At 63.2% G+C, this 51,326-nt stretch carries 53 protein-coding genes, 1 tRNA gene and 1 pseudogene; 31 read left to right on the forward strand and 24 right to left on the reverse strand.

The features are described from left to right. Nucleotides 1–39: 39 nt before the first annotated feature. Entirely contained in the window at nucleotides 40–417 is a 378-nt protein-coding gene (locus RT131_RS04865; protein ID WP_313170785.1) for a hypothetical protein, read from the reverse strand. A 159-nt stretch (nucleotides 418–576) separates the two neighbouring features. Here RT131_RS04865 and RT131_RS04870 point away from each other — a divergent pair, with 159 nt between their 5' ends. The 3 genes from RT131_RS04870 to drt3b are packed head-to-tail and all read left to right on the forward strand — an operon-like array spanning nucleotide 577 to nucleotide 4,307. Further along, a complete protein-coding gene (locus RT131_RS04870; RefSeq protein ID WP_313170787.1) occupies nucleotides 577–1,017 on the forward strand; it encodes a DUF2834 domain-containing protein in 441 nt (146 codons plus the stop codon). Nucleotides 1,018–1,066: 49 nt separating this feature from the next. Continuing rightward, nucleotides 1,067–2,326, forward strand: a complete 1,260-nt coding sequence (gene drt3a, locus RT131_RS04875) for an antiviral reverse transcriptase Drt3a (RefSeq protein ID WP_313170788.1) — start codon at nucleotides 1,067–1,069, stop codon at nucleotides 2,324–2,326. Further along, on the forward strand, nucleotides 2,319–4,307 hold the full coding sequence (drt3b, locus tag RT131_RS04880; protein ID WP_313170790.1) for an antiviral reverse transcriptase Drt3b: 1,989 nt from the start codon (nucleotides 2,319–2,321) through the stop codon (nucleotides 4,305–4,307). The genes drt3a and drt3b overlap by 8 nt, the downstream gene beginning before the upstream one ends. 341 nt (nucleotides 4,308–4,648) lie before the next feature. Here the strand turns inward: drt3b and RT131_RS04885 are convergent, their stop codons facing one another. After that, nucleotides 4,649–5,623, reverse strand: coding sequence for a helix-turn-helix domain-containing protein (locus tag RT131_RS04885; RefSeq protein WP_313170792.1), 975 nt, complete (start codon nucleotides 5,621–5,623; stop codon nucleotides 4,649–4,651). Nucleotides 5,624–5,725: 102 nt separating this feature from the next. On the opposite strand from RT131_RS04885, the gene RT131_RS04890 reads away from it, so the two are divergent. Beyond that, on the forward strand, nucleotides 5,726–6,274 hold the full coding sequence (locus tag RT131_RS04890; RefSeq protein WP_313170793.1) for a cysteine hydrolase family protein: 549 nt from the start codon (nucleotides 5,726–5,728) through the stop codon (nucleotides 6,272–6,274). A gap of 92 nt (nucleotides 6,275–6,366) precedes the next feature. On the opposite strand, the gene RT131_RS04895 is transcribed toward RT131_RS04890, so the two are convergent. The 6 genes and pseudogenes from RT131_RS04895 to RT131_RS04920 all read right to left on the reverse strand — a co-directional run. Continuing rightward, a complete protein-coding gene (locus RT131_RS04895; RefSeq protein ID WP_313170795.1) occupies nucleotides 6,367–7,068 on the reverse strand; it encodes an Imm52 family immunity protein in 702 nt (233 codons plus the stop codon). Then, on the reverse strand, nucleotides 7,065–7,784 hold the full coding sequence (locus RT131_RS04900) for a Tox-REase-5 domain-containing protein (protein WP_313170797.1): 720 nt from the start codon (nucleotides 7,782–7,784) through the stop codon (nucleotides 7,065–7,067). Before RT131_RS04900 ends, RT131_RS04895 begins: the two co-directional genes overlap by 4 nt. Before the next feature lie 3 nt (nucleotides 7,785–7,787). Further along, complete coding sequence (locus RT131_RS04905) at nucleotides 7,788–8,141, reverse strand: hypothetical protein (protein ID WP_313170799.1); 354 nt, start codon at nucleotides 8,139–8,141, stop codon at nucleotides 7,788–7,790. Nucleotides 8,142–8,145: 4 nt separating this feature from the next. Next, nucleotides 8,146–8,574: a DUF4123 domain-containing protein gene (locus RT131_RS04910; protein ID WP_313170801.1), complete on the reverse strand. Its 429-nt coding sequence runs from the start codon at nucleotides 8,572–8,574 to the stop codon at nucleotides 8,146–8,148. Next, nucleotides 8,574–8,702 carry a hypothetical protein gene (locus tag RT131_RS04915; RefSeq protein ID WP_313171366.1) on the reverse strand — a complete coding sequence of 43 codons (129 nt, stop codon included), beginning with the start codon at nucleotides 8,700–8,702 and terminating at the stop codon, nucleotides 8,574–8,576. Before RT131_RS04915 ends, RT131_RS04910 begins: the two co-directional genes overlap by 1 nt. Before the next feature lie 87 nt (nucleotides 8,703–8,789). Beyond that, nucleotides 8,790–9,011: pseudogene (locus RT131_RS04920) on the reverse strand (PAAR domain-containing protein); the annotation flags it as partial. Nucleotides 9,012–9,575: 564 nt separating this feature from the next. Here RT131_RS04920 and RT131_RS04925 point away from each other — a divergent pair. From RT131_RS04925 to RT131_RS04950, 6 genes are all read left to right on the forward strand, one after another. Continuing rightward, entirely contained in the window at nucleotides 9,576–9,968 is a 393-nt protein-coding gene (locus tag RT131_RS04925; protein WP_313170802.1) for a hypothetical protein, read from the forward strand. A 459-nt stretch (nucleotides 9,969–10,427) separates the two neighbouring features. After that, nucleotides 10,428–11,339: an STM4015 family protein gene (locus tag RT131_RS04930; RefSeq protein ID WP_313170804.1), complete on the forward strand. Its 912-nt coding sequence runs from the start codon at nucleotides 10,428–10,430 to the stop codon at nucleotides 11,337–11,339. 22 nt (nucleotides 11,340–11,361) lie between these two features. Next, nucleotides 11,362–12,471, forward strand: a complete 1,110-nt coding sequence (locus tag RT131_RS04935; protein ID WP_313171331.1) for an STM4014 family protein — start codon at nucleotides 11,362–11,364, stop codon at nucleotides 12,469–12,471. Beyond that, a complete protein-coding gene (locus tag RT131_RS04940) occupies nucleotides 12,464–13,279 on the forward strand; it encodes an STM4013/SEN3800 family hydrolase (RefSeq protein WP_313170806.1) in 816 nt (271 codons plus the stop codon). Before RT131_RS04935 ends, RT131_RS04940 begins: the two co-directional genes overlap by 8 nt. Then, on the forward strand, nucleotides 13,276–14,637 hold the full coding sequence (locus RT131_RS04945) for an STM4012 family radical SAM protein (RefSeq protein WP_313170808.1): 1,362 nt from the start codon (nucleotides 13,276–13,278) through the stop codon (nucleotides 14,635–14,637). Before RT131_RS04940 ends, RT131_RS04945 begins: the two co-directional genes overlap by 4 nt. A gap of 7 nt (nucleotides 14,638–14,644) precedes the next feature. Continuing rightward, nucleotides 14,645–15,526: an STM4011 family radical SAM protein gene (locus RT131_RS04950; RefSeq protein WP_313170810.1), complete on the forward strand. Its 882-nt coding sequence runs from the start codon at nucleotides 14,645–14,647 to the stop codon at nucleotides 15,524–15,526. Nucleotides 15,527–16,244: 718 nt separating this feature from the next. Here the strand turns inward: RT131_RS04950 and RT131_RS04955 are convergent. The 4 genes from RT131_RS04955 to RT131_RS04970 form a co-directional block, all read right to left on the reverse strand. Beyond that, the gene (locus RT131_RS04955; RefSeq protein ID WP_313170812.1) at nucleotides 16,245–17,222 is read right to left on the reverse strand and encodes a zinc-binding dehydrogenase; all 978 of its coding nucleotides are present in this window, start codon (nucleotides 17,220–17,222) and stop codon (nucleotides 16,245–16,247) included. Nucleotides 17,223–17,319: 97 nt separating this feature from the next. Then, nucleotides 17,320–17,730 (reverse strand): organic hydroperoxide resistance protein, encoded by a 411-nt coding sequence (locus tag RT131_RS04960; RefSeq protein ID WP_313170814.1) that lies wholly within the window; start codon nucleotides 17,728–17,730, stop codon nucleotides 17,320–17,322. A 162-nt stretch (nucleotides 17,731–17,892) separates the two neighbouring features. Next, nucleotides 17,893–18,516 carry a type 1 glutamine amidotransferase domain-containing protein gene (locus tag RT131_RS04965; RefSeq protein ID WP_313170816.1) on the reverse strand — a complete coding sequence of 208 codons (624 nt, stop codon included), beginning with the start codon at nucleotides 18,514–18,516 and terminating at the stop codon, nucleotides 17,893–17,895. Between the two features lie 10 nt (nucleotides 18,517–18,526). After that, the gene (locus RT131_RS04970) at nucleotides 18,527–19,156 is read right to left on the reverse strand and encodes a TetR/AcrR family transcriptional regulator (RefSeq protein WP_313170817.1); all 630 of its coding nucleotides are present in this window, start codon (nucleotides 19,154–19,156) and stop codon (nucleotides 18,527–18,529) included. Between the two features lie 611 nt (nucleotides 19,157–19,767). Between RT131_RS04970 and aroQ the strand changes: the two genes are divergently transcribed. The 4 genes from aroQ to accC are packed head-to-tail and all read left to right on the forward strand — an operon-like array spanning nucleotide 19,768 to nucleotide 22,548. Continuing rightward, a complete protein-coding gene (aroQ, locus tag RT131_RS04975; protein WP_293707546.1) occupies nucleotides 19,768–20,214 on the forward strand; it encodes a type II 3-dehydroquinate dehydratase in 447 nt (148 codons plus the stop codon). A gap of 26 nt (nucleotides 20,215–20,240) precedes the next feature. Next, nucleotides 20,241–20,639, forward strand: a complete 399-nt coding sequence (locus RT131_RS04980) for a lysozyme inhibitor LprI family protein (protein WP_313171333.1) — start codon at nucleotides 20,241–20,243, stop codon at nucleotides 20,637–20,639. A gap of 54 nt (nucleotides 20,640–20,693) precedes the next feature. Next, nucleotides 20,694–21,170, forward strand: coding sequence for an acetyl-CoA carboxylase biotin carboxyl carrier protein (accB, locus tag RT131_RS04985; RefSeq protein WP_313170818.1), 477 nt, complete (start codon nucleotides 20,694–20,696; stop codon nucleotides 21,168–21,170). Nucleotides 21,171–21,180: 10 nt separating this feature from the next. Then, nucleotides 21,181–22,548: an acetyl-CoA carboxylase biotin carboxylase subunit gene (accC, locus tag RT131_RS04990; RefSeq protein WP_282272814.1), complete on the forward strand. Its 1,368-nt coding sequence runs from the start codon at nucleotides 21,181–21,183 to the stop codon at nucleotides 22,546–22,548. A 240-nt stretch (nucleotides 22,549–22,788) separates the two neighbouring features. On the opposite strand, the gene RT131_RS04995 is transcribed toward accC, so the two are convergent. Further along, the gene (locus tag RT131_RS04995; protein ID WP_313170820.1) at nucleotides 22,789–23,148 is read right to left on the reverse strand and encodes a hypothetical protein; all 360 of its coding nucleotides are present in this window, start codon (nucleotides 23,146–23,148) and stop codon (nucleotides 22,789–22,791) included. After that, on the reverse strand, nucleotides 23,145–24,095 hold the full coding sequence (locus RT131_RS05000; protein ID WP_313170821.1) for a hypothetical protein: 951 nt from the start codon (nucleotides 24,093–24,095) through the stop codon (nucleotides 23,145–23,147). The genes RT131_RS04995 and RT131_RS05000 overlap by 4 nt, the downstream gene beginning before the upstream one ends. A 146-nt stretch (nucleotides 24,096–24,241) precedes the next feature. On the opposite strand from RT131_RS05000, the gene prmA reads away from it, so the two are divergent. The 6 genes from prmA to purD all read left to right on the forward strand — a co-directional run bounded on the left by prmA (nucleotide 24,242) and on the right by purD (nucleotide 30,497). Further along, nucleotides 24,242–25,156 (forward strand): 50S ribosomal protein L11 methyltransferase, encoded by a 915-nt coding sequence (prmA, locus tag RT131_RS05005; protein ID WP_313170823.1) that lies wholly within the window; start codon nucleotides 24,242–24,244, stop codon nucleotides 25,154–25,156. A 29-nt stretch (nucleotides 25,157–25,185) separates the two neighbouring features. Beyond that, nucleotides 25,186–26,058 (forward strand): DUF3426 domain-containing protein, encoded by an 873-nt coding sequence (locus tag RT131_RS05010; protein ID WP_313170825.1) that lies wholly within the window; start codon nucleotides 25,186–25,188, stop codon nucleotides 26,056–26,058. Between the two features lie 99 nt (nucleotides 26,059–26,157). Further along, nucleotides 26,158–26,430, forward strand: a complete 273-nt coding sequence (fis, locus tag RT131_RS05015; protein ID WP_057626401.1) for a DNA-binding transcriptional regulator Fis — start codon at nucleotides 26,158–26,160, stop codon at nucleotides 26,428–26,430. 265 nt (nucleotides 26,431–26,695) lie between these two features. Further along, nucleotides 26,696–28,279, forward strand: coding sequence for a bifunctional phosphoribosylaminoimidazolecarboxamide formyltransferase/IMP cyclohydrolase (purH, locus tag RT131_RS05020; protein WP_313170828.1), 1,584 nt, complete (start codon nucleotides 26,696–26,698; stop codon nucleotides 28,277–28,279). Between the two features lie 22 nt (nucleotides 28,280–28,301). Next, nucleotides 28,302–29,129 carry a hypothetical protein gene (locus RT131_RS05025; RefSeq protein WP_313170830.1) on the forward strand — a complete coding sequence of 276 codons (828 nt, stop codon included), beginning with the start codon at nucleotides 28,302–28,304 and terminating at the stop codon, nucleotides 29,127–29,129. A gap of 81 nt (nucleotides 29,130–29,210) precedes the next feature. Then, complete coding sequence (gene purD, locus RT131_RS05030) at nucleotides 29,211–30,497, forward strand: phosphoribosylamine--glycine ligase (protein ID WP_313170832.1); 1,287 nt, start codon at nucleotides 29,211–29,213, stop codon at nucleotides 30,495–30,497. Nucleotides 30,498–30,749: 252 nt separating this feature from the next. Here purD and RT131_RS05035 read toward each other — a convergent pair whose 3' ends face one another. Further along, entirely contained in the window at nucleotides 30,750–31,745 is a 996-nt protein-coding gene (locus RT131_RS05035; protein ID WP_313170834.1) for an aldo/keto reductase, read from the reverse strand. Between the two features lie 83 nt (nucleotides 31,746–31,828). Between RT131_RS05035 and RT131_RS05040 the strand changes: the two genes are divergently transcribed. Next, nucleotides 31,829–32,746 carry a LysR family transcriptional regulator gene (locus RT131_RS05040; RefSeq protein ID WP_313170835.1) on the forward strand — a complete coding sequence of 306 codons (918 nt, stop codon included), beginning with the start codon at nucleotides 31,829–31,831 and terminating at the stop codon, nucleotides 32,744–32,746. Between the two features lie 91 nt (nucleotides 32,747–32,837). Beyond that, nucleotides 32,838–35,006, forward strand: a complete 2,169-nt coding sequence (gene yccS / locus RT131_RS05045) for a YccS family putative transporter (protein ID WP_313170837.1) — start codon at nucleotides 32,838–32,840, stop codon at nucleotides 35,004–35,006. Nucleotides 35,007–35,473: 467 nt separating this feature from the next. Here yccS and RT131_RS05050 read toward each other — a convergent pair whose 3' ends face one another. Further along, nucleotides 35,474–36,685 carry an MFS transporter gene (locus tag RT131_RS05050; protein ID WP_313170839.1) on the reverse strand — a complete coding sequence of 404 codons (1,212 nt, stop codon included), beginning with the start codon at nucleotides 36,683–36,685 and terminating at the stop codon, nucleotides 35,474–35,476. A gap of 96 nt (nucleotides 36,686–36,781) precedes the next feature. Here RT131_RS05050 and RT131_RS05055 point away from each other — a divergent pair, with 96 nt between their 5' ends. The 5 genes from RT131_RS05055 to RT131_RS05075 all read left to right on the forward strand — a co-directional run bounded on the left by RT131_RS05055 (nucleotide 36,782) and on the right by RT131_RS05075 (nucleotide 40,820). After that, the gene (locus RT131_RS05055) at nucleotides 36,782–37,654 is read left to right on the forward strand and encodes a LysR family transcriptional regulator (protein ID WP_313170841.1); all 873 of its coding nucleotides are present in this window, start codon (nucleotides 36,782–36,784) and stop codon (nucleotides 37,652–37,654) included. An 82-nt stretch (nucleotides 37,655–37,736) separates the two neighbouring features. After that, nucleotides 37,737–39,626: an MFS transporter gene (locus tag RT131_RS05060; protein ID WP_313170843.1), complete on the forward strand. Its 1,890-nt coding sequence runs from the start codon at nucleotides 37,737–37,739 to the stop codon at nucleotides 39,624–39,626. Nucleotides 39,627–39,723: 97 nt separating this feature from the next. After that, the gene (locus RT131_RS05065) at nucleotides 39,724–40,056 is read left to right on the forward strand and encodes a hypothetical protein (protein ID WP_313170844.1); all 333 of its coding nucleotides are present in this window, start codon (nucleotides 39,724–39,726) and stop codon (nucleotides 40,054–40,056) included. Nucleotides 40,057–40,077: 21 nt separating this feature from the next. Next, nucleotides 40,078–40,359: a CD225/dispanin family protein gene (locus tag RT131_RS05070; RefSeq protein ID WP_313170846.1), complete on the forward strand. Its 282-nt coding sequence runs from the start codon at nucleotides 40,078–40,080 to the stop codon at nucleotides 40,357–40,359. Between the two features lie 44 nt (nucleotides 40,360–40,403). Next, nucleotides 40,404–40,820 carry a DUF2752 domain-containing protein gene (locus RT131_RS05075; RefSeq protein ID WP_313171335.1) on the forward strand — a complete coding sequence of 139 codons (417 nt, stop codon included), beginning with the start codon at nucleotides 40,404–40,406 and terminating at the stop codon, nucleotides 40,818–40,820. A gap of 140 nt (nucleotides 40,821–40,960) precedes the next feature. On the opposite strand, the gene ampE is transcribed toward RT131_RS05075, so the two are convergent. The 5 genes from ampE to RT131_RS05100 all read right to left on the reverse strand — a co-directional run bounded on the left by ampE (nucleotide 40,961) and on the right by RT131_RS05100 (nucleotide 44,483). Further along, nucleotides 40,961–41,845: a regulatory signaling modulator protein AmpE gene (ampE, locus tag RT131_RS05080; RefSeq protein ID WP_313170848.1), complete on the reverse strand. Its 885-nt coding sequence runs from the start codon at nucleotides 41,843–41,845 to the stop codon at nucleotides 40,961–40,963. A 73-nt stretch (nucleotides 41,846–41,918) separates the two neighbouring features. Continuing rightward, nucleotides 41,919–42,824, reverse strand: a complete 906-nt coding sequence (nudC, locus tag RT131_RS05085; RefSeq protein ID WP_313170850.1) for an NAD(+) diphosphatase — start codon at nucleotides 42,822–42,824, stop codon at nucleotides 41,919–41,921. 62 nt (nucleotides 42,825–42,886) lie between these two features. Then, nucleotides 42,887–43,273, reverse strand: a complete 387-nt coding sequence (gene erpA / locus RT131_RS05090) for an iron-sulfur cluster insertion protein ErpA (protein WP_313170852.1) — start codon at nucleotides 43,271–43,273, stop codon at nucleotides 42,887–42,889. 32 nt (nucleotides 43,274–43,305) lie between these two features. After that, nucleotides 43,306–43,740 (reverse strand): polymer-forming cytoskeletal protein, encoded by a 435-nt coding sequence (locus RT131_RS05095; protein ID WP_313170854.1) that lies wholly within the window; start codon nucleotides 43,738–43,740, stop codon nucleotides 43,306–43,308. 2 nt (nucleotides 43,741–43,742) lie between these two features. Beyond that, the gene (locus RT131_RS05100; RefSeq protein ID WP_313170856.1) at nucleotides 43,743–44,483 is read right to left on the reverse strand and encodes a DUF6776 family protein; all 741 of its coding nucleotides are present in this window, start codon (nucleotides 44,481–44,483) and stop codon (nucleotides 43,743–43,745) included. Between the two features lie 166 nt (nucleotides 44,484–44,649). On the opposite strand from RT131_RS05100, the gene RT131_RS05105 reads away from it, so the two are divergent. The 3 genes from RT131_RS05105 to RT131_RS05115 all read left to right on the forward strand — a co-directional run bounded on the left by RT131_RS05105 (nucleotide 44,650) and on the right by RT131_RS05115 (nucleotide 49,585). After that, nucleotides 44,650–45,303: a DUF4126 domain-containing protein gene (locus RT131_RS05105; protein WP_313170858.1), complete on the forward strand. Its 654-nt coding sequence runs from the start codon at nucleotides 44,650–44,652 to the stop codon at nucleotides 45,301–45,303. 14 nt (nucleotides 45,304–45,317) lie between these two features. Then, the gene (locus RT131_RS05110) at nucleotides 45,318–47,138 is read left to right on the forward strand and encodes an EAL domain-containing protein (RefSeq protein ID WP_313170859.1); all 1,821 of its coding nucleotides are present in this window, start codon (nucleotides 45,318–45,320) and stop codon (nucleotides 47,136–47,138) included. A gap of 80 nt (nucleotides 47,139–47,218) precedes the next feature. Continuing rightward, nucleotides 47,219–49,585, forward strand: coding sequence for an ATP-binding protein (locus RT131_RS05115; RefSeq protein WP_313171337.1), 2,367 nt, complete (start codon nucleotides 47,219–47,221; stop codon nucleotides 49,583–49,585). 16 nt (nucleotides 49,586–49,601) lie between these two features. Here the strand turns inward: RT131_RS05115 and bfr are convergent, their stop codons facing one another. The 3 genes from bfr to RT131_RS05130 all read right to left on the reverse strand — a co-directional run bounded on the left by bfr (nucleotide 49,602) and on the right by RT131_RS05130 (nucleotide 51,080). Then, nucleotides 49,602–50,072: a bacterioferritin gene (bfr, locus tag RT131_RS05120; RefSeq protein ID WP_313170861.1), complete on the reverse strand. Its 471-nt coding sequence runs from the start codon at nucleotides 50,070–50,072 to the stop codon at nucleotides 49,602–49,604. Nucleotides 50,073–50,187: 115 nt separating this feature from the next. Beyond that, a complete protein-coding gene (locus RT131_RS05125; RefSeq protein ID WP_313170863.1) occupies nucleotides 50,188–50,388 on the reverse strand; it encodes a (2Fe-2S)-binding protein in 201 nt (66 codons plus the stop codon). An 80-nt stretch (nucleotides 50,389–50,468) separates the two neighbouring features. Continuing rightward, on the reverse strand, nucleotides 50,469–51,080 hold the full coding sequence (locus RT131_RS05130; RefSeq protein WP_313170865.1) for an RNA pyrophosphohydrolase: 612 nt from the start codon (nucleotides 51,078–51,080) through the stop codon (nucleotides 50,469–50,471). A gap of 118 nt (nucleotides 51,081–51,198) precedes the next feature. On the opposite strand from RT131_RS05130, the gene RT131_RS05135 reads away from it, so the two are divergent. Continuing rightward, nucleotides 51,199–51,275, forward strand: a tRNA-Met gene (locus RT131_RS05135). Nucleotides 51,276–51,326 lie beyond the last annotated feature (51 nt).

Below are 51,326 nucleotides of genomic sequence, written 5' to 3' on the forward strand. Positions count from 1 at the left end.
TAGTTTGCCCGGAGACCTCTAAGAATGCCTGGATCAAGTTTACGGGCAGGCGACACGCTCCGACCGGCCCACGCCACGGTGATCCGGAATCACCAGGTCATAACCGGGAAACGCACGCCGGAAGGTCGCAACCACCGGATACAAGGACGCCCCGGACTCACCAGGCCCACCAGCCAACAACCAAACCTCCCCACGCCGCTCCACCGTCTCGGCAGGAAACCAGCGCACGAACAGCTTCAGCGAACCATCGGCCGGCGATTCATGCCGCAGCGGAACATGGGTGGTGACACAAAGGCTACCTTTCAGCGCAGGAGCCGAATCCGCATCGGCGCACGCCACCGGCGCCTCGAAAGCCAGCTCCGCACGCGCGGGAAGGGCTGCAAATAGTGCAGCCGCAAGAACAACACATCGAAACATCGACTTTCATCCCCTGATGAGCAGGCGACAGGATGCCAGTGTGTTGGTGATGGGGGAATGTCCATCGGTAATGGGTGATTGCGGGCTGAGTACGCCTAAGAGCTACCTGGTGCCGCAGAGCTCTTACGGGCTCTGGGAATAATTGCGGATCTGCCTTCCTTGATCGCGCTGGAACTCCCGAGTTTCCGGCTCAACAAGGCCCAGAATTCCTTGGTTCAAGCGATAATCCACGCCAGAGATAACCAATCGAATCAGCCGGAGAGCAACATGCGGTTTGTTTACCTACTTCTCTGCATCGCAGGCACAGCCCTGCCCCTCGCCCAGTTTGTGCCATGGCTGTCTGCCAACGGCCTCAATGTGCCGCTGCTGTTGCAGCAGGCGACGTCCAGCAAAATCGCTGCATTCGCTTGGGCTGATGTACTCATCTCCGGGCTTGCGACTATCGCGCTGATCTTTTCTGAAGGACGCAGACTGAAGATGCGCCGTCTGTGGATCCCTTTATCTAGTCTTATAGTTGGCCCCTCACTGGCATTGCCTCTTTTCCTAATGCTCAGACACCAACACATGCGAAGAAGCCACCGCCCAGAGACCAGGGGATGATTCCGCTTCAACCGCAAATAAGATCTAAATTATTCAAAAGGGAGAGCAAATGCACCGCGGCGGCCTAATTTCACACAATATCGCAAAAGAAGTTAGAAAGGTCGATTTCTTTCTAGAACCAAGCCTGCGAGATGCCCCAACCCTCAAAGCATCCATTGAGCAAGCGACTAAATACCTCGCGCTCCCAACCACCCTCGTAGCTGCGATCTCGTATGGAGAAATGGGCGCAAAGCCAATAGCCCGTGCAAAAGAGCACTCCGCAACGATCGCCTTACGAATGCTAAATCGCATACTAAAGGCAGCGTCCACCTCCCACTATGAAAGCCGCGACGACATCGTCGATGCACTAAAAACCATCCTCACCGAGCAGGTCGCCTTCACAGTAATCAAGGTCGATGTAAAAAGCTTCTACGAGTCATTCAGCAAAGAAACAATATACAACCACATCGCATCCACCAAGCGAATTCACCCTTCCGCAAAAAGAGCACTAAAAACATTGGTGGATCATCATTCTTCCCAAGGCCATTCGGGATTACCCCGGGGCCTAGTAGTTAGCCCAACACTTGCAAATGCAATGATGGATTGCTTTGACAGCTCGGTAAAGAAAGAAGAGCAGGTTTTTTTCTACAAGAGATTCGTAGACGACATAGTCCTAGTTATGCAACCTGGCGACAGTCCATCCCAGAAAATCGCTGAGATCGAGAAACTACTCCCGACAGGCATGACATTCAAGAAATCAAAAAACCTCTTTCTACTTCTCGATAAATGCACACCAAAAGAGAACGCAACAACCAAAAAAACGCTATTTCTGAAGTTCGACTATCTTGGTTACTCTTTTCACATAGCGAAATCAGAGCACAACTTTCGCACAGATCACACCCGCGACGTGTGGCTCGACATCGCGAGAAATAAAATAGCGCGCACAAAAACGAGAATCATGAAATCGTATTTGGATTATTTAAAAACCAAAGATTTCAGTCTACTCGAAAAACGGATTCGCCACTTGACGAGCAACATCAGCATCCGAGACAGAAGTAAAGGCATTACCAGACTTTCCGGAATTCACTTCAATTACCCCCTGGTGGATCTGGACCGCTCGGAAAACATAATAGAGCTTGACAAGTTCCTAAGATCAACACTGCGCTCAACAAAGGGCAGGATCTTTAAGAAACTATCCGCCGCCCTTACCCAATCCCAACTAGCCCAACTTCTTCGGCATAGCTTCTATTCCGGAGCAAGAAACAAGCGATTCTATCAATTTAGCCCTAAGGAGCTAAGCCGCATTCAGAGGTGTTGGAAATATGAATGAGAAAAGAAAGGTAAAAGTTAGGAAAAGCGACAGACTCCGCGCCCTCGTAACTGAAACATCCCCAGCGGAGACACCCATAATATTCTCGAACGACGGACTATATATCCGCGCGATAAAGAACCAATCCACATCATCAGGACTTGCCGAGCAGGTATTTGACAAAGTAATTCGGCAGGAGGGCCAAGACCTATGGCACGTTCCGTACTCTTACAAGATTAAGAAAAGCTCATTATCTCACCGCCAATTGTCCATCCCCCACCCAGGATCACAGTGGCGAATGATGGAATTTTATGAAAAGTACTCAGCACTAATTACCACCTACACAAGCAAAAGCAGCTCAACGCTTAGAGCACCAAAGGGCGTTGCAGCCTCCTACTTCACAAGGGGGCAAGAAAGCGAAATTTCGCGCTACAAACGATCACAAGTATCACTGAACGAGCTGGATAAGTATCTATCGCACAGCCCATCATTCTTCTCTTACCGCGGCCACGGCAGACTTTACAAGTTTTTTGATTCTAATGAATTCATAGACCTAGAGCAGAAGTTCAAGAATTTGTTGATGCTCGATGTCGCAAAGTGCTTCGACAGCATTTATACCCACACAATACTATGGGCAGTTAAAAGCAAATCGTTTGCCAAAGACAACTTCAAACCGCAGTCCTTTGGCAGCAAGTTCGACAAACTCATGCAATGCGCAAATCACGGCGAGACAAGTGGAATCGTTATTGGGCCTGAGATAAGTCGGATATTTGCTGAAATTGTCCTACAAGAAGTTGACGAAAAAGTAAAAGAAAATCTATTGAATCAAGGCTACAAGAACGGAGAGGACTATGAGCTACGTCGATACGTCGATGATTTTTTTGTTTTTACAAACGATACAAAAACATCCTCAATCGTATTCGCCGAGATTGAATCCGAGCTCTCAAAGCTAAAGCTTAACGTAAACGATTCAAAGATAAGGCGCCATGAGCGCCCATTCCTTACCGAGAAGTCGAAATCCATCCTAGACGCAAAGGCTCTTCTTTCAAAGTTTGTTCGGAAATTCACAAAACAAAGTCGCGGCGAGAACAGAAATCTGATCGCCACGCCAATTTTCAAACATGACAGACTTTTTCTTAGCTTTTGCAATGACGTAAAGACGTGCTGTTCCGCCAATAAATGCGGATACGACGAAATATCTGCATATCTAATCTCAGCGATAAAGAACAGAGCCGTCTCCTTGATGGACTCATACCATCAATCACCACAGCATCCACTAGGCTCTCCCGAGGCCGCCGATCACGAAAAAAACACCTATGAAGCCCTTGCCGTTATAATAAAGTGCATCTTTTTCCTATATAGCGTTGCCCCTTCGGTAAATGCTTCATATAAACTTTCGATGCTAATAATTATAATCTCTAGGTTCTCTAAATCCAGCCTAAAGGACTACTCCCCTGCACTGACCGCGGCACTCATAACTGAGGCCACAAGAACTATCGAGCTATCCAGTAGCGAATCCAGAACTGATGGGTTTGTGGACCTGGAGACCCAAAATATCCTTCTTGCTGTCAGCGAATTCGATGCAGAGCTAAGCATCCCCTCTAAAATCTTGGAAACTGCATTCATTTCAGAAAACAGACCCGCCTCTTACTTTAATCTCGTTTCGGCCATGTACTACATTAAGTCCGGACCTGATTACGCAGTAATCCGAAAGTGGGTTTGTGAAAGCGTGGACTCACTACTTGCAGAATCCGGCGATCACACAAAGCACACCGAAAAACTGCTAACAGCGCTGGACTTCATTGGCTGCCCTCATATTGAAATCCAAAGACGCATCGCTTGGGCCACAATGCTCCTCGACAACTTGGGCTTGCCCACCTCTGGTGCTTCGGCTATCGATGAACTAGTCAAGGATTTTGAGACCATACCTTGGTTTATCGATTGGAAAGAAATCGATCTACTGAATTTGCTCGAGCGCAAAGAGTTGCGTGCGGTCTACTAGTCGTGGAATCATGTGCGCTCGTTGGGGTGGCCGATAGGCTCTGAAATTTGCAATCTACTGGGATGCGTAGATGCACGCGTAGCTCAGGGCGGCTTCGGCCGCACACACTATTGAGATGAGGCCACCCCTTCGTTTCATCCTTAGTGATAGAACTAGACTGGGTTAAATTCCGGCCAGCTTCTGATTATTCCGCAGATCTGGCATAGGACGCTGATTGATGCTTTGGTCCCGCGTTATCTCAACATGAAAAAGCATCGAGAAGTTGCGTAGTTCAGCTGAGCCAAAGCTTGAAGAGTTTTACGCTTTATTCGCGCCCGCTTCGCAATCAAGCGATCTGCAACTCACCCACCACCAAACCGCCTCCGATACTCCCCCGGCGACAACCCCACAACTCTGCTAAACACCTTCCGGAACGAACCCGGGTCGCTGTAACCCACGTCCCAGGCGATCCGCTCCAGCGGCACGTTACTGGTCTGCAGCATCTCCCGGGCGCGGGCCACGCGTACGCGCTGGCAGTATTCGGTGGCGGTCATGCCGGTGGCTTTCTGGAAGCGGCGCAGGAAGGTGCGCTCTTCCAGCCCTGCGCGTTGTGCAAGTTCGGCGGATACAACCTGTTTGGCGTGGGTGTCGTGCAGCCATTGCTGCACGGCCAGCACAGCGGCGTCGCCGTGCGTCATGCGTGGCGAGAAACTGCTGTAGTAGCGCTGTTGGCGGCCGGGTGGGTCGATCAATAGCGTGCGTGCTACATCCAGCATCACCGCGGCGCCGAGGTAGCGGTCCACCAGCCGCAGGCCGAGGTCGGTCCAGGCCATGGCACCGCCTGCGCTGAAGATGTCGCCGCCGTCGATGAGCATCTGGTCCACGTCCAGCGTCACGTCCGGAAAGCGTGCGGCCAGCAATTCGGCGTATTGCCAGTTGGTGGTGATGGTGCGGCCGGCCAGGCGCCCGGTTTCGGCCAGCAGGAATGCGCCGGCGCAGACCGATGCGAGGGTAGTGCCGTCGTCATGCAATGCGCGCAGCCAGCCCAGGTAGGGCGCGGCGGCTTCGGTGGAAATCGGTGGTTGCATGCTGGGCGGCAGGATCATTACCCGCGGCGTACCGCTTGGCGGCTGGCTTGAGCTGTAGACGGCTTGCGGCGCTTGGCCGGGCGCTTCGATGCGCCAATGCGTGACCTGCAGTCCGGGCGCGGCGGCTGCTGCGCGTTCGCTGGCGAGCCGGCCGGCCAGGGCGAACAGGTCGGTGAGGCCGAGCACCGCCGCCAGCTGGGCGCCGGGATACAGCAGGATTCCCACTTGGATGTGACCGTCGGTGCGCATCTGTCGGTACCGCCCTCAAGAATGTCGGTAGCGCCTCTTCGTGGTGGCAGGCCGGTCGCGGAGACTTCTCCCACCATTCAACCACCCATAAGGGAGCCGTACATGAGCAAGCGCGCCATTATCGTCGTCGATCTCCAGAATGAATACCTTGCCACCGGCAAGCTGCCGCTGGTGGGCATTGATGCCGCCACCGCAAACGCAGTGCGCGTGATTGCCGATGCGCGGTCCAAGGGCGTGCCGGTGCTGCATGTCCGCCATGAATCCGCCAGCAGTGATGCGCCGATCTTCGTGCCGGGCTCGGACGGGGTGCGGATCATGGCCGCTGTCGCACCCATCGGCGACGAGCCGGTGATCGTCAAGAACCACGTCAATTCGTTCCGCGATACCGATCTGCAGCAGCAGCTTGAGGCGCGCGGTATCGAGGACGTGGTGGTGGTTGGTGCGATGAGCCATATGTGCGTGGATGCGGTGGTGCGTGCGTCCGCCGACATGGGCTATGCGGTAACCGTGCTGCACGACGCCTGCGCTACCCGTGACCTGGAATTCAACGGCGTTGTGGCGCCGGCTGCGCAGGTGCATGCGGCGATGATGGCGTCGTTTGAGTTCGGGTATGGGCGGGCTGTTGCTACGGATAGCTATCTGCAGGGCTGATAGCCAGCGACGAGGGTAGATGGAAAAGGGGCAGCCCAGCCCTGCCAAGCCCATGCATGGCGGGGAGGCTCCCAATTTGGGAGCCTCCTCCTCTAGAACGTCGGGTCAATGACGGGAAGCAAGCCAAGATCGTTCATATCCATCTCCACTTCGTTGGCCCGTTGAATGTGATCCTTGTTTGCCAGATCAAATGCCTGATCAACGGTTACCACGATGGAGCCGCCGGGCGCGGGAAGAATGGTGGCCGCCAGAGGTAGCTGCTGTTGGGTCACTGTCTTTGGTACGTACGCCATCCAGCCCACGCATTTGCGATGCGGGAACGTCGCATACTTGCTTTTGTAGTACTGGAACTCCCCGTCCACTTTGTCGTACACGTCGGCAAACGCAAACGTGGTTCCCCGCTCACCTTCCAACACCGCAAGCATGATGTCAGCAACCAACTGCGTGGGGTTGGCTTGAACTTGGTCCGGGCGGTACAGCGAAACCGTCATGTACCCCATTCCAGGGATGTAATCGATCTCGATCAAGCCAGGTCGCCGCTTCGTCCCGTTGTCGTTGACCAGCGCCGCACTAAGTGATTCTGACCCCATCAATTTGGTGCGCTCCTGCAGTCTAAGCAGGACAGCGTCCTCATCCTCAAACGGAATTAGGCTTTGCTTGGGTGTATTTTCCCCGCAGAACCATTCATGGTTTCCGGGAATGCGCCGCAGCGTTTCTAACAGATGGCGGTATGTACTACGAACGTCGGTCTCTATTCGCTTTCCGATATCGAGGCGGAGGATTGTAAATATCATGCTTGGACAACCTGCAGGATGTATGGAGTGTGGATGCAAGCAACGGGCGGCGGAATGCTGGAAGCTGCCCATTTATAGACCTCAATCTGCATGAAATGCCACTGCAGTTTTGCTTGCGGCATCGCGGTGTTTATGACTGCAATCTGCCGACCAGCCTCTTCAATCATGCCTGGGAAGACGAATCGCTGGGGGAACCCTAGCTTGGGCGCTCCATCATCCGGGGACAGAAATTGTGCGTAACGACCCTTCGCGTCCACCACAGTGCATTGGGACCTCCAGAAGCCATCGAAGTACACGCCACCGTATAGCCACTCGGTTAAGTTCAGTTGCTCGGCATTGGGCTGCGGCTCGCCCTTGATGGCCGACCATGCGCGCCCAGCAAGCGATGTGTCGAAAGCGGTTACCGGCAAGCCTGTATTCTTGTCGCAGTAGCTGAATCGCTCGGGCCCTGCGTTCATGTTGGCGATCTGCAACTGGTAATCCCAGTTGACCTTGTTCTCGCGGCGTACTGCTCGACGCGGGACCGCCGGCACCAACGCGCCCTGGTCCAATTTGCACTGGTTGCATTCAGTCGAGCTGCTTTGGTTGGTGCAGTCGCCTTCCTTTACCTGCTCCATTGGAATGACGCCGATCGCGCGCCGCAACCGCTCCAACGATGCCGAGCGCCGGAGAACCTCGCCGATGGCGCGCCCGCCTACTGGAATTGCACTGGCCATCTCTCAATTCCTCCAATTGGTCTGTGCACGGAAGATCGACAACAGATCCTCTGCTGTCAGGTTGGGGTTGATGGAGGCCCTCACCTTCAAGACCACGGCTGGTTCCCGCCGAAGCTGTCCGTTGGTGACCGTGTCTGCTCGCACCCAGCGCACCAGCGTCGGTACGCGAGTGATGTGCAGCTCGTAGGTGGCGAAGTCATAGGACTCACGTACCGCAGTCAACAACTGCTGGTCGGACATATGCTGCGTTTCGTCCGGCATGTCGCGCCGGATCTCTGCCGCAATACGCTCGGTGAAAGACTCCGGCTCTGGCAAGCGCAAGAGGGCTTCCTGCTCTGCGTTCAACTCTAAGGGCATTGTTCTACCGTCCGTTGGTGGTGCGCCAGTCGGAAAATGGCGCCATGAGGCTCTGGCTTTGCTCGGGGGTCAGGACCCGCTGCAATCGTTTGAATACGCGAGGGTCCCAGAAACGGAATAGCGCGCTGGCCCCATTGGATAACCGTAGATCCAAGAACGACTGAAGGTGCGCGAAAATCGCTTCAAAGTCCTGAGTGCTACTCAGATAGCTGACACACGGCACACAATCCCCAGTCCCCTCCAGCGCATTCAGCCATCCATGCAAACCTGTGCTCCCGTCCACTTGGACCAGCCAAGGACCTGCATCCGCATGTTTGGCCTCAGGCTGGCCAAGGAACAAGGAGCGATGGGGAAGGTCTTGGGCATAGAAGCGCAGGGTACGGGCAGCGTCGGCCCTGACCGCACAGTCAACGATGAGGTAGGTATGCATCATCAGCGCCCCAGAAATACCGTCGCGGTCTTGGCGGCTGCGAGCAGGCACTCTTCACACACCTCGGACTTCTCCGAAGAAGCGGGATTCTGCTTCTGCACCAGGGACTGCAGTACCGGCGCTGCGTCCATGACTGTTGAGGGAACTGTCCCTCCAGGCGAGCTCCCGCTGCCCCCAGCGTCAACCCAAGCATGGTTCTGCTGCCCTGATATGAGGCTGCAGCCACATGCCAACTTGTCGCCATGACGTGCCACCGCCTGACCGTCGATGATCAGCGTGCTATCCCCTGTGATGATCGGGAAGACACCTTTGTGCAGGGGGCAAACGGCTTTGTCATCTACTCGGGCAATCGGCTTTCCGTCTATGTCCGTATGGGGTGACCCATTGATGACCGATCCGCCACCGCTGTGTCTGTCACCCAGAACTATGAGCATTCTCATCAGCCAACTCCGTTTGACTTGCCCTGATTGTAGCTTCGTGTTTGCGGCGACGACAATGCGATGGCTGGCTGATGCGGAGAATGCCAGTTTTCAAAGCTATCCAATCTCACGGCGCCGGCCAGTTTGCCGCCCCCCCCACCTCAAGATAACTAGTGCTGGCATCTTTACCAGACGGGAATCATCTGGAAAGAAGTTATCCAGCGACGGGACCAAATGGGCTTGATGGGAAGCAAGGAAAGCCTACTCCAGTGAGCTCCATGCGAGGCCCGCTGAGCATTAGCGTTTGCAAGCGGTCAAACCAAGGGAAGATGGATGAACTGTTACTGGAACAGCTAGACGAGGCGCTACTGAAGCCATTCACTCAGTATCGGGAAGATGGGGAGCCATCGGTTCGATTGTTTCCACAATCAAGCGGAGTTTGAGGCCGCATAGGCCTGACCAAAAGCCCTGAGCGACTTGGTTGAGTGAGCGATATCGAACGACGCTGGCTCCTATTCGCCCCCTCTGGTAAAACCCGCCACGGAATATTCGATCAACGCTGGCCCGAACTACTGGACTTACTCAATGCGATTCAAACCATCTCACGTGGCCACCCTTCTTCTGCTGGGCGTTGCTGCGCCTGCTTTTGCCCAGACAACCATCTGCAAGGTCGAGGGTGATTCGATTGGCCCGGAGGTGATCTCTTGGGACACCAAGACGCAGCGGGCGCAAGTGAAGCTGCTGGGCGAGGACTTGCAGGGGAAGATGACCTGGAAGCGGAAGCATGATGATCTTGGTGACAAGGTCAATCTGAGCTTTACGCCTGCTGATCCGCTGTTTGGGGATGAGTATGAGTTTGTGGTGTTCCCTACCGAGAGTGGGCATCGGGTGATGGGGGTTGGCTATAAGTACTACAACGGGGTCAAGTATTTGAATATCAGCCAGGGGAACTATGTGGCTGTTTGTAGTTCGTTGTAGTTCTGAAGCTGGTTGCTTGGTTTTGTGGGAGGTGGGTTGGCTGCGAAGCTGGGGATGTTTGAGGTGTTGGTTCGTTGCGAAGAGCACCCCTCCCCGGCCCTCCCCTGCGCGGTGCGCAAGGGAGGGGGTTGGAGCTGGCTTCGCTTTTTGCTGCTGGCTTGCTGGTGGGCTCCTTTTTTTGTGGGAGCTGCGTTAGCTGCGAAGCTGGGGATGCTTGGGTTGTTGGTTTGCTGCGAAGTGCACCCCTCCCCAACCCTCCCCTGCGCTGCGCGCAAGGGAGGGGGCTGAGTTGGCTTCGCTTTTTTCTTCTGCTTGCTTGTTTGCGCTTGATTGCTGCATTAGCACAGCATGATTACGGAACGGCGAAGGTTCTACGCCTTCCATCGAACGTCACGCATTGCTGCCAGCATCACCATCCTCTCGGTTATGCTACGGCACCATTTCCGGCAAGGACGTACCGTGACCATTGGCGAATACACGCAGGTTTATCGTGGCAAGAAAGTCGTTGACTTCCAGATGGGGGGCTCGGCCGTAGCCGGCGATGTCGCTTACCGCTTGATGCAGGAATACGACAGCGCCGAGAGCCAGGAAGAACTGCTGGCCAATTTCTTCGAGCAGGTTGATCCGAAGTCGATTGAAGTGCTGATCATCGGTGCATGGGATGAAGCCTCCGGCGAGGGCCCGCAGGGCCTGATCGATGGGCTGATTGCGCGCCGTGCCGAGCTGGGCAACCTGAAGGCGCTGTTCGTGGGCGACATGACCTACGAAGACTGCGAGATGTCGTGGATCAACCAGATCTCCTACAACCCGCTGCTGGAGGCCTTCCCGGGCCTGGAGTCGCTGCGTATCCGTGGCACCTCCGAACTTGAACTGCAGCCCTTCACGCATGCGTCGCTGCAGGAGCTGGCGATCGAGAGCGGTGGCCTGCCGAACGAGATCGTCATTGCCATCGCCAACTCCACGCTGCCGGCCCTGCGCCATCTTGAGCTGTGGCTTGGCGACGATGGTTATGGCTTCGATGGCGATGTGGCGGTCTACCAGCGCCTGTTGTTGGCGATCGGGCCGGAGCGCCTGCAGTACCTGGGCCTGCGCAACGCCATGATCAGCGACGAGCTGGCGGTGTGGCTGGCCGGTGAGCCGTGGCTGGGCACGCTGCAGACACTGGACCTGTCGCTGGGCACCATCGGCGACGTCGGCGCGCAGGCGCTGTGCGAGAGCCCGAACCTGGGCAGCCTGCAGCGCATCGACCTGAGCCACCACTACATTTCCGCAGCGTGGCAGCAGAAGCTGCAGGCGCTGCCGTGCACGGTGGTGCTGGACGATCCGGAAGAAGAAGACGACGGCGACCGCTACGTGGCGGTGTCCGAGTAAGGCGAAGATGGCCAATTGGCTGTTGATCGGCCCGCGCGGCAGCCGCCGTATCGGGTGGCTGCAGCGTGCCCTGCACGATCAGGGCGCGCCTGCCGCGCATGTGTTCGACTACGAAACCCTGCTCACCGAACCTGCGCGACTGTTTGAGGCACTCGCGCAGGCGCCCGGCGCCATCGTCAAGCTGGAATCACCCGGCGAAGCGCCTGCGCTGCACCAGGCCTTGGTGCTGCGCGGCTGGGAGTTGTCCGGCGCTGCCGGCGATGCGCCCTTGCCTGCCGCGCATGGCGAGCTGGTGCATCAGCAGTTCTGGTACGCCGGCTTTGCCGATGTGCTGGCGTCGCTTCCGGCGGAGCCGCGCTACCTCAATGCACCGGCCGATCTGGCCTGCATGTCGGACAAGCTCCGCTGCCAGCATGTGCTGGCGGATGCAGGCGTGGCGGTGCCGCCCTTGTTCGGTGCGATCAGCGGCTACGAGGATCTATGCGCACGCCTGCGCGATGCCGCCTGCGAGCGCGTCTTCATCAAAGCCCGCTACGGCTCGTCCGGCGCGGGCGTGCTGGCTTATGCGCGCAACCGCGATGGCCGCGAGGTGGCCTATGGTTCGGCGGAGCTGGTCGAACAGGACGGCCGCTGGCGGGTGTTCAACTCGCTGCGGCAGCGTCGCTACGACCGGCATCGCGATATCGCACGGCTGGTGGACTTGCTGGCCGGGCAAGGCGCCTACATCGAACGCTGGATTCCGAAGTCCACCGTGCCGGGTAGCGATGGCCGCCGCTATGACGTGCGCGTGGTCGCACTCGATGGCCAGCCACGGCAGCGGGTGGCGCGGATGAGCGCGGGCGCGCTGACCAACCTGCACCTGGGCAATGCGCGCACGCAACTGGAAGCACTGCTGGATGCCGACGCCATCCGCCATCTGCAAGCTGCCACGGTGAACGCCGCGGCTGCATTCCCCGCCAGCCGCATGATCGGCTTCGACCTGATCGTGCGCGGCACGCGCAGCTGGGTGCTGGAAGCCAATGGCTTCGGCGACTTGCTGCTGGACCTGCGCCATGACGGGCGCACCACCTACGAAGACCAGGCGCTGTTGGCGCCTGCGCGTTCTGCCATCAACGAGTACGCCCATGCTTGAGACCCGCTTGCCCGACATGCACCGCATCGTCGGCAGCCATGACGTGGTGATGATCACCCTGGACGCGCTGCGCTTCGATGCGGCCCAACGCTGCTTCGAGCGCGGCGAGCTGCCGGTGCTTGCGCCGCACCTGCCGGCCGATGGCTGGGAGCTGCGGCATACGCCAGGCAGCTTCACCTATGCGGCGCACTCGGCGTTCTTTGCCGGCTTCCTGCCGACGCCTGCACGGCCGGGGCCGCATCCGCGCCTGTTCGCGCTGGAATTTGAAGGCAGCGAGACCATCGTACCGGAGACCTTCGTATTCTCCGGCCGTGCCGACATCGTCGGCGGCTTCCGCGACCAGGGCTATCGCAGCATCTGCATTGGCGGCGTTGGCTTCTTCAACCGTCGCAATGCGCTGGGCTCGCAACTGCCCAGCCTGTTCGAGGAAAGCCACTGGCAGCCCGAGCTCGGCGTGACGGCGATCGACTCCACCGAGCGCCAGGTGGCACTGGCCTGCGAGCGTCTGCAGGCCGCGGGCGAGCAGCGCTGCTTCCTCTTCATCAATGTCTCGGCCATCCACCAGCCCAACCGGCATTACCTGCCCGATTGCGACGCGGATGGACTGGACAGCCACTGCGCCGCGTTGCGCTACGTTGATGGCGAGTTGGCGGCATTGTTCGCGGCCTTGCGTGCGCGTGGGCCAGCCTTCGTGATCCTCTGTTCCGACCATGGCACCGCTTACGGCGAGGATGGCTTCCACGGCCACCGCCTCGCCCACGAGACGGTGATGAACGTCCCCTATGCGCATTTTGTGTTGAGCCCATGACCGCCCATCGTTTGCCAGAGCTGCTGCGGCTCGAGCCCTACCAGGCCTATTCCTACTCCTACCCGCACAAGTCCGCGTACCGGCCGATCACCCAACCGCCGCTGCTTGCCGATGCCTGGGCGAGTGAGCCGCGTGATGCGCTGTTCCTGTACCTGCACGTGCCGTTCTGCAGCTACCGTTGCGGCTTCTGCAATCTGTTCGCAATGGCGCGGCCGGCACCGGCGCAAGTGGAAGCCTATCTGGCGCAGATGGAGAAGCAGTTGCGGGTGACTGCCGATGCCTTGGGCGAACACCGCTTCGTGCGCTTCGCGCTGGGCGGCGGTACGCCTACCTATCTGGATGCGCCGCAACTGCAGCGGCTGTTCGATTTCGTGCAGCGCCACGCCAACATCGACCTGCATTCGATTCCTGCTGGCATCGAGGTGTCGCCGGAAACCGTGGACGCGGCGAAGATGAAGATCTGCCGCGACGCCGGCATCGACCGCGTCAGCATGGGCATCCAGAGCTTCAGCGATGCGGAAGTGCGCTCGCTGGTGCGGCCACAGCAACGCGCGGTGGTCGAGGAAGCCATCGCGCAGATTCGTGCCGCTGGCATTCCAACGCTCAACCTGGACCTGATCTACGGCATCGCCGGGCAGACTGTGGCCAGCTTCCTGACCTCGATCGACAGCGCCCTCGCCTTCCAGCCGGAAGAGCTTTACCTCTACCCGCTGTACGTGCGTCCGCACACCGGGCTGGACCGCATCGGCGCGAAGGAAGGCGGCAAACGCTCCTTCGTCATTCATCCCGAGTCGGTGGACAACCGCCTGGCCCTGTATGAAGCCGGCCGCGAGCGTCTGCTTGCCGCAGGCTATGAGCAGGTATCGATGCGCATGTTCCGAGCGGCGAACGCACCGGATTCCGGCGGGCCGGCGTACTGCTGCCAGAGCGACGGCATGGTCGGCATCGGCTGCGGCGCCCGCTCGTATACCAGCGGCCTGCACTACTCCAGCGAGTACGGCGTCAGCCGGCGCTCGGTGGCGGACATTCTTGCGCATTACCTGGAACGCGATGAGGCCTCTTTCGCCCGCATCGACTACGGCGTGCGGTTGGATGAGGACGAGCGCCGTCGCCGCTTCGTCATCCAGTCACTGCTGGCGCAGCCGGGGTTGGATCTTGCGCAATACCGCGAGCGCTTCGGCACGGAGTGCTTCGACGATCTGCCGCAGCTGGATGAGTTGTTCGAACAGGGCTTGGCGACGCGCGAGGATGCACTGGTCGCCTTGAACGACACGGGTCTCGCCCGCGCCGACACCATCGGCCCGTGGCTGATCTCCGCTGGCGTGGCCGAGCGCATGCGCGACTACCAGTTGGATTGAGCCGCGCATGCATCTTTCCATCCTCTATCGCGGCCGGCTGAGCAGTTGCAATTACGACTGCCCGTACTGCCCCTTCGCCAAGACCTACGACACCCGCGCCGCCCTACGCCGCGACGCCGAGGACCTTGCACGCTTCGTCGACTGGGCGGAGCGGCAGACGATGGAGTTGTCGGTGCTGTTCACGCCGTGGGGCGAGGGATTGGTGCGCCGCCACTACCGCGACGCGATGGTGCAGCTAAGCCATATGCCGCATGTCCGCCGCGTGGTGATACAGACCAACCTGTGCATCGGCACTCGTTGGTTGGATGCGGTCAACATCGACAGCTTCGCGCTGTGGTGCACCTATCACCCCGGGCAGGTGACCCGCGCCGCCTTCCTGGCACGCTGCCGCGAGCTGGACCGGCGCGGTGTGCGCTACACGGTTGGCATGGTGGCGATGCGTGAGCATCTGGAAGAGATCCAACTGCTGCGCGGCGAACTGCCGGACGAGGTGCCGATGTGGATCAACGCCTACGACGAGCGCCCCGCCGGTTACTACAGCGATGCCGAGATCCAGCAGCTGCAGCGCGTGGACCCGCACTTCCTGTTCAACCTCGAACCCACGGCAAGCCTGGGCGCACCCTGCTTCACCGGCGAGAACGTGGTGTCGGTGGATGGCGATGGCAACGTCAAGCGCTGCCACTTCGTCGCCGAGCCGCTGGGGAATCTGTACGACGGCAGCTTTGAGGCACAGTTGCGTCCACGCGGTTGCCCTAACCAGCGTTGTGATTGCTATATCGGCTATGCGCACCGCAAGGATCTGCCGTTCCAGCGGGATTATCCGGCGGGTGTGCTGGAGCGGTTTCGAGGGCAAGGCCCGTATTCCCCGGCCATCGCTACAACACCGTAGCTGTGAACGTAGCCCGGGTAAGCGCAGCGCACCCGGGGCTGTTGGCAGATGGGCTGAAGCATCTCCAGATCACCGATACCCGGGTGCGCTGCGCTTACCCGGGCTACGTTGCTGGTGATGCAGGTTTGTGGGAGAGCGTCAGCCGCGAGGCTGGCATGACATGAGCTGATGGTTTGCTGCCAGGAGCCCCCCCTCCCCAACCCTCCCCTGCGCTGCGCACAAGGGAGGGGGCTTGGAGTTTGCTTCGCTTTGGCTGGTCGAAACCTGCTGCCACGCTTGCCGCTATCAGGATTCCGGTAGCCGTAGCCCGGGTAAGCGCAGCGCACCCGGCGCTGTTGGCAGATGGGCTGAAGCATCTCCAGATCACCGATACCCGGGTGCGCTGCGCTTACCCGGGCTACGTTGCTGGTGATGCAGTTTTGTGGGAGAGCGTCAGCCGCAAGGCTGGCATGACATGAGCTGATGGTTTGCTGCCAGGAGCACCCCTCCCCAACCCCCCCTGCGCTGCGCGCAAGGGAGGGGGCTTGGAGCTTGCTTCGCTTTGGCTGGTCGAAACCTGCTGCCGCGCTTGCCGCTATCAGTATTTCGGTAGCCGTAGCCCGGGTAAGCGCAGCGCGCCCGGGGCTGTTCGCCGATGGACTGAAGTATCTCCAGATCACCGATACCCGGGTGCGCTGCGCTTACCCGGGCTACGTTGCTGCGGTCGCTTTCGCAGCAATCAGGGTTTCAGAAGCACCTTGCCCTTGCGCCCAGGCAACAAGCTCGCCGTCACCGCTTCTGCAACATCATCCAGCCCGTAGATCGCCTGCACCGGCAGTTCCAGCTCACCACTCAGCACACGCTGCAGCAGTTCGCCTACCAGTCGACGCTTGTTCTCAACCGACATCTGCTGGCTGACCTTGCTGCCCCAGAAGCCCTTCACCGTGGCCTGTTTGAAGATCAGGTCGCCGGAGGGAATCTGCATGGCTTCGCCGGCCATGGTGCCGAACGAAACCAACGTACCGTTGTCGCCGAGCAGTGACACCAGATCCGCGCTGGCCTTGCCGCCGATGGAATCGACTGCGGCGTGTGCGAGCGTGTCGCCAAGCAACGCCTGTGCGCGCGTCTTCCAATCCGGCTGGGTAGTAGACAGCACATTGTTGATGCCCAGTGCCTTCAATTCGTCGACACCTGCATCACGACGCACGAGCCCGAGCACCTGTACGCCGCGTGCGGCGGCGAGCATGGCCAGGGTCTTGCCGACCGCACCGTTGGCGGTGTTCTGCACGATCCATTGGCCGGGTTCGGCCCGCAGGAATTCCAGCAGCATCAGCGCGCTCAGCGGCATGGCGATCAGCTGTGCTGCGGCTTCATCGGCGATACCGTCGGGTACCGGGATGACCATACGCGCGGGGGCGATGAAGTATTCGGCCCAGGTGCCGTGCACCGAGGCGGCCATTACTCGCTGGCCGATGGTGATGCCTTCGACGCCTTCGCCCAGTGCTTCGATGATGCCTACTGCTTCACTGCCACCAATCGCTGGCAGGGTTGGCTTGTAGCCGTACTTGCCGCGTACGGTCCACAGGTCGTGGTTGTGGATGGGCGCGAGCAGGGTCTTGATCCGTACTTCGCCGGGGCCGGGCTGCGGGATGGGGCTGTCGCCCAAGGCCAGTACGTCGGCCGGTTCACCGAAGGTGGTGTGGATGGCGCTACGCATGTTTGTCTCCTCTTGCGGGTCAAAACCGGGGTCAGAGTGGGGTTTCGGAACGAAACCCCACTCTGACCCCGGTTTTGACCCGGCTTTTGATCTCGAATCAGGCGGCGGTTACGTGCAGGCGAACATCCACATTGCCGCGCGTAGCGTTGGAGTACGGGCAGATCTTGTGCGCGGCTTCGACCAGGCACTGGGCATCTGCCTGCTCCAGGCCCTTCACTTCGACGTGCAGGTCGATATCCAGTGCGTAGCCGCCTTCGACGGTCTGGCCGATGCCGACTTCCACCGAAGTGGCGGTGCCCGCCGGCTGCAACTGCAGCTGCTTGGCCGCGACCGGTAGGGCGTTGTCGAAGCAGGCGGCGTAGCCCAGCGCGAACAGCTGCTCGGGGTTGGTGCCGGCCTTGTTGGAGCCTGGCAGTGCCAGATCAAAGCCGAGGCTGCCGTCGTCCAATGCGGTGTGGCCGGCGCGACCACCGGTGGCGGTGGCGCGGGTTTTGTAGAAGATCTTCATCGGCGATTCCTAGGTAGAGGTGCGTCTGTCGGATGCAAATGCGGGAGCGTTGTTGATCGCTTGTTTCCCGGGTGCGCTTCGCTTACCCGGGCTACGGGGTTATGGCGCTCGGGCCAGTTGTGCGAGCAGGGCTTTGGCCACGGCTTCGGAGCTGGCCGGGTTCTAGCCGGTGACGAGGTGGCCGTCGCTGAGTACGTAAGGCGCCCAATCCGGCCCCTTGCTGTAGTCGCCGCCGAGGCGGGTGAACTCGTCTTCGATCAGGAACGGCACCACGGCGCTCAGACCGATGGCGTCTTCTTCGCTGTTGGAGAAACCGGTGACCTTGCGGCCGGCAACCAACGGCTTGCCGTCGGCGGCGCGCGCGGCGATCAGCGCACCGGGGGCATGGCAGACCAGACCCAGCGGCTTGTTGGCGCGGTCGAAGGTTTCGATCAGGGCAATGGAGTCGGCATCGCGGGCCAGATCCCACAGCGGGCCGTGGCCGCCGGGGTAGAACACCGCGTCGAACGTGCTGGCGTCGATCTGCTTCAGCGGCAGTGTTGTGGCCAGCTGCTGCTGGGCATCGCGGTCACTGCGGAAACGGTCGGTGGCGGGAGTCTGTGCATCGGGCTCATCGCTGCGCGGGTCCAGCGGCGGTTGCCCGCCAGCCGGCGATGCGAGGGTAATGGTGGCGCCGGCATCCTTGAACACGTAGTACGGGGCGGCGAACTCCTCCAGCCAGAAGCCGGTCTTGTGCCCGGTGTCGCCGAGCTGGTCGTGCGAGGTCAGTACGAACAGAACATTCATGGCAGTGCCTTCAATGAGTGGAGGTGGAACGTGCGACGGCGTTGCCGCACAACAGCAGGTGCTCGGTGGCTTCGCGTGCCTGTTGCAGTGGCAGGCGGTCCTGGCTGAGCTTGGACAGCAGGGCCGCGCCCAACCACATCTGGTACAGCACGCGGGCGACATCCAGTGCGGGCTTGCCGTTCGGCAGCGAGCCGTCGGCGCGGCCTTCTTCGACCAGCGCGGCAATGCGCTGCAGCAGACGCTGCACGCCCTGGTCGAGCACGCGGCGCATGTCCTCGGAAAGGTCGGACACCTCCGCGGCCAGCTTCACCACCAGGCATTCCTCGGCCCAACCCTGCGCCGGATCGGCCGGGTCACGCGCCCAGGCGTCCCAGTAGCGCATCAGCCGTTCGCGACCGTTGCCGGGCTCGGCCAGCAGCTGCTCGAGCTTGCACCCGTAGCCGTCTACGTACTGTTGCAACAGCTCGCAGCCGAACACTTCCTTTGACGCGAAGTAGTGATAGAACGAGCCCTTGGGCACGGCGCAGGCCTTGAGGATTTCCTGCAGGCCGAGGGCGGCAAAGCCCTTCTGCAGGACCAGCCGGTAGCCGGTGTCCAGGATGTGCTGGCGGGTGGCTTGGGCTTTGGGGGAGAGGTTCATGGGGATGGAGCTTACTTCGAATAGACCGGTCGTCTATTAACGGATAATTACTAGGGAGAAGCAGGCAGATGCAGCCATCCCTTCTCCCGCATACGGGGTTAAGAACAGGCGTTTACGGGCCGTAGGCACGTGACTGTTCGTACGCTCCGCGTGCTACGCGAGGCCGGGGCGCGGAGCGAGGTGCCCCGAAGGGGCGGATGAGGGGAGCTTTGGCTTTGGCTTTGGCTTTGGCTTTGGCTTTGGCTTCATCACCTAAAGCCAGGTGCGGCTGGTTTATCCGCAGATCAACGATTGCTGCTTCGCTCCGCCCTCACCCCAACCCCTCTCCCGCGGGCGGGAGAGGGGCTCTTGTCGTCGCGGGTCTCGGGGAAAGCCCAACTTCGCTCATTTCCTCGCAAGTTCCGCGCATCGCGCAACTGCGTGACTCTGGGTCCGGACCCAACTGGGTGTCCAAGCCGTCATCCGATAGGACCCAAAGGCATTGCCCCACAAGCAGCCCCAGCACAGCTTCAAATTTCAAACAAACGATTAAAACGCGGCTAATTTCGCCGAACTGGACAGCATTCCCCGCTTCCCTCACACTGCCGCCCTTCCCCGCCGACCCTTGGCACATGGCAAAACTGCTGGTCCTTCACGGCCCCAACCTCAACCTGCTGGGCACCCGCGAGCCCGACGTCTACGGCCACACCACCTTGGCCCAGATCGACGCTGCGCTGGCTGCACAGGCACAGGCACAGGGGCACCAGAGCGAACACCTGCAGTCCAACGCCGAGCATGTGCTGGTGGACCGGGTGCAGGCTGCGCGTGCCGATGGAACCGCTTTCATCCTGATCAACCCCGCCGCCTTCACCCATACCTCGGTGGCCCTGCGCGATGCGCTGGCCGGGGTGGCGATTCCGTTCATCGAGATCCACCTGTCCAACCCGCATGCGCGCGAGCCCTTCCGCCAGCACAGCTACCTGAGCGACAAGGCCGTGGGCGTGATTTGCGGCTTCGGCGCCGACAGCTACCGCTATGCGATGGACGCCGCACTGGCGCGCGTGGGAGCGGCTGCGTGAACACGCTGCCACGGTTGCTGACGGGCATGGCCGTGGCGTGCCTGCCGCTGGCGGCTGCGCATGCGCAGAACCTGGATCGAGCTGCCGAAGGCATCGACTGCGCGAATGTAACCAGCACGATGGAGAGCGACCTGTGCGCATCCGACCGTGCCAGCGATGCCGACGCACTGTTGAACACCACCTACAAGCTGGCCCGCCGCCAACTACAGCAGCAGGCCGCCGATGGCAGCTGCACGCATTGCGGCGCTGCCGAGCAGCAATTGATTGAGGCGCAGCGCGCCTGGATCCAACTGCGCGACAAGGACTGCGCTGCGGTCTACGCCTTCAATGCCGACGGCACCTCGCGCAATGGCGCGCAGATGCACTGTCTCACCACCCATGCGCAGGACCGTACCCGGCAGCTGCGCGATTTCTACGAACTTTGACCCGGGCGCACCGCGCCTTCTCCTTACTGACTTACTGCAACCAAAGAGGCCCTCATGGATCTGCGCAAAATCAAGAAGCTCATCGACCTGCTGGAAGAGTCGAACCTGGCTGAAATCGAGATCAAGGAAGGCGAAGAATCCGTGCGCCTGTCGCGCAACCCGGTTGGCGGCTACGTCGCTGCGCCGGCACCGGTCTATGCCGCTGCCCCCGCTGCTGCCGCCCCGGCCATGCCGATGAGCGGCCCGACCGAAGCCTCCACCGGCGGCACCGCCAAGCCTGGCAATGCCCTGCCGGAAGGCCACGTGCAGCGCGCGCCGATGGTCGGCACCTTCTACGCCTCGTCCTCGCCGGACAAGCCGGCCTTCGTCAGCGTCGGCCAGACTGTCAAGGCCGGTGAAACCCTGGCCATCATCGAAGCGATGAAGATGTTCAACCCGATCGAGGCCGAAGTGTCCGGCACCGTGGTGGCCATCCTCGGCGAGAACGGCAGCCCGGTTGAATTCGACCAGCCGCTGTTCGTGATTGCCTGAGGCGCCGGCCATGCTGGATAAAGTCGTAATCGCCAACCGGGGTGAAATCGCGCTGCGCATCCTGCGCGCGTGCCACACCCTGGGCATCCGCACGGTCGCGGTGCATTCCACCGTCGACCGTAACCTCAAGCACGTGGCCATGGCCGATGAATCGGTCTGCATTGGTCCGGCACCGTCGTCGGAAAGCTACCTCAACATCCCGGCGCTGATCGCCGCGGCCGAGGTCACCGACGCCCAGGCCATCCACCCGGGTTACGGCTTCCTGTCCGAGAACGCCGACTTCGCCGAGCGCGTGGAGCAGTCCGGTTTCATCTTCATCGGCCCGCGTGCGGAAACCATTCGCCTGATGGGCGACAAGGTGGAAGCCATCCGCGCGATGAAGGCCGCCGGCGTGCCGTGCGTGCCCGGCTCGGGCGGCCCGCTGGGCGAAGACATCGTCACCAACACCAAGATCGCCCGTGAGATCGGCTACCCGGTCATCATCAAGGCCTCCGGTGGTGGTGGCGGCCGCGGCATGCGCGTCGTGCATGCCGAAGGCGCGTTGAAGGCCTCCATCGAAACCACCAAGTCCGAAGCCAAGGCAGCATTCGGCAATGGTGAGGTCTACATGGAGAAGTACCTGGAAAATCCGCGTCACGTGGAAATCCAGGTGCTGGCCGACGGCCAGGGCAACGCCATCCACCTGGGTGAACGCGACTGCTCGATGCAGCGCCGCCACCAGAAGGTGGTGGAAGAAGCGCCGGCACCGGGCATCACCTCCGAACTGCGCGAGCAGATCGGCAAGGTCTGCGTGGAAGCCTGCATCCGCATCGGCTACCGCGGCGCCGGCACCTTCGAATTCCTGTTCGAAGACGGCAAGTTCTACTTCATCGAAATGAACACCCGCGTGCAGGTGGAACATCCGGTGACCGAGATGGTGACCGGCATCGACCTGGTGGCCGAACAGCTGCGCATCGCCTCCGGCCAGAAGCTGAGCATCAAGCAGAGCGACGTGGTGCTGCACGGCCACGCGATCGAATGCCGCATCAACGCCGAGGACGCGGAAACCTTCATTCCCAGCCCCGGCCTGATCACCGGCTTCTATCCGCCGGGTGGCCCGGGTGTGCGCGTTGATACGCACATCTACGCCGGCTACAAGGTGCCGCCGAACTACGACTCGATGATCGGCAAGCTGATCGTGCACGGCCCGGACCGCGAAACCGCCATTGCCCGCATGCGGGTGGCGTTGAGCGAGATGGTGGTGGACGGCATCAAGACCAACGTCGCGTTGCAGCAGCGCATCATGCGCGACCAGGGCTTCCAGGCCGGTGGGCAGAACATCCACTACCTGGAAAAGCGTCTGGCCGAGCGCAAGACGCGTTCGATCGCGCTGACCTGATCGGGGCAGCACCGGTAGTGCCGAGCCATGCTCGGCATGAAGGCCCAAAAGGCTTACCCCTCCCCAACCCTCCCCTTCGCTGCGCGAAAGGGAGGGAGCAGGAATGTAGGGCCGAGCCATGCTCGGCATGGGCATTGCCGGTCAGACCGCTGCCGAGCATGGCTCGGCACTACAGACGCAAACAGGCACAAAAAAAGGCGGGAATCCCCGCCTTTTTTTGTGCCTGCTGGAAACACCGGTTTACTCGGCTTCCACCACCGTACCCTTGAGCGGCTCGGTGCCCAGCGGCGAGGACGGATCCACCACCGTCACCGTTTCCACCGAACCGTCCGGCCATACGATCTGGAAGCTGCTGCCCGGCTGCAAGGTGTTGAACGGCATGCCGCTCTGCGCGCGGTACACCGCCGCCGCCTGGGTGGCGCCGGCACGGCGCAGGTCCTCGTCGGATTTGACGGTGGTCAGCTTGATCTTGGACAGCGCTCGGTAGCGGTCTTCATAGGTATCGATCAGCACCACGCCGACCGCGCCCGCCGAATAGGCCACGAACAACACGACCCAGATCCAGAATTTTGCACCGTGCATGAAACGTCGGTAGTTCATCGCACACCTCGCTGCGCATTGCGCAAGCTGCTGACCATCTCGTTCATTTTTTCCACACCCTGCCGCGGTACCGCAGCGTCGTAAACGAATGACTCAAAATCCTGCCTGGGATCGCGCGAACAGATCCCACCATTGGCGCAATACGCCACCATCAACGCACTTTCCGGCCCACAGGCCAGACCCAGTTGGCAGGCAGCCACCTGCCACGCCAATTGGCTGAACTGGGTGCCCGCAACCATGCCCTTGTAGGCATCGTCCCCGGCCGCTGCGGTGCCCATCGCCCCGGAGATCGCGAGGAAGGCCTCCGGGTCCAACGAGGACTGCACCCGCTCAACCAACTCACGCCGGTACCTGGGGGTTTCGCTCAAGGGCTCTCCCATCGACAGCAAGGCCGCTTCGGCCGCCAGATTGCCGGCCTTGGCCGAGGCCCGGCGCTGCTGCAGCACGCGCGCACGGCCCAGGTCATCGGCAGCGGTGAAACCCGCGCACCCCTGGCGCACCCTGCCACGCGCGGCCAGCATCGCGGAAATCGCATTGAGATCCATGCGCTGCAATGCGGCGCTGTCCAATGCATAACCCGAAGGGTCCATCGCGAACACGCCGCAGTAATCGTAGATGCGGCTCGCCACCCAGCCCGCCTCGGCATTGCCTGCATCCGCGGCTACCTGCAGCTGGTGGGCATAGGCATACAGGTCACTGCCGTTCTCGAAGGATGCGCGCAGGTCCAGCGGCAGACCCGCAGCAACCGCAGTGGATTGCTCGGGCACAACGGTAGCGGCAGCCAGCAGCGGCGCGGTCACTTCGGCGGCGGCGCCATTGCTGGCCGCCACCACTTCCGCCGTGTCCCCGTGCAGGAAACTGCCGCTGCGAACGCCCAATGCAGCCATCAGCACTGCCGCAGGCAGCACCAATAGATACCAGGGTTTTCTGGCCAGCAACGACAGCATGGGAAGCGGCAGCCCGTTACGCGGTAATAGGTCCGGAATTCTATCAATACCCGTGGCCGGGCCGGATGAATCGGCCAGCTGAACGCGCAATTGGTGCCCGCCTCGTCTAGGATGCGTGCCCTGTCCCGCCGTTGCCGTACGCCGCCATGCCCTTCCTCGAATTGACCCTGCGCTGCTCCGAAGCCACCCAGCCCCGTTACGAGAATGCCCTCGACGACGTCGGCGCGCTGGCGGTGACCATGCTCGACGCCGACGCCGATACCAGCAACGAGCGCGCGATCCTGGAGCCGGGCGTGGGCGAAACCCCGCTGTGGAACGAGCTGACCCTGAGCGCGCTGTTCCCGGCTGATACCAATGCGCTGGCCTTGCTGGCCGCGCTGGAGGCCTTCGATCCGGGCCTGGACTGGACCCACGCCAGCTTCCGCGCCGTGCAGGACGAAGACTGGGAACGCGCCTGGCTGGACCAGTTCCAGCCCATGCAGTTCGGCCAACGCACCTGGATCGTGCCGTGGAACCACGAACTGCCGGAGGCCGCGCAGACCGCTGACGCCGCCATCGTGCGCCTGGACCCAGGCCTGGCCTTCGGCTCGGGCACCCACCCGACCACCGCGCTGTGCCTGCGCTGGCTGGACCAGCTCTCGGCCGAGGGCAAGCTGGCCGGCAACACCGTGCTCGACTTTGGCTGCGGCTCGGGCATCCTCGCCCTGGCGGCGCTGAAGCTGGGTGCCGCCAAGGCGGTGGGTGTGGACAACGATCCGCAGGCCTTGATCGCCACCCACGACAACGGCGAGCGCAATGGCGTGCATATCGCCGCCTACCTGCCGGAAGACGAGCCGGTCGCCACCTACCCGGTGGTGGTGGCCAACATCCTGGCCTCGGCGCTGGACGCCCTGGCCGAACTGCTTGCCGCGCGCGTCGCTGCCGGCGGGCAGATTGCACTGTCCGGCATCCTGCACGGCCAGGAAGGCGAACTGCTGGAGCGTTACGCGACCTGGTTCGACCAGCTTGAAGCCACCCAGGATGGCGACTGGATGCGCATCACCGGCGTGCGCCGTGCTTGAATGGGGCCAGTGCCTCAGCCTGCCCTGCCATGACTGACGAAACCACGCCCACCCAGCCTTCCCTGGCCACCTTCCTGCAAGGCCCCGCCAACACGCCGGCAGCAGACGCGCGCAAGCCGGCTGCGCCGACGAACCTGCCTGCCACCCCGACTGACGACGGCACGCTCATCGCACCGGAGTTGCAGCTGGAGCTGCCGCCAGCAGCGGTGGAACCGATCAAGGCTGAGCGTCACGACGCCCAGCCGGTCGAAAAGGAGGCGGCTGTTGCAGCGGCAGATAGCAGCGTTGTCAGCGAAGGCATGGGCATCGAAAGTCCGGCCATCGTCCGCGGGCCCGCGGAGGAAGACGAGGACGAGGAGGAGGCCGGTCAGGCCGCAGCAGCAGTCGCCCCCAGCTTCGCCCGCGACAACCGCACGCAGGCCGCGCCAGCAGCCGACACGCCGCGCTGGCAATGGGGTTTGGTGCTGGCGTTGGCGCTGCTGCTCGGTCTGCAGATCATCATTGCCGACCGCGCCCGTCTGGCCGCCGATGCAGGCACCCGTCCCTTGGTCAGCGGCCTGTGCACGGTGCTGCGTTGCAGCCTGCCGCCATGGCATGAGCCCGGCGCGTTCAGCATGCTCAGCCGCGACATCCGCCCGGTCCCGGGACAGGCAGGCGCATTGCAGGTACAGGCCAGTTTCCGCAACGACGCCCGCTGGGCCCAGGCCTGGCCTGCGTTGCGGCTGTCACTGTCCGACGCCGATGGCCGGGTGATCGGCCGCCGCACGCTGCAGCCGGCCGAATACCTCGGGCCAGCGGCAGATCCGCAGGCAAGACTGGAGCCCGGACAGAGCGCGCAGGTGTCATTCCGGCTGCGCGAGCCGGCCGCGGCCACGGTCGCCTTCAGCTTCGAATTTCAGTAAACGCGGGACAATGGCGTGGCAGGCCGACGGCCCACGCGCTAGACTCCCTCCCCCATGCCGGGCCAAAGCGCCCGACCTTGCTGAACCCGGGAACTCTCCTTGAACGCTGCCCCCACCCGTCCTGACACCAGTCGTGGCGCTCCGAAGCCGCCGCTTCGCGAACACGTTGCCCAGTCCGTACGGCGCTACCTGCGCGATCTGGACGGCTGCGACGCCGACGACGTGTACGAGATCGTGCTGCGCGAGATGGAAATCCCGTTGTTCGTGGAAGTGTTGAACCACTGCGAAGGCAACCAGAGCCGCGCCGCGGCATTGCTGGGCATCCACCGCGCCACCCTGCGCAAGAAGTTGAAGGAATACGGGCTGGCGTAAAGCCCTGGGCTGCCTGTAGTGCCGAGCCATGCTCGGCAGAAGCGTTACCGGTAATCCCCGCCGTCGTACATTGCTGGGAAGGCCCCTTGCCGAGCATGGCTCGGCACTACATGTGCATTGCTGGGAAGGCCCCTGCCGAGCATGGCTCGGCACTACATGTGCATTGCTGGGAAGGCCCCTGCCGAGCATGGCTCGGCACTACACCCTGCTTCTGTGTGACCGCGCGGCTACAATACGGGCCCGCTTCCGCTTCCCCTGCCTCCCCATGTCTTCTGATCTGCTGCCCGTACGCCGGGCTCTGCTGTCCGTTTCCGACAAGACCGGCCTGATCGATCTGGCCCGTGCCCTGGCTGCCCGCAACGTCGAGCTGCTGTCCACCGGCGGCACCGCCAAGGCAATCCGCGAGGCCGGCCTGCCGGTCAAGGACGTGTCCGACGTCACCGGCTTCCCGGAAATGATGGACGGCCGGGTCAAGACCCTGCACCCGATGGTGCACGGCGGCCTGCTCGGCCGCGCCGGCACCGATGACGCGGTGATGGCAGAACACGGCATCGCCGCGATCGATCTGCTGGTACTGAACCTGTACCCGTTCGAAGCGGTCACCGCCAAGGCCGACTGCACGCTCGCCGACGCGGTGGAGAACATCGACATCGGCGGCCCGGCGATGCTGCGCAGCGCGGCCAAGAACTTCGCCCGCGTCGCCGTGGCTACCAGCCCGGACCAGTACGACGCACTGCTGGCCGAACTGGCCAGCAACGACGGCAAGCTGTCTGCCGCCAAGCGCTTCGAACTGTCGGTGGCCGCGTTCAACCGCGTCGCCCAGTACGACGCGGCGATCAGCAACTATCTGTCGGCCGTCACCGACACCAGCGCTGCGGTGCCGGTGCGCAATGAATACCCGGCACAGATGAATTCCTCCTTCATCAAGGTCATGGACCTGCGCTACGGCGAGAATCCGCACCAGAGCGGCGTGTTCTACCGCGACCTGTACCCGGTGGCGGGCACCCTGGCCACCTTCGTGCAGCTGCAGGGCAAGGAACTGAGCTACAACAACCTGGCCGACGCTGACGCCGCCTGGGAATGCGTGCGCCAGTTCGACGTGCCAGCCTGCGTCATCGTCAAGCACGCCAACCCGTGCGGCGTGGCCGTGGCTGCCGATGTCGGCGCCGCCTACGAGATGGCCTACAACACCGACCCGACCAGCGCCTTTGGCGGCATCCTCGCCTTCAACCGCACGCTGGACGCGGCAACCGCCAAGGCCATCCTCGACCGCCAGTTCGTCGAAGTGCTGATCGCACCGGATTACGAGCCGGCCGCATTGGATTACGCCACCAAGAAGGCCAATGTGCGCGTGCTGCGCATCCCGGCCGGCGATGCCCGCAACAACTACGACACCAAGCGCATCGGTTCGGGCCTGCTGGTGCAGAGCGCCGACAACCGCGGCATGCGCGCCGACGAACTGAAGACCGTCACCCAGCGCGCGCCGACCGCGGCCGAGCTGCGCGATCTGCTGTTCGCCTGGCGCGTGGCCAAGTACGTCAAGTCCAACGCGATTGTCTACGCCAAGGACGAGCGCACCATCGGTGTTGGCGCCGGCCAGATGAGCCGCGTCTACTCCGCCCGCATCGCCGGCATCAAGGCGGCGGATGCTGGCCTCGTGGTGCCGGGCTCGGTGATGGCATCCGATGCGTTCTTCCCGTTCCGCGACGGCCTGGACGCCGCTGCCGAAGCCGGCATCACCGCGGTGATCCAGCCGGGTGGGTCGATGCGTGACAACGAAGTGATCGCTGCTGCCGACGAACATGGCATCGCCATGGTGTTCACCGGCGTGCGTCACTTCCGTCACTGATTCCGTTACCGAGAGCTGGCACATGGCGACCAGGGTTTTCCCGCGTTTGATTTCCCTGCTCGCCGTCGCCCTGCTGGCCGCGTGCCAGCAGGGCACGCCCGCACAGGGTGATGCTCCAACAGCAAAGCCGAAACTCAGCTACGAGGCCGGGGTGATGGCGGTACTGCAGGAACGCTATGGCAGCACCGTGCAGCTGCAAGGGCAATGGACGCAGCAACTGAATGATGCCGATCTGGGTCAGGCACGTCCGGTGCATCGCGATATCTGCGCCGACCAGAGCATCAAGGTGCAAAACGGCAACTACCGCATGCTGGCGATCTGCACCACGTACGACGATGCCAGCCCGATTGAACTGGGCAGCACCGATTTCATCGTCCTGCAGCGTGCCGCCGATGATGGCATCAGCATCGCCGCCGAACTGCTCGGCCAGGGCAGTGGCACCGGCGGCAAACCGGGCACTGTCACGATCCTGCAGATGGGTGCCGATGTCTGGGGTTTCCAGGTCGACGACGAACTGGTGGTAGTCGGCGCAGCAATGCGCAACCGCGCCTGGTACGTGTTCGATGGCGGCAAGACCTTGTCCAGCGCAGGCTGGCTGCGCAGCCATCTGGATGATCGCAACGCCATCGACTGCAATGCCTCCGGCAACTGTTCGCATGGCCGCCTGGACCTGAACTTCGACGCGACACCCGACAACAGCCAGCCGCAGCTCGCCAATTGGCCGCTGCGCGTGCAGGAGAAAGGCCGGGGCTGCGCGGGGGCTGCCAACAAGACCCACAGCATCGCCTACGACAGCGCGCAGGCGCGCTACCTGATTCCGCCGAGCATGCAGATCGAAAGCTGCGATTGATGCGCAAGGCGCGCACATCGCCCGCACGCACTGCACTCCACCCCTGAGCTTTTCCGCCCCCTCCCCACAGGAACCGACCCCATGAAACTCCTCGTCATCGGCTCTGGCGGCCGCGAACACGCACTGGCCTGGAAGCTGGCGCAATCACCGCGCGTCAGCGAAATCATCGTCGCCCCCGGCAACGCCGGCACCGCCACCGAAGGCAAGTGCCGCAATGTCGCGATCAAGGTCACCGACATCGAGGGCCTGCTGAAACTGGCGCAGGACGAGGCCGTGGGCCTGACTGTGGTAGGCCCGGAAGTGCCGCTGGTGTTGGGCGTGGTCGACCGTTTCCGCCAGGCCGGCCTGCGCATCTTCGGGCCGACCGCGGCCGCCGCGCAGTTGGAAGGGAGCAAGGCCTTTGCCAAGGACTTCCTTGCCCGCCACGGCATTCCCACCGCGTACTACGCCGTGCATACCGAAGTGGATTCCGCGCTGGCCTACCTGCATGAGAAGGGCGCGCCCATCGTGATCAAGGCCGACGGTCTTGCCGCCGGCAAGGGCGTGATCGTGGCGATGACGATGGCAGAAGCCGAAGCCGCCGTGCACGACATGCTCAGCGGCAATGCCTTTGGCGATGCCGGCGCACGCGTGGTGATCGAGGAGTTCCTCGAAGGCGAGGAAGCCAGCTTCATCTCGATGGTCGACGGCCGCATCGCACTGCCGATGGCCACCAGCCAGGACCACAAGCGCGTGGGCGATGGCGATACCGGCCCCAATACCGGCGGCATGGGCGCTTATTCACCGGCACCGGTGGTGACCCCGGACGTGCATGCGCGGGTGATGCGCGAGGTGGTGGAGCCCACCGTGGCCGGCATGATCGCCGACGGCGTGCCGTTCACCGGCTTCCTCTATGCCGGCCTGATGATCGATGCCAGCGGCGCGCCCAAGGTGATCGAGTTCAACGTGCGCTTTGGCGACCCGGAAACCCAGCCGGTGATGCTGCGCCTGCAGTCGGATCTGGTGGATCTGGTCGAAGCCGCCATTGATGGCGCGCTGGCCGGCGTGGAAGCGCAGTGGGACCCGCGTCCGTCGCTTGGTGTCGTGCTGGCCGCCAAGCCCTACCCGGAAACCCCGATCACCGGTGATGTGATCAGCGGTTTGGATGATGTGCCGGCCAGTGCCAAGGTATTCCATGCGGGTACGGCATTGGACGCTGACGGCAACGTGGTCAGCGCCGGTGGCCGCGTGCTGTGTGTTGCTGCGCTGGGAGACAGCGTTGGTGATGCGCAGCAGCATGCGTATGCAGGCGTTGCCAGGATCCACTGGGCCAACGAGTTCCACCGCAACGACATCGGCTGGCGCGCGATCGCCCGCGAGCAGCAGTAAGCGGAGGCTCACCCCTCCCCAACCCTCCCCTGCGCCTGCGGCGCAAGGGAGGGCACAAATGTAGTGCCGAGCCATGCTCGGCAGGGGCTTTATCGGCAATGCCGCAGAAGCTACCCCTCCCCAACCCTCCCCTGCACCTGCGGCGCAAGGGAGAGCGCAAAAATGTAGTGCCGAGCCATGCTCGGCAGAGGGCGTTATTGGGAAAGCCCCAGCCGAGCATGGCTCGGCTCTACAGTTGAAGCCTGCCCGGTGTTACCGATGCACGCTGCCAATGCTCGCCGCCGGATAACGCAGGCCCGCCGCTGCATCCACCGGGAACACTGCGTCGATCCGCGCCAGGTCCTGCGCACCCAACACCACCTCCAGCGCACCCAGATTCTCCTCCAGATACGGCAAACGCTTGGTGCCCGGAATCGGCACCAGGTCATCGCCCTGCGCCAATACCCAGGCCAACGCCAACTGCCCCGGCGTCACGCCCTTGTCGGCAGCAATCGCATTGACCTGCTCAACCAAAGCCAGATTCCTATCGAAGTTCTCGCCCTGGAAGCGCGGCGAGTTGCGGCGGTAATCACCGTCCTCGAAATCGGCCGGGCTGCGGATCGCACCAGTCAGGAAGCCACGGCCCAACGGCGAATACGGCACGAAGCCAATGCCCAGCTCACGTACCGTCGCCAGCACATCGTTCTGCTCCGGCTCGCGCGACCACAACGAATATTCGGTCTGCAGCGCGGTGATCGGATGCACCGCATGCGCGCGGCGGATCGTTTCCGGCGCGGCCTCGGACAAGCCCAGGTAACGCACCTTGCCCTGCTCGACCAGCCGCGCCATCGCCCCCACCGTGTCCTCGATCGGCACCTGCGGATCAACACGGTGCTGGTAGTACAGATCAATATGATCCACACCCAAGCGCTGCAGGCTGGCCTCGCAGGCCGCCTGCACGTATTCCGGACGACCATCGACACCGCGCGCCTGCGGATCATTGGGATCCAGCCGCACACCGAACTTGGTGGCCAGGAACACCTGCGCGCGCCGGTCGGCAATCGCCTTGCCAACCAGCACCTCGTTGGTATGCGGGCCGTACATGTCGGCGGTATCCAACAGCGTCACGCCACGCTCCAGCGCGCGGTGGATCACCGCAATCGAGGCCGCATCATCGCCGCGGCCACCATAGAACGCACTCATGCCCATGCAGCCCAGGCCAAGTGCGGAAACAACAGGACCATTGCGGCCCAGAACTCGGGTTTTCATCGGCGACTCCAGCGGGGGAAAGGACGGAGGGAACTGTAGGCCCTCGCCACTATGTCGATAAAGGCGGATACTCCGCATTGACCATGAAGCCTGACTTCACAGTAGATCCCGCCCTGTTGCCGGCCCTGGCGGCCTTCGCCTGCGTGGCCAGGCATGCCAGCTTCCGTCAGGCAGCCATCGAGCTGGCGGTCTCACCGTCGGCCTTGTCGCAGACCATCCGCAACCTGGAGCGCCGGCTCGGCATCCGTCTGCTGCAACGAACCACCCGCCGGGTTGGCCTGACCGAGGCCGGCCAGCGCCTGTTGCTGGACACCGCCCCGGCGCTGGCCCGGATCGGCGAGGCGCTGCATGCGGTGGAAGCCAACCGCGACGTGGCGACGGGGCAGTTGCGCATCACCGCGCCGCGTTTCGCCATCGAGTACCTGCTGCTGCCACACCTGCCCGCCTTCCACGCCGCCTACCCGCGGGTAGAAGTGGAGCTGTCGATGCAGGCGGCGCTGATCGATGTGGTCGGCGAGGGCTTCGATGCCGGCATCCGCCTGGGCGAGGCGCTGGCCGATGGCATGATCGCGGTGCCGTTGGGGCCACCCATGCGCTGGACCGTGGTCGCCGCGCCGGCGTATCTGCAGCGGCATGGCACACCGCAAACACCGGAAGAACTGATCGGCCATGCCTGCATCCGTCACCGCAACAGCAATGGCCGGGTGATGCCCTGGGAGTTCAGCCGTGATCAGCGCGACTTCACCCTCGATGTCAGCGGGCCTCTGCTGCTCAACGACAGCACGCTGGCCTTGCAGGCAGCGCGCGACGGGCTTGGCCTGCTGCAGATATTCGAAGCCATCGCCCGCGCCGACATCGACGCGGGTCGCGTGCATGGACTGCTCGATGACTGGCAACCGCCCTATCCCGGCTTCCATCTCTATTACCCATCGCGCGAGCAACTGGCACCCAAGCTGCGCGTGTTCCTCGATTTCATGCGCGCGGCCAATACCGCAGGCTGAGCCCTGCACACTTGCAGACGGTTCGCGCTTGCCTGCATCGCCACGGCACCGCAAGCTGACAACCTGATCCCCGCGAGTCCACGCTTCCGGCATGCGCCGCCTCGACCGTCACCTCGGCCAACTCTGGGCCCACGAAAAAGCCAGCTACGGGTTGCGCGTGTTCATCGCCCTCACCGCCGCCATCGCTTATGGCTGGTACGACGGCCACATCGAAGCCATCCCCGGCCTGTTCCTGGGCATCATCGCCAGCGCCATCGCCGAGACCGATGACAACTGGTGGGGCCGTACAAAATCCGTGCTGTTGTCGTTGCTGTGCTTTGCCGCTGCTGCGGCGGCGGTCATCGCGCTCTTCCCCTACCCGGTTCCCTTCATCAGCGCGTTGGCACTGACCGCCTTCGGCCTGACCCTGCTCGGCGCGCTGGGCGAGCGCTATGCCTCCATCGGCCAGGCCACAGTGACGCTGGCGATCTACGCGATGATCGCGATGGACCAGCACCACAACGTCAGCCAGCAACAGGCGCTGCGCGAGGTGGTCCCGCTGCTGGTTGGCGCCGCCTGGTACGGCCTGCTGTCGATCCTGTGGACGGCGATGTTCGCCAACCGCCCGGTGCGCGAACGGCTGGCGCGGCTGTTCTTCGAGCTCGGCCATTACCTGCAGCTCAAGGCCGACCTGTTCGAGCCGGTGCGGCACGGCAATCTGGAAGCACGCCGACTGGCGCTGGCCGAGCAGAACGTGCGCGTGGTGCAGGCACTGAACATCGCCAAGACCGCCATCCTCAGTCGCTTCGGCCGCTCCGGCCGGCCCGGCGTGCAGTCAGGCCTGTACTTCCGCCTGTATTACATGGCGCAGGACTTCCACGAGCGCGCCAGCTCCTCGCACTATCCGTATGAAGCCCTGGCCGAGGCCTTCTTCCACAGCGACGTGCTGTTCCGCTGTCGGCGCCTGCTGTCACTGCAGGGCAAGGCCTGCCAAACGCTGGGCGAGGCCATCCGCCTGCGCCAGCCGTTCGACTATGGCGAACGCACCCGCGTCGCCGGCCAGGACCTGCAGTCTTCGCTGCAGTACCTGCGTGAGCAGCGCAATCCGCAGTGGACCCGCCTGCTCGGCTCGCTGCAGCTGCTGGCGGCCAACCTGACCAGCATCGAGCGGCAGTTGTCCGAAGCCGCACTGGCGGATACCCCGCTGGAAGGCATCGACACCCGCCTGCGCGATTCCTCGCCGCACACCCTGCGCGAAATGGGCACCCGCCTGCGCCAGGCGCTGACCCCAGGCTCGCTGCTGTTCCGCCATGGCGTGCGCATCGGTCTGGCGCTGATTGCCGGCTATGCCCTGCTGAAGCTGGTGCACCCGGAGAACGGTTACTGGATCCTGCTGACCATCGTCTTCGTCTGCCGGCCCAACTTTGGCGCCACCCGCCTGCGGCTGGTGCAACGTATCGCCGGCACCCTGCTTGGCCTGGGCGTGACCTGGGCATTGATGCAGCTGTTCCCCGGCACTGGCCTGCAACTGCTGTTGGCGCTGGCGGCAGCGCTGCTGTTCTTCATCACCCGCACCGACCGCTACCTGCTGGCCACCGCCGCGATCACGGTGATGGCGCTGCTGTGCTTCAACCTGATCGGCAATGGTTTCGTGCTGATCTGGCCGCGCTTCCTCGACACCTTGATCGGCTGCGTGATCGCCGCCATCGCCTCGCTGTTGATCCTGCCCGACTGGGAAGGCCGGCGCCTGCACAAGGTGATGGCACAGGTGATCGCCACCAGCACCGCCTACCTGGATGAAGTGCTGGGCCAGTATCGCAGCGGCATGCGCGACGACCTGCCCTACCGCATCGCCCGCCGCGACATGCACAACGCCGACGTCGCACTATCGGTGGCGTTGGCGAACATGCTGCGTGAGCCGGGTTATGCACGCGGCAATCTGGATGCGGGCTTCCGCTTCCTCGCCCTGTCCAACACCTTGCTGGGCTATCTGTCGGCGCTGGGTGCGCATCGTGCGCAGGCGGATGCAGTCAATGAAGATGCGCTGGTTGCGGGCGGGCATCGGCAGCTGCAGCAGTCCTTGGCTGCATTGTCTGAAGCCTTGGGCAGACGCCAGCCGGCGGACCCGCAGGAAGACGAGATCGCACTGGCAGATGCGCTGGAGCAGATGCCGGATGAGATCGATGAGAAGTCGCGACTGGTGCGTACCCAGCTGGCCTTGATGCTGCGACTGTTGCCGAAGCTGAGGGCGTCGGCGGAAGAAGCGATGTCGCCGGCCTAGTTGCTGTTACCCCCTCCCTTGCGCGGAGCACAGGGGAGGGTTGGGGAGGGGTGCCGTTGATTTCGCTTTTTGTTTTTCCCATACGGCATAGAACCCAGCCGCTCAGATCGCATGCAATCCAGGAACGTCACCATCGCCAGCTTCGCGGCTCACGCCGCTCCTACAAGTGATTGGCTGCGGATCTAGCTGTGGCTGTGGCTGTGGCTGTGGCTGTGGCTGTGGCTGTGGCTGTTGCTGTCCCTTCTCCCGCCTGCGGGGGAAGGTGCCCGAAGGGCGGATGGGGGGACGCTTTGGCTTTGGCTTTGGCTTTGGCTTTGGCTTTGGCGTCAGTCCTCAACCACCGATCTACAACTCTGTGCGCAGAAGATCCATCAACGGAACGGTTGCCAGCTTCGCGGCTTACGCCGCTCCTGCAAAAGCCTGGCATGCACGCCCTTCGTCGACGGTGGCGCTATCGGCTTCGCGGCTTACGCCGCTCCCACATTCTTTGTGGCTTGTTTGCGCACCGGCATGAAGTACACCAGCAGGCCGATCACCGCGAACACGCCGCCCAGCGCGCAGACGCCGTTCCAGCCATAGCGCGTCCAGGCCATCGTGCTCAGCACCGAGCCACTGGCACCGCCGATGAAATAGCAGGTCATATAGGCCGAGGTAATACGGCTGCGGGCGCTCTCATCCAGCTGGTAGATCACGCTCTGGTTGTTGATATGCACCGCCTGCACGGCGATATCCAGCATCAGCACGCCCACGATCAGCGCCGCCAGCGACACCGGCGCGAACGCCAGCAACAACCACGACAACAGCATCATCAGCAGGCCACCCAGCGCCACCGCGCGGCCATGACCGCGATCGCTGAGCTTGCCGGCACTGCTGGCAGCCAACGCACCTGCCGCACCAATCAAACCAAACAGACCAATAGTGGCAATCGAGTAACCGTAAGCCGGGCCCGACAACAGAAAGGCCAGCGGCGTCCAGAACACGCTGAAGCCGGCAAACAGCAGGCCACCCAGCACAGAGCGCTGGCGCAGCAAGGGCTCATCTCGCAGCAAGGCCAGCACCGAACCGATCAGGCGCGGATAGGACAGGCTGGCACTGGGTTGGTGCGTCGGCAGCAAGCGTGCCAGCACCACCGCCAGCACCAGCAAGGCAACGCAGGCCACCCAGTAAATGGTGTGCCAGGAACCCAGCCCGGCCAGTACGCCGGAGGCAGTGCGCGCCAACAGGATGCCCAGCAGCAGGCCAGCCATGATCGTGCCCACCACCCTGCCCCGATGTTCCGGCTCGGCCAGACCCGCCGCATGCGCCACGATGACCTGCGCTGCCACCGCACTGAGGCCGGACAGGGCGGTGCCTGCCAGCAGCTGCACGAAATGGGTCGCGGTGGCGCTGATCGCCAGGCCCACCGCCGCCAGCACGAACAGGGCGACGATCAGTCGGCGGCGTTCCAGCCGGTCACCCAGCGGCACGATCAACAACAGGCCGGCGGCATAAGCCAGCTGCGCCACCGTCACCACCCAGCCCGCCGCGTCGGCGCCGATCCGGAATGCCTCGGCCAGGATATGCAGCAAGGGCTGCGCGTAGTAGTTGCCGGCCACGATCAGGCCGGTGGCGGCAGCCAGCAGCAGGACCTGGGCCTGGCTCAAGGGGCGATGGGGCGAGTGGGAGACGGGGGTATTCATGGGGAAGCCACGGCGGGAACTGCGGTAAGTCTGGGCCGCCGCCATCAATGACGCCAATGTATTGTTTTCATCCCATCCATCTGTTTCAGTGATGGCATGTTCACCCTGCGCCAGCTCGAATTCGCCGTCGCCGTGGCCGAGGAAGGTGGCTTCACCGCCGCGGCCAGCCGCTGCCACACCGTGCAATCGGCACTGAGCCACCAGATCGCACGGCTGGAGGATGCCTTCGGCACGCGCCTGTTCGAGCGCAGCCACCGGCGGGTACGGCCGACCGCTGCCGGCGAGGTATTCCTGCACAACGCCCGGCTGACCCTGCAGGCCGCCGCCCGCCTGCAGGAGGAAATGGCACTGACCCTGGGCACGGTGCGTGGCCGCATCAACATCGGCCAGATCACCTCGCTCAATGTGGTGGATGTCCCTGCCTTGCTGGCAGCGTTCCGGGCCGCACATCCTGCGGTGGAGGTCCACCTGAAGGCCGGCATGAGCGATGTGCTGCTGGCCGAAGTGGAAGCCGGCAACCTGGACGTGGCGCTGGTCGGGGTGGGTCCACAGATCACCCTGCCGCCGCAGCACCGCCTGTTGCATGAGGAAGGTCTGTCGCTGGTAATGCCAACCGATCATCCGCTGGCCAGTCTCGCGGCTATCCCGTTGCAGGCGCTGCAAGGCCTGCCCTTGGCGGCGCTGGTACCCGGCGCCGGCGTGCGGCGCATGCTGGATGACGCCCTGCGCGAACGCGGCGTCCAGGCCCAGTTGCAATACGAGGTCACCCACAGCGAGTTGCAACAGCAACTGGTCGCCGCCGGCCTGGCGGTGGCGGTGGTTCCCGACAGCATGGCCGCACGTATGCAGCGCACGCTCGTACGGCCCTTGGTCGAACCATTCCGCTTCCGCACCTGCGCGATATGGCGGGCCGACCCCACCCCGGCCGCGCGCGCCTTGTTGGACCTGCTGCCTGCGGGCCCGGCCTGAGAGGCTTCTGCAATACGCGCGCGGCTTGATCAATAGCGACATGCGGTTCTGCTAATGTGCCGCGCAGCACCGAGGAGTCACGATGTCCGGCCACAACCAGTTCGCCCTGCTCACGCAGCGCCGCTTCCTCCCGTTCTTCATCGTCCAGGCGCTGGGCGCCTTCAACGACAACATCTACCGCCAGGCGATCATCGGCCTGCTGTTCTACCTGGGCGTCAGCAGCGAAGAACGCACGCTGTATACCAACCTGGCGCCGGCACTGTTCATCCTGCCCTATTTCCTGTTCTCGGCACTTGCCGGACAGATCGCCGAGAAGCTGGAAAAGCAGAAGCTCATCGTCATCACCACCACCATGGAGATCGTGGTGATGTCACTGGCGGCGGTCGGCTTCCTTACCCAGAACATGCCGGTGCTGCTGGTGGCGTTGTTCTGCACCGGCCTGCAGTCCACCCTGTTCGGCCCGGTCAAATACTCGGTGCTGCCGTCCATCCTCAAGCCCGAGGAACTGACCGGCGGCAACGGACTGGTGGAAATGGGCACGTCCATCTCCATCCTCACCGGCATGATTGCCGGCGGCATGATCTTTGCGCTGGCGGGCACCCATGGGCCAATCGTCGCTGCGGTTGCCATCATCGCGCTGGCGCTGATCGGCAACTTCACCGCCCGCATGATCCCGCGCGTGGATGCCGGCGCACCGGATCTGAAGATCAACTGGAACCCGATCAGCGAATCGCTGGCTGTGCTGCGCCTGGCCAAGAAGCAGAAGGCGGTACGCAATGCCATCCTCGGGGTGTCGTGGTTCTGGTTCTTTGGCACCGTGCTCACCTCGCAGCTGCCGACCTATGCGGTGGTCAACCTGGGCGGCGACGAGGTGCTGTACATCTTCGCGCTGGCGCTGTTTTCGCTGGGCACCGGCGTCGGCTCACTGCTGTGCGAGAAGCTGTCCGGACGCATCGTCGAGATCGGCCTGGTGCCACTGGGTGCATTCGGAATGAGCGCCTTCCTGCTCGATCTGTACTTCGCCCGTACCGGTGCGGTGACCGTATCGGGCCTGGACGTTGCCGGCTTCGTCCAGCAGCCCGGCAGCTGGCGCATCATCATCGACCTGCTCGGCATCGGCCTGTTCACCGGCTTCTTCGTGGTGCCGTTGTTCGCGCTGATCCAGAGCCGCACACCGAAATCGGAAATGTCGCGCGTGTTCGCCGCGCTGAACATCCAGAACTCCGGCTTCATCGTGCTGGCCGCCGTCCTCGGCCTGCTCAGCCAGCGCCTGCTGGGCTGGACCATCCCGCAGGTGTTCCTGGCACTTGCCATCGCCAACATCGTGGTCGCGGTCTACATCTTCAGCATCGTGCCCGAGTTCCTGATGCGCTTCCTGAGCTGGGTGATGGTGCGCACCCTGTACCGGTTGCGGGTCAAGGGCGTGGAAGACAATGTGCCCGATGAAGGCGCCGCGCTGATCGTCTGCAACCACGTCAGCTACATGGATGCGCTGATCCTGTCGGCGGTGATCCCGCGTCCGGCCCGCTTCGTCATGTATTACCGGATCTTCAACATCCCGGTGATGCGCTGGATCTTCAAGACCGCCAAGGCCATTCCCATCGCCAGCCCCAAGGAAGATGCCGCGCTGATGCAGCGCGCCTTCGATGAGGTGGATGCGGCACTGGCCGAGGGCGAGCTGGTCTGCATCTTTCCCGAAGGTGCCCTGACCAAGGATGGCGAGATTGCCGCCTTCAAGTCGGGGGTGGAGAAGATCCTTGCGCGGCGTCCGGTGCCGGTAGTGCCGATGGCACTGAAGGGCATGTGGTCCAGCATGTGGAGCCGCCGTGACAGCCGGCTGGGACAGATGCGGGTACCGCGCCGCTTCCGCGCACACATCGAGGTTGTCGCCGGACCACCGGTCGATGGCGGCCAAACCGATGCCCCACAACTCGAATTACTGGTCCGCAAGCTGCGTGGTGATGAAGCTTAAGTAGGCAAGACCACTTTCCAGAAATAGGACAAGTGGCTAGGCTAGCGCCCTATGTGTCTGCCGGGGACCGCGGCACAGCTCAGGAGCAAGGGGATATATGGACAACGCCACGCCAACACTGCCAGCTGTACCCCCTGCGCCGCCCTCCGCGCCGCAGCAGGTACACCACTACTATCATCCGCAGAAATCCGGCGGGATAGCAGCGTTGCTGGAAGTGCTGCCGGGGTTTTTCCAGGTTTTCGGTATTGGTCATCTGTACGCGGGCAACGTCGCCACCGGGCTGATCATCATGTTCGGCTACTGGGCGCTGTCGTTCGTCAACTTTCTGCTGTGTTTTGTCTTCATCGGTTTCATCACGTGGCCGCTATGCTGGGTTGCCACAATGATCATCTCGTCGCTGACTGCGGCGAATGCCTGCAAGTCACGCTGATTTTTCAACAAGGAGTTTTACGTGAATACAAGCAGTCCCGCCGTATCCAACAACCTCGTCTGGGCAATCCTGTCCACCCTGTTCTGCTGCCTGCCGCTGGGCATCGTGTCGATCATCAACGCTGCCAAGGTCAACGGCCTGCTGGCTGCCGGTGACATCGCCGGCGCCCGTGATGCCGCCGACAAGGCCAAGAAGTGGGCGATCTACGCCGCTGGCGCAGGCATCGTCGTCACCATCCTGTACATCGTGCTGGTCATGGTGCTCGGTGTTGGCGGCGCGATGAGCGGCGCTTCCAGCTACTGATGAACCCAACGGGCCGGCCGCCAGCGGCCGGCCTGTTTGCTGATATGCAGTTCCCGCAACATCTGCTGCGTTACTTGCCCCTGGCCGCGATTGCCGGCATCAGCGTGGGCGCGGTGGCGATACTGAGCCGGGTCGACCCCAATGTCCCTGGCAATCCGCTCCCTCCCTGCCCGTTCTATGCGCTGACCGGACTGTGGTGCCCGGGCTGCGGCAGCACCCGCTGCCTGCACGCCTTGGTCCACCTGGATCTGCCGCAGGCGATGGCGATGAACCCGCTGTTGATCGTGTCGATCGTGCCGGTGCTGGTGATGGCCCTGCATGGCGCCGGGCTATGGCCGGCAAAACTGGGCTGGCTGGTGCGGCTGTTCGCACGGCCGATCCCGTGGCTGGTACTGATCGTTTCCTATTGGTTGCTGCGCAACGTGCCCTGGTACCCGTTCAACCTGCTCGCACCGGGCTGAAAGCAGGCACGGCATTCACGTAGCCCAAGTAAGCGCAGCACACCTGGGGCTCCGTCCAACAGCCTTGAACCCGACCAGATTCCTGCTTCCTGGGTGCGTTGCGCTTACCCGGGCTACGGCCGCCCCCGATTCGTGCTGGCTCAGCCCACCCAGCCAGCAATCACCAGCAGCGCCAGCAGCGCCATCCACAGCAGCAGCGTGCGCCAGACCAGGCTCATCGCATCGCGCAGCTCCGGATAACGCTCGTCGACCGGCACCTGCCCGGCCAGCCGCGCTTCCTCGGCCTCTTCAACCAACTCGGCGCCCACGCTGGCGCGTGCGGCTTCGGCGAGGAAACCCAGCTGCAGCGCCCAACGGTTGCCCGCAGCGCGGCGCCAGGCCGAAAACACCGTATCGAAATTGCCAACCAGCGCCATCGACAGCGTCATCAGCTGCGCGACCGGCCACTCCAGCACCGCCAGCAGCCAATCCCCCGCACGACGTTCCTCGCTGGACAGCTGCACGCTCTGCGGCCCCTGCGCGGACTGCGCCAACAGGCGATACAGCACCGCCCCCAGCGGCCCCAGCAGCAGGAACCAGAACAATGGCGCAAACCAGCGCCGCAGTGCATTGACCACGGTCGCTTCGACCAGGCCGGGCGCATCCTCGCGCAGGCTGCCACCGGCCGACTGCAGTTTCGACACGGCCAGCCCTGCAGCGGTGGCATCCTCGGCATCAATCACCGCCTCGACATCGCGGTCCAGGTCGCGCGGCCCCCAACACAGGGCCAACAGCACCACGCCGAACACCAGCGACGGCAGCCCGAACAGGCGCTCGGCCAGGATCCATTGCATCAGGCCAACCAACAGCACGCAGGGCAGGATCGCCAGCAACACGGTGTAGCGTCCGGGTGATTCACCCTGCTGCGCACGCAGCCAGCCCAACCAGCGCCCGAACCAGCGCCAATCACGCAGCGAGGCCATCAATGCGGGCGCCAGATGACCCAGCACCAGTGCGGCGATTACCGCTACCAAGGTTGTGAACATGCGATCCCTCCTGCCTGCGATTGTAGGCCCTGCCGGGCTTGCCCGGCCCAGTCCGGACGCTGGCGGAGCGCACTCACTGGCGCTGGCTCTGGTACCACTGTTCGATCAGGGTGCGGGCAATCGACAACCGCTGCGGCAGCAGGATGCCCTGCCCGTCATCGTCGGTATCACGCTGCAGGGCCGCGCCCACCTCGTCGACGCTGAACCAGCGCGCATCCTCCAGTTCACCATCCACTGTCGGCACGTCGTCGTGTGCACTGGCACGGAAACCCACCATCAAGGCGCCCGGGAACGGCCAGGGCTGGGTCCCCTGGTAATGCGCCTGGATCACCCGCACCCGCGCCTCTTCGAATACTTCACGGGCGACGGTCTGCTCGAAGGTTTCACCGGGTTCGACAAAACCGGCCAGTACCGAGTAACGGCGCGCCACCCAGTTGCTCTGCCGCCCCAGCAACAGCCGGCCATTGTTCTCGACCGCGACGATCACCGCCGGATCCACCCGCGGGTAGTGCTCGGTACGGCATTGATCGCAATGGCCGATGAAGCCGAAGCGGCCGAAACGCACCGGCCCGCCGCAGACACCACAGAATCGATTGCGCGAATGCCAGTACGACATGCCGCGCGCATAGCAGAAGATGTCGGCCAACGCGGCCGGCCAGTTCACCGCTGCCTGCCGCAGGTCCATGCGCTGCGGCGCCTGCACGGTCAGCGTCGCCGCCTCCGCGACAAACCAGGCGCGGCCATCAAGCAGCCCCAGGAAAGTCGCCGCGCCGGCGCCACCGCCCAGGTCGCCACCATTGAACAGCGCCGGTTGCCCTTGATCATCTGCGAACGCGGTGCCATCGGCATCCAACACCAGTACCTGGGCGGTCGGCCACAAGGCCGCCAGCGCATCGGCATCGCCCCGCAGGGCATCGGCACGGTCCAAGGGCGCCCCGACAAAGGCGTGCCCGGCAAAACGGGATTCAGGTTTCAGCATCCGCCAGAGCCTGACGACAAAGCAGCAGGCTTGCAAGCCGCCAAGCTGCGGCCTGGAAGGGTTTAGACCGAGAAGCTGCTACCGCAGCCGCAGGTGGTGCGGGCGTTGGGGTTGCGGATCACGAACTGGGCACCGGTCAGGCTTTCGCTGTAATCCACCTCGGCGCCCATCAGGTACTGCAGGCTCAGCGGATCGACCAGCAGGGTCACGCCTTCGGTGATTACCGCCAGATCATCTTCGGCGCGGTTCTCATCGAATTCAAAACCGTACTGGAAACCGGAGCAACCGCCGCCCTGGATGTAGACACGCAGGGCGAGTGCGTCGTTGCCCTCGTCCTGGATCAGCTCACGCACCTTGGAAGCAGCCGCCGGGGTGAAGTTCAGCGGGCGGTCCAGGGACTGGTAGTCAGGCGCCGGCTGAACGCCGGGCAGGGAAACTAGGGTGCTCATGGTGCTCAGGATGGGGGCGGCAAGCCCCTGTTTCAAGCCGCAGCGGCTTCAGCTTTCTTGGACTTCTCGGCGACTTTGGCATCCGGTGCCGGCAGCGCGGCCATTGCAGCGGTATGCAGCAGGCGGCCATTGAGCTGCGCCCCGGCGCTCATTTCCACCACGGTGTAATGCACATTGCCGGTGACGCGGGCACTGGGCGTCAGCTCGATGCGCTCGCTGGCATGGACGTCGCCTTCCATGCTGCCACTGAGCACGACCACCGCGGCACGTACCTCGCCCTCGATGCGACCGTGTTCAGCCAGGGTCAGCATCGCCTTGGAGCCTTCCTCGGCAATTACCTTGCCCAGGATGCGGCCTTCCACATACAGGCTGCCGCTGAACACCACGTCGCCGCGGATTTCCACCTGGGAACCGATCAACGCGTCGACGGACAGGTCGGTGTCGTGCTTGGACTTGCTTTTGAACATGTTTATTCCCCTCTGCCGTTGCCGGCGAGTTTCCAATCGAATGTCTGGTTGGAGCTCCCCCCGGATCCGGACAGGGAGACTCGCACACGTTGCGGTGTGAAATCCCGGGGCAGCATCACGCTACCGTCCAGTTGTTGGAAATAACGGAAGGAATAATCCTGCCCTGGCACGCCTTTTCGCTGATGTAGGTCATCCCAGCTGACCGTTGTCAGCTTTCCGTCCTTCACGCCCTCGACCGAGAACCGCATCTGCCCCTGGCTGATCGCCCCCCGATTGAGGTTCTGGGTCAGCACCACGCTGTAATGCCAGGTGCCGGCCGCCTCGGGACTGAACTCCACCGAATGGGCATTCAGACCCTTGCGCTGGCTGGTGGAGCCGACCAGCCGTTCATAGAAGGCGACATCCGCACGCAAACCGGCAATTTCCTCATCGCGCTCGGCCAGCGAGGCCTGCACCTCGTTGTTGGCGGCGCGACTGATCCTGTCCGAGGCCTCCAGCGTGGCCTGGCGCTGGCGTAGCTCGTCGAGCTGTCCGCGCTGCTGGCTCACCAGGGCCTCGCTCTGGCGCAGTTTCTCGCGCAGTCCGCCGGCATCGGGCGAGGCAAAGCGCGCCGCCAGCCAGCCAACCAGCAACAGCGACAGCAGCCAGGCGCCGGCCAGCAGGGCGATCGGCACCCAAGCCGGGCGCGTGCTCGCACCACCGCGCGGGGTGATCTGGAAACGGGAAGAAGGTCGGTGGGTCATGGCAGGCTCCAGTGCTCCCTGAGGGTGACACCTGTGCTCGGTCTGAAACGACGGGCCAGTGTAAACGACAGCCATGCACCCGCGCTTGCGCGCCGGCAGCTGGCATTCACCGCAGGCATGCTCGATAGTTGCGATCCTGCTCACAGTACCCGGCCGGACCTTCCCCATGACCGAAGCCCATGTATTCGTCATCGGCATCTTGCTGGCCTGGCTGGCCGGCATCCGTGTCTATCTGACCGTGTTCGGCGTTGGCATGGCCGGGCTGATGGGCTGGGTGGACCTGCCGCCCGCATTGCAGGCCACCGAGTCCTGGTGGGTGCTGGGCACGTCCGGGGCGCTGGCGGTGGCCGAGTTCTTTGCCGACAAGATTCCGGGCGTGGATTCGATCTGGGACCTGCTGCAGACGCTGGCGCGGGTTCCGGCCGGCGCCTTCCTTGCCGCCGCCACGCTTTCTCCCAATGGCGAACTGAGCACCGGGGTGTTGGCCGCAGGCGCTGGCATTGCGCTGACCAGCCACGGCCTGAAGGCCGGCACCCGTGCCCTGCTCAATACCTCCCCCGAGCCCGCCAGCAACTGGGTTGCCTCGTTTGCCGAAGACAGCGTGGTGATCGGCGCCCTGGCCCTGGCCTTGGCCCATCCGTGGCTGGCACTTGTCTTCGTACTCAGCGCCAGCGTCATCGGTGCACTGACGGTATGGCTGGTATGGCGCATGCTGTGGCGCGGCCTCAAGCGCCTGTTCGGTACTGCCGGTAGCAGTACCGACGCGCCAATATCGGCAACGTCAACGCCCGGCGATCGCTCGCTGCCGCCCGCCCCCTGAACCATAATTCACCGATGGCCAGCACCGACACCCTCACCGCATCTGCCCGCCCGCTACGCGCGGAAACCCCACCTGCCGATTACTGGCAACGCTGGAGCGTGCGCAACGCGCCGCCCGCCGAGGCGGTACAGGCGCAGCTCAAGAGCGGCCCCGACGCCGGCGTGGCGGCCATGGCCAGCGATGTCGGCGACGACACCCCCTACCGGGTGCTGATTGTCGAAGACAACCGCTCGCAGGCCTTGTTCGCGCAGAGCGTGCTGCATGGCGCCGGCATGCAGGCCTTCGTGCAGATGGAAGTGGAAGGCGTGCAGCAGGCCATCAGCGAACACCGTCCCGACCTGATCCTGATGGATCTGCACATGCCAGGACTCGACGGCATGCGCCTGACCGCGATGATCCGCCAGCAGCCGCACCAGCAGTTGCTGCCGATCGTGTTCCTGACCGGTGAAGCCGACCCCGACCGCCAGTTCGAAGTGCTCGACTGCGGTGCCGATGACGTGCTGGTCAAGCCGATCCGGCCGCGCCACCTGGTCGCCGCGGTTGCCAACCGTATCCGCCGCAATCGCATGCAGGCGCTGGGCAAGACCGATGCCGGCCCGCTGATGAACAATCCCGAGACCGGCCTGCCCACCCGTCATAACGTGATGCAGCAGTTGCAGACCGCCATCGCCGAGAAGCAACCGGCCGGCCTGATGTTCATCGAGATCGCCAGCGCGCTGGGCCTGCGCGAGCGTTATGGCTACGCCAGCTACGAGCGCCTGATGGTGCAGGCCGGGCAGCGCCTGGCCGAGAACCTGCGCCCGCACCTGCTGGCGCGTCTCAATGACAACAGCTTCCTGCTGCTGACCCGCGGCATCGAAGAAGAAGCCGTGCCCGCACTGGCCCAGCAGGTACGCGACGGTCTGTCCGCACAGCCGTTTGCGCCACGCGAGGATGAGTCGGTGTTCCTGCGCTGCGTGGTTGGCCATGCCAACCTCTCGCAGGACCTGAACGACGCCGATGCCGCATTGGAAGCCGTGGAACGTACTGCGTTGCAGGCGCGCCTGAGCAGCGCCGGCGTCGCCGCCTATGAAAGCAGCGATGTCGCCGTCAACAACGAACATCTGGCCCTGCTCGAGGGCCAGCTTGAGCTGGCCTACCAGCCCATCGTCGCCGTCGCCGGCGGCGATACCGCCCAGTACCAGGTACTGCTGCGCCTGCGCCAGAGCAACGGCACCCTGCTCTCCGCCGGCCAGGTGATTCCTGCTGCCGAAGCCGCCGGACGCATCGCCGACCTCGACCAGCAGGTCGTCGAACATGCCCTGGGGTTGCTGCACCTGTACCAGTTCGCGCAACCGCCGATGCGCCTGTTCCTCTCGCAGTCGATGCGCAGCCTGGCCCGCAGCGCCTATGCGGAATGGCTGCTCAATGCCTTGCAGGAGCGCCAGGTTGCCGGCAACGGCCTGGTCATCGACGTGCGCCTGTCCGATGCACTGGTGCATGCAGTGACCTTGCAGCAGTTCTGCGCGCAGCTGATGCCGGCGGGCGTGCAGTTCTGCCTGAGCCAGTTCGAACCCAGCGCCGAAGCCAATGCATTGCTCACCCAATTGCCGCTGAGCTTCGTCCGCATGGCCGCCCGCTACGCCGACGCGCACGCCAACCAGAAACTGCGTGACGAACTGCGCGGTGCGATCGATCTTGCCCATCGCGCCAACCTGCAGATCATCGGCCAGCAGATCGAGGACCCGCAGGCCGCTGCGGCCATGTGGATGGGCGGCATCGACTTCATCCAGGGCAACGTGGTGCAGCGCGCCGGCAGCGAACTCAACTTCGACTTCCAGAACGCGGTGCTGTGAACGCCGCTGCATCCGGCGCCACGCGCGGTTGGGCGCTGCTGGCGACAGCCTGCGCCGCTGCGGCCTGTGCGGCCGGTTTCATCGCGGCCGTGCCCGGCGTCGCGGTCGCCGCCTGCGCCGGTGTCGCCGCGGTTGCCGCGCTGGTGGCCGCCCTCAGCGCCGGGCGGCAGATGCAGCACGCGCATGCACAGCAGTTGCGTCTTGAGGAGGCACGGCTGGAGAACAAGCGCCTGCAGGCCGCCGCGCAGGACCACAACACCCTGCAGCAGGCACTGCTGGAAGCCAAGCAGGCCGCCGAAGCCGCCACCCTGGCCAAGGGCGAATTCCTGGCTACGATGAGCCATGAGATCCGCACCCCGTTGAACGGCATCCTGCCGATGCTGGAGCTGGTCGCACAGGGGCCGCTCAATCTGGAACAGCGCAACATGCTGGATACGGCGACCGAGAGTTCCCGGCAGCTGTTCCGCATCGTCGATGACGTCCTCGATTACTCCAAGCTCGAAGCCAACCGGCTGGAGCTGGAAATCACCACCTTCAACCTGCGCGAGACCCTGGACGGGATGTTGCGCTTGATGCAACGCGCCGCCGAGCACAAGGGCCTGCGCCTGTCCCTGCATATCGACCCTGCCGTGCGCCTGTCGGTGCGCGGCGATCCGGTGCGGTTGCGCCAGGTGCTGGGCAACCTGCTGGTCAACGCGATCAAGTTCACCGAGCGCGGCGAGATCAGCATCCACGTCAAGCGTCTGGGTGAAACCGCCGCGCAGCATCGCCTGCGTTTTGAGGTGCGTGACACCGGCATCGGCCTGGATGCCAGCCAGGCACAACGCCTGTTCAACGCCTTCACCCAGGCCGACGCCTCCACCACCCGCCTGTATGGCGGCACCGGCCTGGGCCTGGCCATCTGCAAACGCATCATCGACCTGATGCAGGGCAGTATCGGCGTGCAATCCGAGCCGTTGCGCGGCGCCACGTTCTGGTTCGAGATTCCACTGCTGAAGGTCATCGGTGACCTGCACAGGCCCGAGCACCTGCGCAACGCCCGCCAGGTACTGCTGGTCACCCCGGAGCCACGCCTGCGCCAGCGGCTGCAGCTGGTGCTGCCGAACTGGGGCTATCAGCCGGTGGTCGCCAACAACCTGCAGGAAGCACTGGAACGGCTGCGCAAGCCCACCGTCTCGGGCAGCTTCCATGCGGTGATCGGCGATCTGGAACCACTGCGCAACAGCGCGCCGGCACTGCAACGCGCACTGGAGCGGATGGATGACAACCGCCCGCGCCTGCTGTGGCTGTACGGCGATGCGCCAATAGCCGATGCGCTGCGCGATGGCGCCACCCTGCTGCCACGGCAACTGCCCGATACCCAGCTGCGCAACGCCCTGGCCGAACCGCTGCAGCTGGCGCCGAGCCCAAACCCGGCGTTGTTGCTGTGGAAGGACAGCGACATTGCCAGCCCGGCCGCGCCCGCCCCGATGTCCGCCGCAACCGGCGTACCGATCGGCAGGACCGCCGCCGCATCCTTGGCCGCAACACCGAACCCATCGATGCCAACCACCGCGGCCAAGGCAGCCGCGGCCAGCAGCCCGGCACCGGCTACCGCCGAGCTGAAGGGCATGCAGGTACTGCTGGTCGAAGACAACTCGGTCAACCTGATGGTCGCGCAGAAGCTGCTCAAGATAGTGGGCTGCGACGTGGACACCGCTGAAAACGGCGCCATCGCCCTCGACAAGATGCACGCCAAACGCTACGACGCGGTATTGATGGATTGCCAGATGCCGGTACTGGATGGCTTTGCCGCTACCGGCCGCTGGCGCGAGCACGAAGCCAGCAGCGCGGCCACAACCCGTTTGCCGATCATCGCCATCACCGCCAACGCCATGGCCGGCGACCGCCAACGCTGCCTCGACAGCGGCATGGACGAATACCTGTCCAAGCCGATCTCGCGCGCGCAACTCCTGACCTGCCTGCAGGCCTTCAAGCCCGCTTCCATCGCAACCAACGAACCGGTTATCAGCATGCCCATCGCCGACCTCTCCGCCAACGCACTGGCCGCCGCCTCCACCGCCCATACCGACGGCATCACCGCCTCGGTGCTGGAGCGCAGCGTGCTGGACGAACTGTTCGAGATCGCCGGCGAGGAAATCAACGCCATCATCGATGTGTTCCTGGAAGAAACCCCGCAACTGGTGCGGCATCTCCAGGAAGCAGCGGTGATGACCGACCTGCAACGACTTGCGCAGCTCGCGCACAGCCTGAAGTCCTCAAGCGCCAACGTCGGCGTACTGGCCCTGTCCGAAGCGGCGCGCCGGCTGGAGCATGGCGCGCGCGCCGGGACGCTGGAACGGCCGACGGTGATGGTGGCCCTGATCGTGGCCGAGTTTGGACGCGCGCGCCAGGCGCTGACCGACTACCAGGCCGGTCAGCGCGGGCAGGCGCCGGCATCACACTGATCCGGCGGTCGCCGGATCAGTCTTCCAGCTTGGTCAGCAGGTAGTTGGGCTCGCCGATGCGCGCGATCAGATCAAGCTGGGTTTCCAGCCAATCGATATGCTCTTCCTCGGAATCGAGGATCTTCACGAACAGCTCGCGGCTGACGTAATCGCTGATCGATTCGGCATAGGCAACCGCATCGCGCAGCACCGCCGCCGCCTCGTTTTCCAGCGCCAGATCGCACTTGAGGATTTCGGTGGGATTCTCACCGATGCGCAGCTTGCCCAACGCCTGGAAGTTGGGCAGCCCTTCGAGGAACAGGATGCGATCGGAAAGCACGTCGGCGTGCTTCATCTCGTCGATCGATTCCTTGTATTCGTGTTCGGCCAGCTCGTTCAAGCCCCAGTTCTTCAGCATCTTGGCGTGCAGGAAGTACTGGTTGATGGCGGTCAACTCGTTGTAGAGGACCTTGTTGAGAAATTCGATGACCTTGGCGTCGCCTTTCATGGCGCTGACTCCGACTAGGGGAACTAGCGCACTTTACTGGTTGCCGGCAGATGATGAAGGAACGCGAATCGTGATCATTAGCCACCGCCAGGACGATGGCGGTGACTGAGCCTGCTCAGGCAGCCCGTAGCAGCGGCAGGGGCAGCTCGCGGGTAGCGCGGGCCTGCTCCAGCAGGCCGGCGGCCATGTCCAGGCAGGAACCACAGTTGGAGCCACAACCGGTACGCATGGTCAGTTCGGACACCGTTTCGCAGCCGGCAAGCGCGGCTTCACGGATCTGGTGATCGGTAACTCCAGTGCAGATGCAAACGTACACGGCTTGACGCCCCTGAACCCGGCACGTATCGGCCGTGTCAGCATTCAATCGCAAATGCGAATGGTTGTCAATTTCTGGCGTTAATCATTATTAATCTTCTTGCCACGCCAAGCTCCCTGGCGCCGCGGCCGTTTGCGGGGCCGTTCATGCCCGGCATTGCTGCCCGGCATCCAGGCCTCCTGTGCCGACGCCGGCATCGCCTGCACGCCCTGCCCCGCGATGCCCCGCGCCAATGGCGCCAGGTGCCGCAGCGCGCGCGCATAGACGCCACGCTTGAAGACAACGACATGCTCCACCGGATACCAGAAATCGACCCAACGCCAGTGGTCGAATTCCGGCGTATCGGTCTCATCCAAGCGTACATGTGCCTCGTCGCCGGTCAGACGCAACAGGAACCAGACCTGCTTCTGGCCGATGCAGACCTGCTTCTCGGTGTGGCGTATGGCGCGGGTAGGCAGCCGATAGCGAAGCCAACCAGGGGTCGCCCCCAGGACTTCGACGTGCTCAGGCAGCAGGCCGGTTTCTTCCTGCAATTCGCGATACATGGCCTCGACCGGGGTCTCGTCGGTATTCATGCCACCCTGCGGAAACTGCCAGCCGTCCCGGCGCACACGTCGTGCCCAGAACACCTGCCCGTCTTCCCGCATCAGCACAATGCCGACATTCGGTCGATAGCCGTCCGGATCGATCACGATGCGGACTCCTAAAATTTCTACTGCCGGGGACTCTGCCATGGCCTTGCGCAGGCCACAAGCGCAAAAAAACCTGTTGACATAATGCCGCGGCACCACCAGAATTACCGGCTCCCAAGGCTATGTAGCTCAGCCGGTTAGAGCACAGCACTCATAATGCTGGGGTCGGTGGTTCGAGTCCACCCATAGCCACCAAGGGACGCAGGTTTTACCTGCACTACAGCCCCGTCGCCAAGCGGTAAGGCA

The organism is Stenotrophomonas sp. (assembly GCF_032066555.1).
Lineage (GTDB): Bacteria > Pseudomonadota > Gammaproteobacteria > Xanthomonadales > Xanthomonadaceae > Stenotrophomonas.

What these genes read in the sequence shown, in the direction of transcription:
- RT131_RS04950 (WP_313170810.1), top strand. Translation starts at nt 14,645, where the DNA reads ATGCATCTTTCCATCCTCTATCGCGGCCGGCTGAGCAGTTGCAATTAC.
- erpA (WP_313170852.1), bottom strand. Translation starts at nt 43,273, where the DNA reads ATGAGCACCCTAGTTTCCCTGCCCGGCGTTCAGCCGGCGCCTGACTAC.
- RT131_RS04885 (WP_313170792.1), bottom strand. Translation starts at nt 5,623, where the DNA reads ATGCGCACCGACGGTCACATCCAAGTGGGAATCCTGCTGTATCCCGGC.
- RT131_RS04915 (WP_313171366.1), bottom strand. Translation starts at nt 8,702, where the DNA reads ATGGACGCAGCGCCGGTACTGCAGTCCCTGGTGCAGAAGCAGAATCCC.
- RT131_RS05100 (WP_313170856.1), bottom strand. Translation starts at nt 44,483, where the DNA reads ATGACCCACCGACCTTCTTCCCGTTTCCAGATCACCCCGCGCGGTGGT.
- purH (WP_313170828.1), top strand. Translation starts at nt 26,696, where the DNA reads ATGTCTTCTGATCTGCTGCCCGTACGCCGGGCTCTGCTGTCCGTTTCC.
- prmA (WP_313170823.1), top strand. Translation starts at nt 24,242, where the DNA reads ATGCCCTTCCTCGAATTGACCCTGCGCTGCTCCGAAGCCACCCAGCCC.
- RT131_RS05095 (WP_313170854.1), bottom strand. Translation starts at nt 43,740, where the DNA reads ATGTTCAAAAGCAAGTCCAAGCACGACACCGACCTGTCCGTCGACGCG.
- RT131_RS04910 (WP_313170801.1), bottom strand. Translation starts at nt 8,574, where the DNA reads ATGATGCATACCTACCTCATCGTTGACTGTGCGGTCAGGGCCGACGCT.
- ampE (WP_313170848.1), bottom strand. Translation starts at nt 41,845, where the DNA reads ATGTTCACAACCTTGGTAGCGGTAATCGCCGCACTGGTGCTGGGTCAT.
- nudC (WP_313170850.1), bottom strand. Translation starts at nt 42,824, where the DNA reads ATGCTGAAACCTGAATCCCGTTTTGCCGGGCACGCCTTTGTCGGGGCG.
- RT131_RS04965 (WP_313170816.1), bottom strand. Translation starts at nt 18,516, where the DNA reads ATGAATGTTCTGTTCGTACTGACCTCGCACGACCAGCTCGGCGACACC.
- RT131_RS05050 (WP_313170839.1), bottom strand. Translation starts at nt 36,685, where the DNA reads ATGAATACCCCCGTCTCCCACTCGCCCCATCGCCCCTTGAGCCAGGCC.
- purD (WP_313170832.1), top strand. Translation starts at nt 29,211, where the DNA reads ATGAAACTCCTCGTCATCGGCTCTGGCGGCCGCGAACACGCACTGGCC.
- bfr (WP_313170861.1), bottom strand. Translation starts at nt 50,072, where the DNA reads ATGAAAGGCGACGCCAAGGTCATCGAATTTCTCAACAAGGTCCTCTAC.
- RT131_RS04890 (WP_313170793.1), top strand. Translation starts at nt 5,726, where the DNA reads ATGAGCAAGCGCGCCATTATCGTCGTCGATCTCCAGAATGAATACCTT.
- RT131_RS05105 (WP_313170858.1), top strand. Translation starts at nt 44,650, where the DNA reads ATGACCGAAGCCCATGTATTCGTCATCGGCATCTTGCTGGCCTGGCTG.
- RT131_RS05110 (WP_313170859.1), top strand. Translation starts at nt 45,318, where the DNA reads ATGGCCAGCACCGACACCCTCACCGCATCTGCCCGCCCGCTACGCGCG.
- RT131_RS05075 (WP_313171335.1), top strand. Translation starts at nt 40,404, where the DNA reads ATGCAGTTCCCGCAACATCTGCTGCGTTACTTGCCCCTGGCCGCGATT.
- accB (WP_313170818.1), top strand. Translation starts at nt 20,694, where the DNA reads ATGGATCTGCGCAAAATCAAGAAGCTCATCGACCTGCTGGAAGAGTCG.
- RT131_RS04955 (WP_313170812.1), bottom strand. Translation starts at nt 17,222, where the DNA reads ATGCGTAGCGCCATCCACACCACCTTCGGTGAACCGGCCGACGTACTG.
- RT131_RS04895 (WP_313170795.1), bottom strand. Translation starts at nt 7,068, where the DNA reads ATGATATTTACAATCCTCCGCCTCGATATCGGAAAGCGAATAGAGACC.
- accC (WP_282272814.1), top strand. Translation starts at nt 21,181, where the DNA reads ATGCTGGATAAAGTCGTAATCGCCAACCGGGGTGAAATCGCGCTGCGC.
- drt3a (WP_313170788.1), top strand. Translation starts at nt 1,067, where the DNA reads ATGCACCGCGGCGGCCTAATTTCACACAATATCGCAAAAGAAGTTAGA.
- aroQ (WP_293707546.1), top strand. Translation starts at nt 19,768, where the DNA reads ATGGCAAAACTGCTGGTCCTTCACGGCCCCAACCTCAACCTGCTGGGC.
- RT131_RS04980 (WP_313171333.1), top strand. Translation starts at nt 20,241, where the DNA reads ATGGCCGTGGCGTGCCTGCCGCTGGCGGCTGCGCATGCGCAGAACCTG.
- drt3b (WP_313170790.1), top strand. Translation starts at nt 2,319, where the DNA reads ATGAATGAGAAAAGAAAGGTAAAAGTTAGGAAAAGCGACAGACTCCGC.
- RT131_RS05025 (WP_313170830.1), top strand. Translation starts at nt 28,302, where the DNA reads ATGGCGACCAGGGTTTTCCCGCGTTTGATTTCCCTGCTCGCCGTCGCC.
- RT131_RS05055 (WP_313170841.1), top strand. Translation starts at nt 36,782, where the DNA reads ATGTTCACCCTGCGCCAGCTCGAATTCGCCGTCGCCGTGGCCGAGGAA.
- RT131_RS04900 (WP_313170797.1), bottom strand. Translation starts at nt 7,784, where the DNA reads ATGGCCAGTGCAATTCCAGTAGGCGGGCGCGCCATCGGCGAGGTTCTC.
- RT131_RS05010 (WP_313170825.1), top strand. Translation starts at nt 25,186, where the DNA reads ATGACTGACGAAACCACGCCCACCCAGCCTTCCCTGGCCACCTTCCTG.
- RT131_RS04925 (WP_313170802.1), top strand. Translation starts at nt 9,576, where the DNA reads ATGCGATTCAAACCATCTCACGTGGCCACCCTTCTTCTGCTGGGCGTT.
- RT131_RS04960 (WP_313170814.1), bottom strand. Translation starts at nt 17,730, where the DNA reads ATGAAGATCTTCTACAAAACCCGCGCCACCGCCACCGGTGGTCGCGCC.
- RT131_RS05035 (WP_313170834.1), bottom strand. Translation starts at nt 31,745, where the DNA reads ATGAAAACCCGAGTTCTGGGCCGCAATGGTCCTGTTGTTTCCGCACTT.
- RT131_RS05060 (WP_313170843.1), top strand. Translation starts at nt 37,737, where the DNA reads ATGTCCGGCCACAACCAGTTCGCCCTGCTCACGCAGCGCCGCTTCCTC.
- RT131_RS05065 (WP_313170844.1), top strand. Translation starts at nt 39,724, where the DNA reads ATGGACAACGCCACGCCAACACTGCCAGCTGTACCCCCTGCGCCGCCC.
- RT131_RS04945 (WP_313170808.1), top strand. Translation starts at nt 13,276, where the DNA reads ATGACCGCCCATCGTTTGCCAGAGCTGCTGCGGCTCGAGCCCTACCAG.
- yccS (WP_313170837.1), top strand. Translation starts at nt 32,838, where the DNA reads ATGCGCCGCCTCGACCGTCACCTCGGCCAACTCTGGGCCCACGAAAAA.
- RT131_RS04905 (WP_313170799.1), bottom strand. Translation starts at nt 8,141, where the DNA reads ATGCCCTTAGAGTTGAACGCAGAGCAGGAAGCCCTCTTGCGCTTGCCA.
- RT131_RS04940 (WP_313170806.1), top strand. Translation starts at nt 12,464, where the DNA reads ATGCTTGAGACCCGCTTGCCCGACATGCACCGCATCGTCGGCAGCCAT.
- RT131_RS04995 (WP_313170820.1), bottom strand. Translation starts at nt 23,148, where the DNA reads ATGAACTACCGACGTTTCATGCACGGTGCAAAATTCTGGATCTGGGTC.
- RT131_RS05040 (WP_313170835.1), top strand. Translation starts at nt 31,829, where the DNA reads ATGAAGCCTGACTTCACAGTAGATCCCGCCCTGTTGCCGGCCCTGGCG.
- RT131_RS05000 (WP_313170821.1), bottom strand. Translation starts at nt 24,095, where the DNA reads ATGCTGTCGTTGCTGGCCAGAAAACCCTGGTATCTATTGGTGCTGCCT.
- RT131_RS04865 (WP_313170785.1), bottom strand. Translation starts at nt 417, where the DNA reads ATGTTTCGATGTGTTGTTCTTGCGGCTGCACTATTTGCAGCCCTTCCC.
- RT131_RS04970 (WP_313170817.1), bottom strand. Translation starts at nt 19,156, where the DNA reads ATGAACCTCTCCCCCAAAGCCCAAGCCACCCGCCAGCACATCCTGGAC.